Annotated in this window: 66 protein-coding genes, 4 tRNA genes and 1 pseudogene (1 of these 71 only partly in view); 29 read left to right on the top strand and 42 right to left on the bottom strand. The window is 58.5% G+C overall.

Features of this window, described 5'->3' with window-relative positions:
* From ACIK7D_RS09340 to ACIK7D_RS09320, 5 genes are all read left to right on the top strand, one after another.
* Window positions 1–191, top strand: the 3' portion of a protein-coding gene (locus tag ACIK7D_RS09340; RefSeq protein WP_080816583.1) for a PLP-dependent aminotransferase family protein. It extends 1,054 nt beyond the left edge of the window; 191 of the gene's 1,245 nt are visible here — the last part of the coding sequence; its start codon lies beyond the left edge, outside the window; it ends in the stop codon at window positions 189–191.
* A gap of 329 nt (window positions 192–520) precedes the next feature.
* Window positions 521–1,504 carry an ABC transporter substrate-binding protein gene (locus ACIK7D_RS09335; protein ID WP_400156151.1) on the top strand — a complete coding sequence of 328 codons (984 nt, stop codon included), beginning with the start codon at window positions 521–523 and terminating at the stop codon, window positions 1,502–1,504.
* A gap of 9 nt (window positions 1,505–1,513) precedes the next feature.
* Complete coding sequence (locus ACIK7D_RS09330) at window positions 1,514–3,208, top strand: ABC transporter permease (RefSeq protein WP_400156150.1); 1,695 nt, start codon at window positions 1,514–1,516, stop codon at window positions 3,206–3,208.
* Complete coding sequence (locus ACIK7D_RS09325; RefSeq protein ID WP_400156149.1) at window positions 3,196–4,224, top strand: ABC transporter ATP-binding protein; 1,029 nt, start codon at window positions 3,196–3,198, stop codon at window positions 4,222–4,224. The genes ACIK7D_RS09330 and ACIK7D_RS09325 overlap by 13 nt, the downstream gene beginning before the upstream one ends.
* A 298-nt stretch (window positions 4,225–4,522) precedes the next feature.
* A complete protein-coding gene (locus tag ACIK7D_RS09320) occupies window positions 4,523–5,632 on the top strand; it encodes an endonuclease/exonuclease/phosphatase family protein (RefSeq protein WP_400156148.1) in 1,110 nt (369 codons plus the stop codon).
* 30 nt (window positions 5,633–5,662) lie between these two features.
* On the opposite strand, the gene ACIK7D_RS09315 is transcribed toward ACIK7D_RS09320, so the two are convergent.
* Window positions 5,663–7,402 (bottom strand): diguanylate cyclase, encoded by a 1,740-nt coding sequence (locus ACIK7D_RS09315; RefSeq protein WP_400156147.1) that lies wholly within the window; start codon window positions 7,400–7,402, stop codon window positions 5,663–5,665.
* 213 nt (window positions 7,403–7,615) lie between these two features.
* Between ACIK7D_RS09315 and ACIK7D_RS09310 the strand changes: the two genes are divergently transcribed.
* The 3 genes from ACIK7D_RS09310 (at window position 7,616) to ACIK7D_RS09300 (ending at window position 8,308) form a co-directional block, all read left to right on the top strand.
* Window positions 7,616–7,691 (top strand) — tRNA-Thr (locus ACIK7D_RS09310).
* A gap of 171 nt (window positions 7,692–7,862) precedes the next feature.
* The gene (locus tag ACIK7D_RS09305; protein ID WP_400156146.1) at window positions 7,863–8,057 is read left to right on the top strand and encodes a hypothetical protein; all 195 of its coding nucleotides are present in this window, start codon (window positions 7,863–7,865) and stop codon (window positions 8,055–8,057) included.
* Complete coding sequence (locus tag ACIK7D_RS09300; RefSeq protein ID WP_400156145.1) at window positions 8,054–8,308, top strand: hypothetical protein; 255 nt, start codon at window positions 8,054–8,056, stop codon at window positions 8,306–8,308. Before ACIK7D_RS09305 ends, ACIK7D_RS09300 begins: the two co-directional genes overlap by 4 nt.
* Here ACIK7D_RS09300 and ACIK7D_RS09295 read toward each other — a convergent pair.
* From ACIK7D_RS09295 to ACIK7D_RS09160, 28 genes are all read right to left on the bottom strand, one after another.
* Window positions 8,305–9,204, bottom strand: coding sequence for a hypothetical protein (locus tag ACIK7D_RS09295; RefSeq protein ID WP_400156144.1), 900 nt, complete (start codon window positions 9,202–9,204; stop codon window positions 8,305–8,307). The two genes, ACIK7D_RS09300 and ACIK7D_RS09295, sit on opposite strands and share 4 nt — an antisense overlap.
* Window positions 9,204–9,575 (bottom strand): hypothetical protein, encoded by a 372-nt coding sequence (locus ACIK7D_RS09290; RefSeq protein WP_400156143.1) that lies wholly within the window; start codon window positions 9,573–9,575, stop codon window positions 9,204–9,206. The genes ACIK7D_RS09295 and ACIK7D_RS09290 overlap by 1 nt, the downstream gene beginning before the upstream one ends.
* Window positions 9,572–10,162, bottom strand: coding sequence for a DUF2163 domain-containing protein (locus tag ACIK7D_RS09285; RefSeq protein ID WP_400156142.1), 591 nt, complete (start codon window positions 10,160–10,162; stop codon window positions 9,572–9,574). Before ACIK7D_RS09285 ends, ACIK7D_RS09290 begins: the two co-directional genes overlap by 4 nt.
* On the bottom strand, window positions 10,159–10,812 hold the full coding sequence (locus ACIK7D_RS09280; protein WP_400156141.1) for a hypothetical protein: 654 nt from the start codon (window positions 10,810–10,812) through the stop codon (window positions 10,159–10,161). Before ACIK7D_RS09280 ends, ACIK7D_RS09285 begins: the two co-directional genes overlap by 4 nt.
* Complete coding sequence (locus ACIK7D_RS09275; RefSeq protein WP_400156140.1) at window positions 10,812–13,010, bottom strand: tail tape measure protein; 2,199 nt, start codon at window positions 13,008–13,010, stop codon at window positions 10,812–10,814. The genes ACIK7D_RS09280 and ACIK7D_RS09275 overlap by 1 nt, the downstream gene beginning before the upstream one ends.
* Window positions 13,007–14,665 carry a terminase large subunit gene (locus ACIK7D_RS09270; RefSeq protein ID WP_400156139.1) on the bottom strand — a complete coding sequence of 553 codons (1,659 nt, stop codon included), beginning with the start codon at window positions 14,663–14,665 and terminating at the stop codon, window positions 13,007–13,009. The genes ACIK7D_RS09275 and ACIK7D_RS09270 overlap by 4 nt, the downstream gene beginning before the upstream one ends.
* On the bottom strand, window positions 14,631–15,062 hold the full coding sequence (locus ACIK7D_RS09265; protein ID WP_400156138.1) for a phage terminase small subunit P27 family: 432 nt from the start codon (window positions 15,060–15,062) through the stop codon (window positions 14,631–14,633). Before ACIK7D_RS09265 ends, ACIK7D_RS09270 begins: the two co-directional genes overlap by 35 nt.
* Entirely contained in the window at window positions 15,059–15,376 is a 318-nt protein-coding gene (locus ACIK7D_RS09260) for a phage head closure protein (RefSeq protein ID WP_400156137.1), read from the bottom strand. Before ACIK7D_RS09260 ends, ACIK7D_RS09265 begins: the two co-directional genes overlap by 4 nt.
* Window positions 15,373–15,786 (bottom strand): DUF3168 domain-containing protein, encoded by a 414-nt coding sequence (locus tag ACIK7D_RS09255; protein ID WP_400156136.1) that lies wholly within the window; start codon window positions 15,784–15,786, stop codon window positions 15,373–15,375. The genes ACIK7D_RS09260 and ACIK7D_RS09255 overlap by 4 nt, the downstream gene beginning before the upstream one ends.
* Entirely contained in the window at window positions 15,783–16,202 is a 420-nt protein-coding gene (locus ACIK7D_RS09250; RefSeq protein ID WP_400156135.1) for an HK97-gp10 family putative phage morphogenesis protein, read from the bottom strand. The genes ACIK7D_RS09255 and ACIK7D_RS09250 overlap by 4 nt, the downstream gene beginning before the upstream one ends.
* A complete protein-coding gene (locus ACIK7D_RS09245; protein WP_400156134.1) occupies window positions 16,195–16,512 on the bottom strand; it encodes a head-tail connector protein in 318 nt (105 codons plus the stop codon). The genes ACIK7D_RS09250 and ACIK7D_RS09245 overlap by 8 nt, the downstream gene beginning before the upstream one ends.
* A 120-nt stretch (window positions 16,513–16,632) precedes the next feature.
* Entirely contained in the window at window positions 16,633–16,869 is a 237-nt protein-coding gene (locus tag ACIK7D_RS09240; protein WP_400156133.1) for a hypothetical protein, read from the bottom strand.
* 4 nt (window positions 16,870–16,873) lie between these two features.
* Window positions 16,874–17,362 (bottom strand): hypothetical protein, encoded by a 489-nt coding sequence (locus tag ACIK7D_RS09235; RefSeq protein WP_400156132.1) that lies wholly within the window; start codon window positions 17,360–17,362, stop codon window positions 16,874–16,876.
* Window positions 17,359–17,640 carry an endonuclease gene (locus ACIK7D_RS09230; protein ID WP_400156131.1) on the bottom strand — a complete coding sequence of 94 codons (282 nt, stop codon included), beginning with the start codon at window positions 17,638–17,640 and terminating at the stop codon, window positions 17,359–17,361. The genes ACIK7D_RS09235 and ACIK7D_RS09230 overlap by 4 nt, the downstream gene beginning before the upstream one ends.
* A gap of 83 nt (window positions 17,641–17,723) precedes the next feature.
* Window positions 17,724–17,945 (bottom strand): hypothetical protein, encoded by a 222-nt coding sequence (locus ACIK7D_RS09225; RefSeq protein ID WP_400156130.1) that lies wholly within the window; start codon window positions 17,943–17,945, stop codon window positions 17,724–17,726.
* Window positions 17,946–17,979: 34 nt separating this feature from the next.
* On the bottom strand, window positions 17,980–18,366 hold the full coding sequence (locus ACIK7D_RS09220) for a hypothetical protein (RefSeq protein ID WP_400156129.1): 387 nt from the start codon (window positions 18,364–18,366) through the stop codon (window positions 17,980–17,982).
* 11 nt (window positions 18,367–18,377) lie between these two features.
* Complete coding sequence (locus tag ACIK7D_RS09215; RefSeq protein ID WP_400156128.1) at window positions 18,378–19,628, bottom strand: phage major capsid protein; 1,251 nt, start codon at window positions 19,626–19,628, stop codon at window positions 18,378–18,380.
* 1 nt (window position 19,629) lies between these two features.
* Entirely contained in the window at window positions 19,630–20,133 is a 504-nt protein-coding gene (locus ACIK7D_RS09210; protein ID WP_400156127.1) for an HK97 family phage prohead protease, read from the bottom strand.
* On the bottom strand, window positions 20,133–20,525 hold the full coding sequence (locus ACIK7D_RS09205) for a hypothetical protein (RefSeq protein ID WP_400156126.1): 393 nt from the start codon (window positions 20,523–20,525) through the stop codon (window positions 20,133–20,135). The genes ACIK7D_RS09210 and ACIK7D_RS09205 overlap by 1 nt, the downstream gene beginning before the upstream one ends.
* Complete coding sequence (locus ACIK7D_RS09200; protein ID WP_400156125.1) at window positions 20,512–21,744, bottom strand: phage portal protein; 1,233 nt, start codon at window positions 21,742–21,744, stop codon at window positions 20,512–20,514. Before ACIK7D_RS09200 ends, ACIK7D_RS09205 begins: the two co-directional genes overlap by 14 nt.
* 70 nt (window positions 21,745–21,814) lie before the next feature.
* Window positions 21,815–22,051, bottom strand: coding sequence for a hypothetical protein (locus tag ACIK7D_RS09195; protein WP_400156124.1), 237 nt, complete (start codon window positions 22,049–22,051; stop codon window positions 21,815–21,817).
* Complete coding sequence (locus ACIK7D_RS09190; protein WP_400156123.1) at window positions 22,048–22,830, bottom strand: hypothetical protein; 783 nt, start codon at window positions 22,828–22,830, stop codon at window positions 22,048–22,050. The genes ACIK7D_RS09195 and ACIK7D_RS09190 overlap by 4 nt, the downstream gene beginning before the upstream one ends.
* Window positions 22,811–23,422 (bottom strand): hypothetical protein, encoded by a 612-nt coding sequence (locus ACIK7D_RS09185; RefSeq protein ID WP_400156122.1) that lies wholly within the window; start codon window positions 23,420–23,422, stop codon window positions 22,811–22,813. The genes ACIK7D_RS09190 and ACIK7D_RS09185 overlap by 20 nt, the downstream gene beginning before the upstream one ends.
* A gap of 2 nt (window positions 23,423–23,424) precedes the next feature.
* Window positions 23,425–23,640, bottom strand: coding sequence for a hypothetical protein (locus ACIK7D_RS09180; RefSeq protein ID WP_400156121.1), 216 nt, complete (start codon window positions 23,638–23,640; stop codon window positions 23,425–23,427).
* Window positions 23,637–23,915, bottom strand: coding sequence for a hypothetical protein (locus ACIK7D_RS09175; RefSeq protein WP_400156120.1), 279 nt, complete (start codon window positions 23,913–23,915; stop codon window positions 23,637–23,639). The genes ACIK7D_RS09180 and ACIK7D_RS09175 overlap by 4 nt, the downstream gene beginning before the upstream one ends.
* Window positions 23,912–24,361 (bottom strand): hypothetical protein, encoded by a 450-nt coding sequence (locus tag ACIK7D_RS09170; RefSeq protein ID WP_400156119.1) that lies wholly within the window; start codon window positions 24,359–24,361, stop codon window positions 23,912–23,914. Before ACIK7D_RS09170 ends, ACIK7D_RS09175 begins: the two co-directional genes overlap by 4 nt.
* Window positions 24,358–24,669, bottom strand: a complete 312-nt coding sequence (locus tag ACIK7D_RS09165; RefSeq protein WP_400156118.1) for a hypothetical protein — start codon at window positions 24,667–24,669, stop codon at window positions 24,358–24,360. The genes ACIK7D_RS09170 and ACIK7D_RS09165 overlap by 4 nt, the downstream gene beginning before the upstream one ends.
* Window positions 24,666–24,854, bottom strand: a complete 189-nt coding sequence (locus ACIK7D_RS09160; protein WP_400156117.1) for a hypothetical protein — start codon at window positions 24,852–24,854, stop codon at window positions 24,666–24,668. The genes ACIK7D_RS09165 and ACIK7D_RS09160 overlap by 4 nt, the downstream gene beginning before the upstream one ends.
* Before the next feature lie 116 nt (window positions 24,855–24,970).
* Here ACIK7D_RS09160 and ACIK7D_RS09155 point away from each other — a divergent pair, with 116 nt between their 5' ends.
* The 3 genes from ACIK7D_RS09155 (at window position 24,971) to ACIK7D_RS09145 (ending at window position 27,642) form a co-directional block, all read left to right on the top strand.
* Entirely contained in the window at window positions 24,971–25,477 is a 507-nt protein-coding gene (locus ACIK7D_RS09155) for an Arc family DNA-binding protein (RefSeq protein WP_400156116.1), read from the top strand.
* Window positions 25,464–26,699: a tyrosine-type recombinase/integrase gene (locus tag ACIK7D_RS09150; protein ID WP_400156115.1), complete on the top strand. Its 1,236-nt coding sequence runs from the start codon at window positions 25,464–25,466 to the stop codon at window positions 26,697–26,699. Before ACIK7D_RS09155 ends, ACIK7D_RS09150 begins: the two co-directional genes overlap by 14 nt.
* Window positions 26,700–27,072: 373 nt before the next feature.
* Window positions 27,073–27,642, top strand: a complete 570-nt coding sequence (locus ACIK7D_RS09145) for a hypothetical protein (protein WP_080816595.1) — start codon at window positions 27,073–27,075, stop codon at window positions 27,640–27,642.
* 55 nt (window positions 27,643–27,697) lie between these two features.
* Here the strand turns inward: ACIK7D_RS09145 and ACIK7D_RS09140 are convergent, their stop codons facing one another.
* Window positions 27,698–28,051 carry a nuclear transport factor 2 family protein gene (locus tag ACIK7D_RS09140; RefSeq protein ID WP_003522435.1) on the bottom strand — a complete coding sequence of 118 codons (354 nt, stop codon included), beginning with the start codon at window positions 28,049–28,051 and terminating at the stop codon, window positions 27,698–27,700.
* Between the two features lie 396 nt (window positions 28,052–28,447).
* Here ACIK7D_RS09140 and ACIK7D_RS09135 point away from each other — a divergent pair, with 396 nt between their 5' ends.
* Complete coding sequence (locus tag ACIK7D_RS09135) at window positions 28,448–29,050, top strand: J domain-containing protein (protein WP_003522436.1); 603 nt, start codon at window positions 28,448–28,450, stop codon at window positions 29,048–29,050.
* 10 nt (window positions 29,051–29,060) lie between these two features.
* On the opposite strand, the gene ACIK7D_RS09130 is transcribed toward ACIK7D_RS09135, so the two are convergent.
* Both ACIK7D_RS09130 and ACIK7D_RS09125 read right to left on the bottom strand, forming a co-directional pair.
* Entirely contained in the window at window positions 29,061–29,669 is a 609-nt protein-coding gene (locus tag ACIK7D_RS09130; RefSeq protein ID WP_400156385.1) for a DUF922 domain-containing Zn-dependent protease, read from the bottom strand.
* A gap of 159 nt (window positions 29,670–29,828) precedes the next feature.
* On the bottom strand, window positions 29,829–30,284 hold the full coding sequence (locus ACIK7D_RS09125) for a PRC-barrel domain-containing protein (RefSeq protein ID WP_003522438.1): 456 nt from the start codon (window positions 30,282–30,284) through the stop codon (window positions 29,829–29,831).
* A 141-nt stretch (window positions 30,285–30,425) separates the two neighbouring features.
* On the opposite strand from ACIK7D_RS09125, the gene ACIK7D_RS09120 reads away from it, so the two are divergent.
* Both ACIK7D_RS09120 and ACIK7D_RS09115 read left to right on the top strand, forming a co-directional pair.
* Window positions 30,426–30,827 (top strand): DUF1801 domain-containing protein, encoded by a 402-nt coding sequence (locus tag ACIK7D_RS09120; protein ID WP_400156384.1) that lies wholly within the window; start codon window positions 30,426–30,428, stop codon window positions 30,825–30,827.
* A 169-nt stretch (window positions 30,828–30,996) separates the two neighbouring features.
* Complete coding sequence (locus ACIK7D_RS09115; RefSeq protein WP_400156114.1) at window positions 30,997–32,904, top strand: NACHT domain-containing protein; 1,908 nt, start codon at window positions 30,997–30,999, stop codon at window positions 32,902–32,904.
* Between the two features lie 22 nt (window positions 32,905–32,926).
* On the opposite strand, the gene uvrB is transcribed toward ACIK7D_RS09115, so the two are convergent.
* Window positions 32,927–35,893 (bottom strand): excinuclease ABC subunit UvrB, encoded by a 2,967-nt coding sequence (uvrB, locus tag ACIK7D_RS09110; RefSeq protein ID WP_400156113.1) that lies wholly within the window; start codon window positions 35,891–35,893, stop codon window positions 32,927–32,929.
* 270 nt (window positions 35,894–36,163) lie between these two features.
* On the opposite strand from uvrB, the gene ACIK7D_RS09105 reads away from it, so the two are divergent.
* On the top strand, window positions 36,164–36,517 hold the full coding sequence (locus ACIK7D_RS09105; RefSeq protein ID WP_003507620.1) for a DMT family protein: 354 nt from the start codon (window positions 36,164–36,166) through the stop codon (window positions 36,515–36,517).
* Window positions 36,518–36,623: 106 nt separating this feature from the next.
* Window positions 36,624–37,046: a GNAT family N-acetyltransferase gene (locus tag ACIK7D_RS09100; protein WP_400156383.1), complete on the top strand. Its 423-nt coding sequence runs from the start codon at window positions 36,624–36,626 to the stop codon at window positions 37,044–37,046.
* 17 nt (window positions 37,047–37,063) lie between these two features.
* Here ACIK7D_RS09100 and ACIK7D_RS09095 read toward each other — a convergent pair whose 3' ends face one another.
* Entirely contained in the window at window positions 37,064–37,447 is a 384-nt protein-coding gene (locus ACIK7D_RS09095) for a helix-turn-helix domain-containing protein (protein ID WP_065655871.1), read from the bottom strand.
* Between the two features lie 154 nt (window positions 37,448–37,601).
* Here ACIK7D_RS09095 and ACIK7D_RS09090 point away from each other — a divergent pair, with 154 nt between their 5' ends.
* Entirely contained in the window at window positions 37,602–38,213 is a 612-nt protein-coding gene (locus tag ACIK7D_RS09090) for an NAD(P)-dependent oxidoreductase (RefSeq protein ID WP_400156112.1), read from the top strand.
* Between the two features lie 12 nt (window positions 38,214–38,225).
* Window positions 38,226–38,702: a nuclear transport factor 2 family protein gene (locus ACIK7D_RS09085; RefSeq protein WP_174023640.1), complete on the top strand. Its 477-nt coding sequence runs from the start codon at window positions 38,226–38,228 to the stop codon at window positions 38,700–38,702.
* 67 nt (window positions 38,703–38,769) lie between these two features.
* On the opposite strand, the pseudogene ACIK7D_RS09080 reads toward ACIK7D_RS09085, so the two are convergent.
* Both ACIK7D_RS09080 and ACIK7D_RS09075 read right to left on the bottom strand, forming a co-directional pair.
* Window positions 38,770–40,130 (bottom strand): annotated as a pseudogene (locus tag ACIK7D_RS09080) (PepSY-associated TM helix domain-containing protein).
* 47 nt (window positions 40,131–40,177) lie between these two features.
* Window positions 40,178–40,582, bottom strand: a complete 405-nt coding sequence (locus ACIK7D_RS09075) for a DUF2946 family protein (protein WP_127757213.1) — start codon at window positions 40,580–40,582, stop codon at window positions 40,178–40,180.
* A gap of 335 nt (window positions 40,583–40,917) precedes the next feature.
* Between ACIK7D_RS09075 and ACIK7D_RS09070 the strand changes: the two genes are divergently transcribed.
* Window positions 40,918–41,577: a hypothetical protein gene (locus ACIK7D_RS09070; RefSeq protein WP_400156111.1), complete on the top strand. Its 660-nt coding sequence runs from the start codon at window positions 40,918–40,920 to the stop codon at window positions 41,575–41,577.
* A 98-nt stretch (window positions 41,578–41,675) separates the two neighbouring features.
* Here the strand turns inward: ACIK7D_RS09070 and ACIK7D_RS09065 are convergent, their stop codons facing one another.
* Window positions 41,676–42,068, bottom strand: a complete 393-nt coding sequence (locus ACIK7D_RS09065; protein WP_035263398.1) for an acyl-CoA thioesterase — start codon at window positions 42,066–42,068, stop codon at window positions 41,676–41,678.
* A 76-nt stretch (window positions 42,069–42,144) separates the two neighbouring features.
* Window positions 42,145–43,032 (bottom strand): RNA methyltransferase, encoded by an 888-nt coding sequence (locus ACIK7D_RS09060; RefSeq protein ID WP_080816616.1) that lies wholly within the window; start codon window positions 43,030–43,032, stop codon window positions 42,145–42,147.
* A 209-nt stretch (window positions 43,033–43,241) separates the two neighbouring features.
* On the opposite strand from ACIK7D_RS09060, the gene ACIK7D_RS09055 reads away from it, so the two are divergent.
* Window positions 43,242–43,326, top strand: a tRNA-Tyr gene (locus tag ACIK7D_RS09055).
* Between the two features lie 25 nt (window positions 43,327–43,351).
* Window positions 43,352–43,425: transfer RNA gene (locus ACIK7D_RS09050), tRNA-Gly, on the top strand.
* A gap of 180 nt (window positions 43,426–43,605) precedes the next feature.
* Here the strand turns inward: ACIK7D_RS09050 and ACIK7D_RS09045 are convergent.
* Both ACIK7D_RS09045 and ACIK7D_RS09040 read right to left on the bottom strand, forming a co-directional pair.
* Complete coding sequence (locus ACIK7D_RS09045; protein WP_035263387.1) at window positions 43,606–43,800, bottom strand: hypothetical protein; 195 nt, start codon at window positions 43,798–43,800, stop codon at window positions 43,606–43,608.
* Window positions 43,801–43,929: 129 nt separating this feature from the next.
* Complete coding sequence (locus ACIK7D_RS09040) at window positions 43,930–44,256, bottom strand: BA14K family protein (protein WP_400156110.1); 327 nt, start codon at window positions 44,254–44,256, stop codon at window positions 43,930–43,932.
* 321 nt (window positions 44,257–44,577) lie between these two features.
* On the opposite strand from ACIK7D_RS09040, the gene ACIK7D_RS09035 reads away from it, so the two are divergent.
* Both ACIK7D_RS09035 and ACIK7D_RS09030 read left to right on the top strand, forming a co-directional pair.
* Window positions 44,578–45,027: a hypothetical protein gene (locus ACIK7D_RS09035; RefSeq protein ID WP_035263391.1), complete on the top strand. Its 450-nt coding sequence runs from the start codon at window positions 44,578–44,580 to the stop codon at window positions 45,025–45,027.
* Window positions 45,028–45,656: 629 nt separating this feature from the next.
* The gene (locus tag ACIK7D_RS09030; RefSeq protein ID WP_080816625.1) at window positions 45,657–46,025 is read left to right on the top strand and encodes an MliC family protein; all 369 of its coding nucleotides are present in this window, start codon (window positions 45,657–45,659) and stop codon (window positions 46,023–46,025) included.
* Between the two features lie 471 nt (window positions 46,026–46,496).
* Here the strand turns inward: ACIK7D_RS09030 and ACIK7D_RS09025 are convergent, their stop codons facing one another.
* The gene (locus tag ACIK7D_RS09025) at window positions 46,497–47,129 is read right to left on the bottom strand and encodes a TerC family protein (RefSeq protein ID WP_035263395.1); all 633 of its coding nucleotides are present in this window, start codon (window positions 47,127–47,129) and stop codon (window positions 46,497–46,499) included.
* A gap of 403 nt (window positions 47,130–47,532) precedes the next feature.
* On the opposite strand from ACIK7D_RS09025, the gene tuf reads away from it, so the two are divergent.
* The gene (gene tuf / locus ACIK7D_RS09020; RefSeq protein WP_003525183.1) at window positions 47,533–48,708 is read left to right on the top strand and encodes an elongation factor Tu; all 1,176 of its coding nucleotides are present in this window, start codon (window positions 47,533–47,535) and stop codon (window positions 48,706–48,708) included.
* A 69-nt stretch (window positions 48,709–48,777) separates the two neighbouring features.
* Here the strand turns inward: tuf and ACIK7D_RS09015 are convergent, their stop codons facing one another.
* Window positions 48,778–49,365 carry a histidine phosphatase family protein gene (locus ACIK7D_RS09015; protein ID WP_400156109.1) on the bottom strand — a complete coding sequence of 196 codons (588 nt, stop codon included), beginning with the start codon at window positions 49,363–49,365 and terminating at the stop codon, window positions 48,778–48,780.
* A gap of 184 nt (window positions 49,366–49,549) precedes the next feature.
* Here ACIK7D_RS09015 and ACIK7D_RS09010 point away from each other — a divergent pair.
* The 5 genes from ACIK7D_RS09010 (at window position 49,550) to rplA (ending at window position 51,862) form a co-directional block, all read left to right on the top strand.
* A tRNA-Trp gene (locus ACIK7D_RS09010) sits at window positions 49,550–49,625 on the top strand.
* A 186-nt stretch (window positions 49,626–49,811) separates the two neighbouring features.
* Window positions 49,812–50,012 carry a preprotein translocase subunit SecE gene (secE, locus tag ACIK7D_RS09005; protein WP_003523719.1) on the top strand — a complete coding sequence of 67 codons (201 nt, stop codon included), beginning with the start codon at window positions 49,812–49,814 and terminating at the stop codon, window positions 50,010–50,012.
* A 45-nt stretch (window positions 50,013–50,057) separates the two neighbouring features.
* Window positions 50,058–50,588, top strand: a complete 531-nt coding sequence (gene nusG / locus ACIK7D_RS09000; RefSeq protein ID WP_003523721.1) for a transcription termination/antitermination protein NusG — start codon at window positions 50,058–50,060, stop codon at window positions 50,586–50,588.
* A 144-nt stretch (window positions 50,589–50,732) separates the two neighbouring features.
* Window positions 50,733–51,164: a 50S ribosomal protein L11 gene (gene rplK, locus ACIK7D_RS08995; RefSeq protein WP_003523723.1), complete on the top strand. Its 432-nt coding sequence runs from the start codon at window positions 50,733–50,735 to the stop codon at window positions 51,162–51,164.
* Window positions 51,165–51,166: 2 nt separating this feature from the next.
* Window positions 51,167–51,862, top strand: a complete 696-nt coding sequence (rplA, locus tag ACIK7D_RS08990) for a 50S ribosomal protein L1 (protein ID WP_003523724.1) — start codon at window positions 51,167–51,169, stop codon at window positions 51,860–51,862.
* The last annotated feature ends 275 nt before the right edge of the window (window positions 51,863–52,137 follow it).

Below are 52,137 nucleotides of genomic sequence, written 5' to 3'. Positions count from 1 at the left end.
AATCCATCGCCACGGAAAAGGTCGCCTTCGTTCCCGGCCGGGCATTCTTCGCGGATGGCTCCGGCACGAATACGCTGCGCATCAGCTTCTCCTGCGCCAACGAGGCGATGATCGAGGAAGGCATGAAGCGGCTTGGCCGGTTGATCGCGACGGCGCAGGCGGAAACGGGCGAGGCGATCGCGGCGATTTGAGGGCGGCGGTTCTCGGCAGCGACGGAGTTTGTGGCTTCACCCCCTCTGTCCTGCCGGACATCTCCCCCTCAAGGGGGGAGATCGACCTGTGGAAAGGTCTCCCCCATCTCAACGTTTGCGAATGAAGTGGCGGTAGCGCCTCTTGCCAATCTCCCCCCTTGAGGGGGAGATGCCCGGCAGGGCAGAGGGGGGTGAGCCGCAAGCGCCAAGGGGTACTGTTCCCCTCAATCCCGCTTGCCCCAACAGATCCACCCCAAAAATCCTGCCTGTCACATACATGTTATGCAATCATGTTTTAGCGGTCCCACCAAACAACAGGGACTGGACCCATGAAAACGCTGCTCTCCGCTTTCACCGCCATCGTGTCGCTCGGCTTCATCGCCACCGCCGCCAATGCCGCCGATCTGGTGCTTTACACCAGCCAGCCCAACGAGGACGCACAGGCGACCGTTGACGGTTTCAAGGCCGCCAATCCCGGTCTCGAGGTTGAATGGGTACGTGACGGAACGCCGAAGATCATGGCCAAGCTGATGGCTGAGATCAATGCCGGCAATCCGGTTGCCGACGTGCTTTTGATCGCCGATACCGTGACGCTGGAACGCATGAAGCAGGCCGGTCAGCTCCTCGCCCACAAGTCTGCGGAAGCCAAGAATATCGACGCCTCGCTCTACGATGCGGACGGCTTCTATTATTCCACCAAGCTCATCACCACCGGCATCATGTACAACACCGCCGCCGCGATGAAGCCGACGAGCTGGAAGGATATCGCCAAGGCGGAAGCCAAGGGTCTCGTCACCATGCCAAGCCCCCTGACCTCGGGTGCGGCGCTGATCCATGCGCAGACGCTTGCCGCCGCAAACGGCCTCGGCTGGGACTATTACAAGCAGTTGAAGGCCAATGAAGCCATTGCCGGCGGCGGCAACGGCGCGGTCCTGAAGTCCGTCGCATCGGGCGAAAAGGCTTATGGCGTGGTCGTCGATTACATGCCGATCCGCGAAAAGGCGAAGGGCGCGCCGGTCGAGTTCGTCTTCCCGGAAGAGGGCGTTTCGGCCGTCACCGAGCCGGTCGCGATCATCAAGGGCACCAAGCATGAGGAAGCGGCGAAGAAGTTCGTCGATTACGTGCTGTCCGAAAAGGGCCAGCAGGGCTTCGTCAAGCTCGGCTACATCCCGGTTCGCGCCGATGCCGGCATGCCGGAAGGTTTCCCGGCCCGCGAAAAGATCAAGGTCCTGCCGCTCAACGCTGCCGATGCGCTGAAGAATTCCGAACAGGACCTGAAGACCTTCTCCGACATCTTCGGCTCCAAGGGCTGATATAGCGGAATGACCCGTTCCAATGCCTATGGAAGCAGCCAGCCGCGCTGGCTGTTTCCTTTTGTGGTCAGTGTTGTTTTTGCGCTCAGCGCCCTGCCGCTCGGCCGGCTCGCCTATACCGGCATCATTTCGTCACTTAACGGTGACATATGGCGGCTTCTCGCCGATGCGGCCCTGTGGGATGCGGCGCTGAACACGCTCTCCACATCGTTTTTCGGTATACTGATTTCGCTTTTGATCGGCGGCGCTTTCGCGCTTTCGCTGACGCTTTGCGACATACGCGGCAAGTCGATCCTGAGTTTCCTGTTCATGCTGCCGATGATGATCCCGCCGCAGGTGACGGCGCTGTCGTGGATCGGCATGACCGGTCCTTCGAGCACGCTGTTGAAGGCCTTCGGCCTTGCGCCGCCGATGGGGTCGCCGCAGCCGCTCTATTCCATTGCGGGCATCGCGCTTCTGCTCGGTGTGCAGCATGCGCCGCTCGTCTATCTGTCGCTGCGCGCCGGTCTGCTCGCCTTGCCGCAGGACGGCATCGAGGCTGCGAAGCTCTCCGGCGCGTCGCCGCGTCGCGTATTGTTCGATATCATCCTGCCGCTGTCGACGCCGGGATTGATCGCAGGCGCAGCGATCTCCTTCGTCTCCAGTGTCGGCAATTTCGGCATTCCGGCGATCCTCGGCATCCCCGCCTCGGTCTTTACCCTGCCGACGCTCATCTACAGCCGTTTTGCCAGTTTCGGCACCAGCACGTTCGGCGATATCGCCATTCTCTCCACCATGATCGCCATCATCTCCGTCGCCGGGCTTGCGCTGCAGGAACGGGCGATGAAGGGCAGGGACTATCGCATCATCGGCCTTTCCGGCAAGGCGGCGACCTTCCGGCTGGGGCTATGGCGGGTGGCGGCGGAGCTTGCCCTGTGGCTCGTGCTGTTCTTCATGCTGGTGGCGCCGCTGACGGCGCTGGTGGCAAGCTCGCTCGCGCCTGCCTATGGCGTGCCGCTGAGCCTCAAGACCGCGACGTTGCATGCCTATGAAGAGTTGCTCTATCGGCAGAGCGTAACCCGCACGGCGTTCCGCAATTCGCTGTTTCTGGCGACGGCGACATCCTTGTGTCTCCTGGCGGTGACGGTGCTGACGGCTTATTTCCTCGTGCGCGGCAAAAGCCGTTTCATGTTCCTGCTCTCGGCGCTGGTGGATATTCCCTATGCGCTGCCGGGGGTGGTGATTTCCGTCTCCTTCGTGCTGCTTTTCGCCGCTCCCATTCCACTGCTTGGCATCACGCTTTACGGCACGATCTGGATCATTCTGCTCGCCTATTTCTCCTCCTTCTTCGCCGTCAGCCTCAAGCCCATGGTCAGCGCTTTCCTGCAATTCGATCCGTCTCTGGAAGAGGCGGCAAGGCTCTCCGGCGCCGGTTTCTGGCGGCGGCTCAAGGATATCATCCTGCCGCTGGTCGGGCCCGCAGCGGGGGCTTCGGTCATTCTCGTTTTCCTGATCGCCTGCAACGAGCTGACGGTCTCGGCGCTGCTGTGGTCCGCGGGCACGCAGACGCTCGGCGTGCTCATCTACAATCTCGATGATAGCGGCAGCTTCGATCTCGCCTCGGCACTTTCGGTGCTTGTCGTCATCATGGTGATTTTCCTCATGGCTCTGCTGGAAATTCTGGGGCGCTATCTGCCGAAAGGAGTGGTCCCTTGGCGAAACTGATCCTCAACCGCCTGTCGAAAAGTTTCGGTGCCGGTTCGAAGCCAGCCGTGGACGATGTGTCGCTGACGGTGCGTGACGGCGGTTTTCTCGCTCTGCTCGGGCCTTCCGGCTGCGGCAAGACGACGGTGCTGCGCATGATCGCCGGTTTCGAACAGCCGACCGATGGTTCCATCCTGCTCGGCGAGCGGGTGCTGGCCGATGCCGGCAGCATGGTGCCGCCGGAACGGCGCAACATGGCGATGGTGTTCCAGTCCTATGCGCTGTGGCCGCATATGTCGGTTGCCGACAATGCCGGTTATCCCTTGAAGGTGCGCGGCATTTCGGGCGAGAAATATCGCGAGAAGGTGCGCCAGGCGCTGGCCGCCGTCCGCCTCGAGAGCTTCGCTGATCGCCGCCCCGCCGAATTGTCCGGTGGCCAGCGGCAGCGCGTGGCGCTTGCCCGCTGCCTCGTTACCGAGCCGGACGTGGTGCTGCTCGACGAGCCGCTCGCCAATCTCGACCGGCATCTCAGGCAGGAGATGGAGGAAACGTTCCGCGAGTTCCACATCCGCTCCGGCGCAACGATGATCTATGTCACCCACGATCAGGCCGAAGCCATGGCGCTGGCAACCGATGTCGCCGTCATGTCGCAGGGCAAGCTGCTGCAGGTCGCGCCACCGGCGGAGCTTTATGCGCGGCCCGAAGGCAGGCTGGTCGGCTCGCTGGTGGGGCAGGGGTCAATCCTCACCGTGCCGGTTCCGGAAGGCACCTCTCGGGATATCGACGGGACGGCGCTTCGGGCCGCGATGGAAAGCGGCCGGCAATTGCCGCAGGCGGATATTCTCGTGCGGCCGCAGGATGTGGTGCGGGATGCAGACGGCATCGCCTGCACCGTCACCTCGGTTCTCTACGAGGGCGAGCGTTATTCCCTGCGTCTCGACCTGCCGGACGGGCAGGCGCTCAGAGCCTATTCGCGCGAAGCGGTTGACGTCGGGGACCGTCTGCCGGTCGCCATTCGCGCGGCATGGCGGCTTTAGAGGTGGTGTCACGGGCGATCTGTCGATGCAATAATACGGCAGATCTCGCTTCTCCTATTTTATTGGGTTCCCCGTCGTTCCGGCCTTGAGCCGGAATCCAGCCGACGCGCGTCTGCGCGGCGAGAGAGTCCTTTCAGCCCAAGGACTTGGGCTGGTTGGATACCGGCTCAGGGCCGGTATGACGGAGAGAAATTCAGCAATGGGAAAGAGATAGGCAGCGCCGCACTCGTGCGAGAACACTCCACTGGCGAAACGGGTCTGGAATCGCTAATCTCGGTATTCAAAACAGGGATCATTCATGTCGCTTCGGCTTGCCACCTTCAATATCGAAAATCTCCTCACCCGTTTCGATTTCACCGGCTTTCGCAACCAGACGCGGCGCGACAGGGCGATCCAGCTTTTCGATATTCGCGACGAGGCGACCTATCAGGCGCTGGAAAGCGCGCGGATGGTGTCTTCCACAGACGATACGCGCCAGCTTTCGGCGCTCGCCATCGCCGATGCGGATGCCGATATTCTCTGCCTGCAGGAAGTGGACAACATGGCCGCGCTGCAGGCCTTCGAATATGGCTATCTCTACCGCATGGTCGGCAATGGCTACCTGCAGAAATATCTGGTCGAGGGCAATGACAGCCGCGGCATCGATGTCGCCGTCGTCATGCGCGAGGAGACGCGGGACGGCGACAGGATCGAGGTGGTCGATATCAAGAGCCATGCGGCGCTGACCTATCGCAATCTCGATCTCTTCAATTCCGCGCTTGCCGCCACAAACCAGATCGACGACAAGATTTTCAAGCGGGATTGCCTGGAAATCGATCTGAGGATCGGCGGCAAGCCGCTCACGCTTTACGTCACGCATTTCAAATCCATGACCAATGCCCGCGACGCGGTCGACGCCCGCATCGCCACCATGCCGATCCGCGAGGCGGAGGCCATGGCCGTGCGTCGTATCATTGAAAACCGCTGGGGCGTGGGCAATACCCGCAACAAGAATTTCGCGATCTGTGGCGATATGAACGATTATCAGGAGCGTGTCGCGATTTCCGGCGACAGGCGCAGCGGCTACAGCTTCGCGCCCGTCGAGGAGGAGCGCAGCGCGCTCGATATCCTTTCGGCCGATGGTTTCGTGGTCAATCCGATGATGCGCCGTGATGTCATGGACCGCTGGACGCTTTACCATTCACGCGGGCCGCAGGAGCAGCATCTGTGCCAGCTCGACTATATCTGGCTGTCCCCGCGTCTGGCGGAGACGAACGCCACGCATGTCCCCGAGATCATCCGCAATGGGCAACCTTTCCGGACGGTATTCCCGCCGGGGCAGGGGGTTGAACGTTATCCCCGCACCGGCTGGGATCGCCCGAAAGCTTCCGATCATTGCCCCGTGGTCATGACGCTGGATTTGATCTAGTCGAAGCAAAACCCGCCGCCGGCGATGTTCTTAGCCGTTCGCGACCTTTGGGAAATAGGTTGCCCAGACCCGGTTGCGGCCCGCGCGCTTGGCTTCGTAAAGCCGGTCGTCGGCGATGGCGATCAACTCGTCCCAGCTGTTGATCGCACGCGCTTCCTGCCAGACCACGCCGAAACTTGCCGTCAGTGACAGGCCGCTTTGCTCGTCGATGGTCTGGGCTTCGATCAGGCGGCGAAGGCGGTCGGCCGTGGCCGTCGCCGTGGCATGGCTGACATCCTGCAGCACGACGACGAATTCCTCACCGCCGTATCGGGCAAGAATGTCGTGCTTGCGCAATGCGCTGCGCAACAGGCTCGCGGTCTTCTGAAGCGCGATGTCACCCATGGCATGGCCGTAACGGTCGTTGATCGATTTGAAATGGTCGATATCGACAATCATCACGCCAAGCGACTGACATTGTTCGTCGCCCGTCAATATGGAGCGAACCGCCTTTTCGAGTGCGCGGCGGTTGAAGACGCCCGTCAGCGCATCGGTTTCGGAAAGGGTGCGCAGTTGTTCGGCCAGCGCACGCTGCTGGTTTTCCATTTCGCCCTTCTGGCGAAGCTGTTCGCGCAGGAAATCCAGTTCCTCGAACATCTTCTTCACTTCCGGAGCGACCCTGTCCTCATGATTGCTCTCGGAAAGATCACCGCCAGCGATGGCGGCGATCTGCGCCTGGACGGATTGCATGGGCCGGAACAGCGCGGTTTTATAAACGGATGTCAGCCTTAACAGGACCAGGACCGCGATGCCGGCGACAAAGAGCGACGTTCCGCCGTAGATCAGGGCCTCCTGCTTTTTCTTTTCGATCCGCGCGCGCGTTTCGGACAGGATAAGGTCGCGCAGCGTATCGGACGACCGCATGCCGGCGATATAGTTTCTGGAAAATTCAAGTGCGCTTGGTTGGGCGGATGGCACGGCCATCACGATCGTATTCTGCGCGTAACGCAAAGCCTGACCGAAATACTGGGTTTCAAGATCGCGCAATGCCCCGTCCAGTCGCGGCGTCGACAGATAGGCGGCGGTATAATTGGTCAGCGATGCTTTCAGCGACAGCAGGCTCTGCATCTCGGAGTCGAACTTGGTGCGATAACCGAGCTTTTCCTGCCTGTTCGCCTTGAGACTCATGATCACATAGGAACCGAGGCGGCCGATCCGGTCCCGCATCACGCCCGCCGTGCCAGTCAGTGCGATGTCAATCGCCACGTCGGGCGTCACCTTGATGATGGCGCGTGCGGCCCTGCCGCGCAGCAGATTGACGCTGTCCGCTGCCTTGAACATCGATGAAATCGCGTTGGACGTCGCGCCGTGGTTACGCGCGTCAGGGGGGAGTGCCGCAACCTGATCGACCAGCTCTCGCGATTGTTCGAGCTTCTGGCGGGTTTCAGCAAGCGAGTTCGCCAGTTCAGGCTGTGTCCTGATATCGTCGGCGAAGGATTTCTCCAGCTCCGATAGCTTGTCGTCCGTTGCCTTGCGCGCGGCGGCAAGCCCCTCGACCAGCCTTGCATCCGGCACGGATGCGCCCATCAGATTATTGGCGGGGCCTCGCTCGGCCGACACCAGCCATGCGGACTGGAGAGCGGTTTCAAAGCGGGTGAGCTGCGCGGCATTGGTGCGATAACGCAGATAATTGTAGACGCTGGGCAGCGCGGCAAGGGTTGCCAGCAGGATGGAGCTTACGGCGATGATGATCGTGCCCGTCAGCTGGATTTTCTGTATGCTCGCGCGCATATGATGCGTTGTTCTCACTGGAATGGTTATGTTTCATCGCCATTCTAGTGGTGCTGCGTAAATACTTCGCTTATTTTCCGGGCCTTTTGCTACAATTGCGATCACGCGAACAGCGCGTACGGCCACGGTGTGGAAAAGCAGTCTGTCGATGCCACAGCGTTAGTTTTTGCTTTACACCAAGTCAGAATCTGATAGTTGGCAAGGCACTGGCTTGCCCTTGTAGCTCAGTTGGTAGAGCACCTGATTTGTAATCAGGGGGTCGCGGGTTCGAACCCTGCCGGGGGCACCAGTAAAATCAATCGCTTAGCTATGATATGTTGAAATTCTCTGTTGCGCCATGTCGCGACTGATTATTATTGAATTTCAATGGTTTTGCCTCACCATCGGCAATTCGACGCGACACGGATTGCAACATGCAACACGCTCTGGCAGGGTGCGCCCACGTTTACGGGGGTAATCAATGTTCACGATACTGGTGTGGCTCGGCGTTTTGCAGATGATCGGCGGACTGATCGTCGCTTTCACGGCAAAGTCAGCAATGCATGAAATCATCGCGGTTATCGCTTTCGGCATGGGCACAATGGCGCTCGGGCTTTCCAAGGTTGTGGATTTGCTGGAGCGCTTGAGAGCCGAAGTTCGGAGGAACGAGCAGTGACAGAGTGGAAGCATGAACTGAACAGAGAGCAGTACGAGCTACTAATCGACAGCCTTCTGCGCGCATCGACAGTCGCGACCGTCATTGAGGAGATGGCAGACAGTCTCGATCCGGCCACCCTGAAGGAGATGGCCGTTGCGATGAGGGAACGTGTGACTGACTGCCTCCTGCTCGGCAATTTCGAAGAAGACGACATCAAAGCGATCCACAAAGATGTTATGGCTGCCATGTACACCAAGCCGGACGCCTAAGCTGCCCTCCTGAACCATCCATCAAAGACCTCGGCCGTGAGCATGTGCATGGGTACGAAGGGGATGACGTTGTGGCGCGGCACTGGCTTGCCCTTGCGCTTGCATGACGAACTGCAGAACATCGCCTTCTTGCTTTTCGCAGTGAACGCCTCACCACAACACGCGCATTCCTTGTCGAAGGCCTTCTTCGATGCAGCAGCGTTCTTGCACTCGACCGAACAGAACTTTGACGAGTCACGTGCGGGTTGGAATGGCTTCTCGCAGCACTCGCACTGGATCATGGCCCGCTTCAGGCGCCCGACGTTGTAACAGGCCTTCGAGCAATAGATCGCATCTGACAGCTCCCTGACGACAGAGAACATCTTGAGGCAGACAGGGCATTCTCTCGGCGCGGTCTTGGTCTTGAGAACCATACGATATGCCGACCATGCCAGATTGCTGTTGCGCCAACCGTTCTCATAGGTTCGGTAGACCAGCGCGGCCCGTGCGCATTCATTCGAGCAGAACCGATACCGGCGCAGGCCTTCGCGTGCATCCTCTGGCATCGGGCCGCCGCACTTCTTGCATTGCTCGTCGGGGATTGTGTGCTCTGGCTGGCCTTGGTCCCATGTCGGGTATTCAGCGCCGATCATGCGGAGCGATTCGCCCACGATGCTTGCGGCCTCGATTTCAGAAGCCAGCCAGGTGTTGCCGCTGATACAGAGGGCAGAGCGCAGACCGGCATGCAACGCGCCCTGATTTTCGAACGGTGACAGCCGCCAGTCTCCCAGCCTGTCCATGACCTCATGGATGACAGCCTGCCGACGCGGACCCTTGATGATCTGCGCCGGCTTCTTCGGTTTGCCCTTGAGCAACCGTTCCTTTCTCGCGGTGAGGTATCCGTCGAGATATGCCATCAGACACCCCCGAATTGCGCATCAAACAGACCGGCCGTCAGCGGAGCCTTTGAGACAGGCGGGAGAACCTTCACGCCTTCCGGTGTGTTCGGCTGCTTCTTGTAGACCGTTTCGAGATAGGCCTGATCCATGGCGATGAGGATTGCTACGTGGCGCGGTTCGATCGGCAGTGAGTAAATACGGCTGTAGGCCGCAATTTCCGCGTAGGTGATCGGCTGCGGGCCAGCCATGCCAGCCTGCCGGGTTTTGTGCAGGGCCATGAACCATTTCCACAGCAGTTCGCCGCCGGCAGGGATGTGCGGACCACGGTCCGCACCAGATGCCGTCAACTGGCGCTTCAGTTCGGCGCAGAGGAGCTTTTCGAGGTTCATCCGCTTCTCTGCCCCCACTCTTCAGGGATCGAGGCATTCGTCGCGACGTATTCCAGGCCCGTGTCGTTAGCGTCATTGTCAAATTTTTGCTCGGCCATGCTGCGCTTGACGCCGGTGGAACCGCGCGCCGATCGCCCGGGCGGCTGCAGATCAATCTCCATCGTCAGCGTCCGTTCTGAGCCGGATATGGCGCCCTTGTTGTATCGCACCTGGTCGATCTCATAGACGGACGATGCGAGGATGCCCAAGACCTCGTTCGTATTCGGAACGCCGCAGAGATGGGCGATGATGACCGGGCTGTTTTGATAATTGTACTGCTCTATGATCGCCATCGCGTCGTCTGGATCGTTCACCGGGATATTGGAGAACGTGATCGTGCGAGTGGTGACGGCGGTCCCTACAGCGGATGTCATCGACCCCATGCTGAGAAAGCGGTTCGGCTTGTAGACCAATCCGTTGAACGTGAAGTCGCGCCCGCCCATGTGGTAGCCCTTGGGTGGCAAGCCGGGGATGTCAAAGCGAACGAGATCAAGGCGGGCAATGCCTCCCTTGTCGATCTGGGTGGTTACTGCTGGGTCAAGGCTCATGAGAAGAATATCTCCGTTGCGGTAAAGCTGCCCTCGCGGCTGTTCCATGACTTCGGCGCCTGCACGCTGCCGGGATCGATCATCATCAGGCACGAGGGCTTTTCGAGATGGCCGGTGCATGTTGCGTTAAAGTTCTGCGTGTCCAGCGGGTACATAATCTGCACGGTCGCGAAGCCGCTTGCGTCAGATACGGCAGGCTCGGTGATCCGGTGAAGGGACCGCTTCAAAACGCTGGCCCTCACCTCGACATAATCGCCGGGGGTGAAGATGAAACCGGCCGGCAGACCACCGAGATACAGAGTGTTTGCGCTCACGGCTTGAAAGAAGACGTCGCCGTTGAACGCGCCGCCCGCTGCCTTTGTGCCAGACAACGGCGCGCCCGTGTCCATTGCGATTGGCCGCGGACGGAAGACATCGTAACCAAGGAAGGGCTTGCCCCTGACATCCGCCTTCATCGTGAAGGCATCGAATATCCCGAACAGATGCGTCTCAAGCCAGTGCGTGGCGAGCTTCAGCGTCCAGTACGGAGTGCCGAAGGACTGAGATTCCGTCCTGCGGCCTTCCATGCGCGACGAACTGGCCGGGCTGATCGGGTCGAAGCTGCACGATGCCCACGGCAGTACCTCGGGGATTATCTCGTAATCGGCCATCAGTTATCTCCACCATTCTGCTTGAGATTTCGCGTGTCTTTGTTGTTCTGGGTGATGAGCTTCACCGACTGGTTTCCTGCCTGCTTGAGGATTTCGCCCACCAGTTCCGGCGAAAGCTTCACCAGCACCTCAGAGGAGCCGCCAGACGCGTTTCCCGCACCGGAGGCGGTAGAACCATTCACTGCCACGCCAAGGCGCCCAGAGCCGTCCCTAGAGAGCGGCATGATTGCTTCCGGCCCAGCTTCACCCATGAGGCCAGCACCATCGGCAAAGGCGAACATGGTTGGCTTGCTGACGACCTGATTTGAAAAGCCGTTGATGCCATTGGGGAAAGTGCCGCCATCAGCAAAGAGGCTGGCACCGGGAGCCGATGGAAAGAAGTTCTTGCCGCCGCCACCGCCGCTAAATAAGCCGCTGAAGAGGCTGGAAAAGAAGCCACCGCCACCGCCGCCACCGGATGCTGCCTTGTTGACCTGAAAGATGCTGTCCAGCACATCGTCAAGCATGGTGTCGGCAATGCGCTTGAGGCTGTTCACGGCAACGTCGCCCATGGCCTCCCAGAAGTCCTTCCCTTGCTCGATCGCGCTGAACAGGTCATCAAGGCCGGCCCGTGTCAGGTCTCGCCAATACAGCCGCCGCCTTTCCGCCTCATCCTGCGCTTCCTGCTCCTGATAGATGGCCTCGTTGAGCGCGATAATCTTCCGGCGCTCGTCATCCGTGGCGGCCGCTCCTGCCTGTCTGGAGGCCGCAGAGGCGCGCTTGGCGGCGTCAGACTGGTTGACAAGGCGAAGCTCTTCCTCAAGCTCTTTGATGAGGTCTTCGACGGCCTTTCGCTCGCGGTCGGTTGTCTTCGCAGCGCGCTCCGATTCAGACGCGGATTTCTTTGCGGCTGCATCGCGCTCGCCTCGCGCCACGCTCTCTTGGGCCAATGCGGTAGCTTGCTCGCGGGTCAGGCTCGCACCCTTGCTGGCAGCATCGGCCAGTATCTTTTCTGTCTCGGTTGCGATTTGGCGCTCGCGGTTGGTCTTCGCCAGTTCCTCGCGATAGGTGCGCATGTAATCTGCGCTCGTATCTTTTGGCGTGAAGGTGGGTGCAGCAGGAGCCGTGGGAGCGTCGGGATTGTAACCTTGCCGACGATCCAGAATGTCACGGAATTTCATAGCCTCGGAGGTGAGGCGTTCAACTTCCTGTTGGGCTTGCTTGATGTTGATGGCGTCGGCGGGCGAACCGATGCTCACCTGCTCAAGATCCTTCAGGTTCTGCTTTGCAGCGTCGAGCTTCGAGTAAACGTCGCCCAACGCGCCACGCACCCGCTTGTCGGATTGCTGTTCAAACTCCTGCCAGGAATTGTAGAACAGCAGCCAGCCTTGCGCGGCCTCAAGGATTTCTTTCTTCAGGCGATTGCCGATGGTATTGGCAAGGATGTTGATTTTTTTATCAACTTCCTCGGCCTGCTTCACCATGCCCTCGTTCATCACAAGGCCCATCTCGCGGGCGAGCTTGATGTTTTCGTTCAGGCCTTCGGCGCCCTGGTCGACCAGTTCCACGAAGCGCTCACCAGCAGTGCCGCCGAATATCTCATCACCGAGACGTATCTGCGCAGCGCGTTCGAACTGCTTCATCCGGCCGATGATTTCGACAAAGAGGTCAGACGGTTTCTTGATCTTCTTTGCGAGCTCGTCGGAGCTGTAGCCGAGACGCTGGAATGCTTCGGCACCGCCGCCGGCTCCTGTCGCTATGAACTCATCGGCGCGCAGGTTCATTTCCTTCAGGCCGTCCGTCAGAGCGTCAACGCCAATCTTATTCTGCTCGGCCACGAACTTGAGTTCCTGAAAGGCCTCGATATCCACGCCTGCCATGCGAGCCTGACGGCTCAGTTCCGCGGTGCTCTGGATGGCGTTTTTCGTCGCGGCGACAAAGCCCGTGATGCCTAACGTCGCGGCACTGAGGCCCATGCCATCAGCAAAAGCCTTCCCGAATGAGCCAATCTTCGTGCTGACGGTCGCCATCGCCTGATTGATGCGCGTGGTCGATCGGATCGCATCCTTCTCCATCTGGTCGGTTGCTCGCTTGGAAGACTGCGACATCTTGCGGAACTCACGCTCCGTTGTGCCGCTGGCCTTCGCCATATTGCGCTCTAGGTCCTTGATCCGGGCCTCAAGCATAATCACGAGGCGTTCTTCGTCGGTCTGGCTCATGCGTAGCTCCAATCGTCCATGTCACCTTCGAAGGTGTCGTAAGAGGAAATGTTGGTTTCACCGGCAGCGCAGCGGGCAACGGCCATTGCGGTCGCTACGGCTCCATCGATGCGGTCTTTGCTCTTGCCCTTGTGGAAAGAGCGGTTGCCGGCCGTGTCGGTGCGGATGGCGATGTTATCGAAGTGCCAGCGAAGGATCGGATGGCCACCATGCTGGAACTGTCTGGCGAGGATGGCGCGCTCAAGCTCGGTGATCGCTGGTGACATCGTTACCCAGCCCTGCCGGAACTCGACCACGGGCAGACCCTTGCCCTGAAGATTGTTCAGAGAGTTGCGGGCAAGGTGCGGGTCAAAGGCGATTTCGCGGACGTTGAACCGGGCACAGATTTCCTCGATTTGAGCCTCGACAAAGTCATAGTCCACGACATTGCCCTCAGTCAGGGTAATGAGGCCTTGCTCCTCCCAGACAGCGTAATTCACGCCATCCTGTTCAGCCTTGCGGAGGATGTTGTCTTTCGGCAGGAAAAACCACGGGTGCACGGCATAACCGCTCTCACGGTCGCCCCATGCGGCAACAACGGCGGTTAAGTCGCTGGTGCTGGAAAGGTCCACGCCGAGATAGCAAGGCGTCTGGTTCGCTTCCAATTCGTCCAAATCTGGACGAAAGTTCCCCTCGTCATAGATCGGCATGGAGACGAACGGAGACGCGCTGTAATCCAGCCAGGTGTTGAGATGGTACTGCCGGAACGCATCGCGCTCTGCTGGCCGCTCTCGGCCTTCTCTGGCGTAATCGCGCAGGCCGTCGATATCGGGATAACCCAACTCAAGGCCGGGGTTCATGAAGTGCCAAAGGCGTTCATCTTCCCAATCTTCGAACTCCTCGACGTCGTCACCTTCCCACTTCGACTTTTCAGCCGGATCGGTTTCAAACAGGATCGGCAGGAAGCTCGGATCCTCGACTTCACCGGATTGGACCTTGCGCGCATATCCCAGCAGATCGAACGCGAGGTTCTCCTGTCCACGGCCTGCCTGGGTGATGATGACAAGCAGTGCGCCCTTGGCCTTGTTCATGCCGGTGCGGAGGGCCTGCCATGTCTTGCGCGATCGGTCGCCCTCCCATGCGATCAATTCGTCAGCGAGAACGAACTGCGGCGTCTTGCCCAACTTGCCTTTTCCGCCTGAAGCCAAGGCGCGGAACTTCGCCCCGGAAAGCTTGTGCTCCAGAATGAACGTGCTCTCGTTCAGCTTGAACCGGTTCTCGCCAAGCCAGTCGGTTTCCTTGATGATGCCGACAGCCTCCTCGTAGCTGATCGCTGCGTCTTCTTCGGCAGAGGCCGCGACCATCGCTTGACCGCTGGGCTTTCGTTCCCAACCGGCCGTGTGAAGCAGAGCGAGGCCAGCGCCGAGCGTCGTCTTGCGAGCACCACGCGGCAGCAGCGCGAAGACGGTTCGAACCTGTCGGCGTCCGTCTGGGAATGACGGGCCATAGATGCGACGCACGATCCTTTCCCAATGTCGCGGCAAGTCGAAGCTGCCCGACGCGCTCTTCGGATGCTTCAGGCGGCGAAGGAAGTCTACGGCGCGCTCGCCGTAGCCGAATGGGTCTTCGATCTCGCTGTCATCAAACAGCCAGGCCGGCCGGCGCGCCTTGATCATCGGCTTCCCCTTTCTTTCCTTGGAATCCCTGCTTCGCTCTCGCGGCAGGCGTCAGGCCAAGCTCTGCCGACATGCGGGCCACCGTCTCCTGCGCCTTGGACATGAGGCCGGATGCTGGGTTCGGCTTGAGATTGCCGTGGGCGGTCTTGGTCAGGATGCCATGCTCCTCGATGGCCTTCTGGCACTCGCGCACCGTCCAGAGGGCAATGAGGTATGCTTCGAGCAGTCCGGTCATGGAGGCGGTGAGGATTTGACGCTGCACCATTTCGGCAGCGATGGTGTTCCATTCTTCCTCCATTTGGGTCGGCAAATTTGCAGAGGCTTTGGGAACGCCCTTCAAACCGCCGTCGATGGCCTTCAGCGTGGCCTTTGCGCCGCGTGTCCCTTTGCTGCTCATGCGGACACCTTGCGTTCACAGCGCAGGTCCAAGCCCTTGCGGCGGCCGATCTCTTTCACCTCGCGGACGTTGTATTCTTCGCCCTCGAATAGTATGCGAGACTTCGGGCCAATCGTCCCGAAGTAGCGGGTACGGAAGATGATAGACGTCGTGTCGCTGGCACCGTTTGTCAGGAATTCCTCGGTGCTGCTCTGGATGATCTGGGCGCGCACGGTGGCAACATCGGTCCACGTCTCGATAGGCGTGCCGTAGCCGTTCACGGTGCTGGTGAAGCTCTGGACGGTGATAGAGCGATCAAGCTTTCCGGCTCTCATGCGACCTCCTGAACAAGCGCGTCGATGGTGACAATGGCGTGGCTCGTCTTGCCGTCAGGATCACGGAGGAAGCGGGAGCCGCGGACACGGCAGTCAGCGAAATGGAAGCCGTCAACGGGCTGAAATCTCGGCCCGTTAACTGCCTTGCGGATTGCCCCGGCGATGCGCTTGCTGGTCTCTGTCGATGGCTCCTCGACCCAGACATGAAGGTCCATGTAAACCCGTGTCAGCGTGCGGGCGATGCTCTCGCCTTCGTCCACGCTCTGGCCTTCACCAATGACGATGGAGGGGCGCGGGTTTGGTCGCTCGTTGCGATCCAGAATATGCCCCACGGGCACATTATCGGTAACAACGGGCTGAGAAATCAGCCGGTCGCGAATGGCTTTCTGCAGGGCGAGTTCAGCGCTCATAGGCCACCCCAATTCTTCTTTACGGCGGTGGCAGCGGCGCGCTTGATGCGGCCTGTAATCTTCTTGCGGAGGAGCCGGAAGGCGGGCCAGAAATACGGCTGCGCTGCGGCCTCCTGTGTGCCGTACTCGACAAGGTGCGCGTACCGAACATCCTTGTTTCCAGCGGTCACAGCGACGGCCAGTTCCGGCACCGTGACGCGGCCACCGGGCGTGGAGTAGGGCGGAGTGTTCGAACCACCCGGCGTTACCGTGATGCTCTCCTGTAGGGCGCCTGTGTCCCGCGGTGCGAGGATGCGGGCTGTCACGGCCAGATCGTTGCCCGACTTCACCAGCTCCGGCACCATCGCGGCGCGGACGTTCTTCGGGATCATCGCCAGCCGCTGCTTGATGCGACCGATTCCACCATCGTCAGCCAAAGCTATACTCCCTGTATTCGTTGACGATCTGCCAGACGCCGAAGGGCAGTTCCTGGCCGTTCACACCGATAAGGGTTGCTTCCCGGTTTTCGTACCAATGCGCCGCCAGTTGACAGACAGCCTCAACCAGCGCCGGCGGAATTTCGTCTTGATCCGTGCCGCCATAGGTCTCCTCAATCTTGAAGCCAAGAAGGCGTTCGATATGGTTCTGGGCAGCGTCGATCTTGCGCTCGATCAGCGCGTCATCGTCCGTTCCGGGGATGCCGGTGGCGTTCAATTGCTGCTTCAAAATCGCAACGTCTACAATCATTGAACAACCTCCTTTCTGTCGTTCACAAAATCAGGGCCAATTGAGAAATTTTTCGCACGATGGACCCGCCGCCGGTCCCCTTGAGGGGTGGAAAGTTGAAGACCACCCCCCGGTGCTGGGTCAGGTTCGCTCAAGCACGATGTCCTCGCCTTTGAGGTAGACGTTGAAGCCCGGACCACTGAAGTCACCACCCTTGAACAGGCGCATGGCCTGATAGAGCGTATCCTTCTGTTCCTTCGTCAGCGCCCGCTCAACGATCATGAGGAGGTTGCCGTCCTCGTCCTTGCTGACTTCGACCTTGATCCTTGTATCCGGCCAGGTTGGTGGAAAGTCGCTGATGGATGTAGCTATCAGCATGGGGTCAAGCCTCCTCTGCATCGACACGCACCACGTTGCTGTTGACGCCAAGGGAGGCGTTCAGCTTCATGACGGAGTTGGCTGCATCGTACTGTTCGGACTGGCCCATGACCTTGGCAATGAACAGGCGTTCGGAAGGGGTGCCGCCTGCGGGTGCATCGTTGAGAACGACCCTGAATTCGTAATCGTGTATGGTCTTCTCTGCGGCGATGAGAGCCTGCTGACCGGGATCGGAATAGTCGATGCCCATGACCAGCTCCATCGTGCCGGCAGAGCGTGGGCCCTTCAGGGTGCGGGTACGGCTGTCACCGATCGAGGTGAAGTTGATGGCCTCGCTGGTATCGCCCACGGAACCGAGACCTTCGACTTCACCGATCTCCTTCCATGTGACTGCATTGGCAGCGGAGAAGTCAGCCAGCACATAGTCTGTCTTCTTCTGTTCCTTCGTGGTGCCGATGTAGATTTTCGCACCGGCCGTCGCGTTGATAGTCATTGCTCATTCCTTTCAAGAGCGCGCCGTTCATTCGCGGCGTCGATGGCGTTGCACCTCTGGCAACCCGGCTTCCAGTTGGATCGGACCATGCGCAGGTCTGGGCGCTGACGGATGCTCTTGACGTGCATCACGACCGTGGCCTTTGCCCCACACTGGCAGAACTCGTTTTGAGGGAGGGAGAGGAAAGCCTTTGCCTCCCTTTCCCATGTGCTGTCATAGCCACGCTGGCGGGCGCTGGGGCGCTTCTGGTCGTGGCGGGCTTTGCTCTCCTGCTTCATGCGTGTAACTGCCTTGCAGGTCTCACCACGAGGATGAGCCTTGTTGCAGTGTCCGCAGACTGAGGGAGCGCGTGTAGGCATGGTCAGGCCCACCCGTAGAAGGTGCCGGTCGTGCCTGTTGCCAGAACACGAACCGGACGAATGGGGAGGATCTGGCCGGCCGTCATGGCATAGGGCAGATCGACACCTAGCTCGTCACGGCAAACGATTGTGCCGTCAGCCTGGCAGTAGACTGCCTTCGGGCGTGTCGGCAGATCAGCCGAGTTGCTGGGCACGATCTGGAAATGACGCCTTGCGGACGTCATCACCGAATCTACGTTGGGATAGTTATCGGCCATGTTATGCCACCGGAGCGATGTGCGGGTGGCCAAGGATGGCAACGGCGCCCATCTGGATCGACGTGCCGCCGGCCTTCGTGACAGAGAGGCGGATATACCGCTTCTTGCCACGATAGCCGAGCTTGTAGGCCGTGGTTGCTGCCATGGTAGCGGGAGCGGTGCCGATGACATCAGCGGCAGCTACATCCGTAAAGCCGGAGCCCGACTGGTCGCTCTCCTGAAGCTTGAACGAGAAGTCACCCGCACCGGTAATAGCACCAGCGTTCACGAGGAAGAGCGCCGACTGGAAGCCCTTCATGTCGATGGTTGCACCGTCGCCGGCCGCACTGGTCGATGCAGAGGCCAGAGCCTGCACCGCTGCGAAGTTGGAATAAAGATCCTTGCGCATTGGAAGCCTCCTTAAGCCTTGATCTTGAGGAACTTGATGGCATTGAAATCGCCGGCGCCGCCGCCCACGCGCTTGTAGACGTCGAAGACCACGCGGCCCTTCTGGGTCAGCTCGTCGCGGTTCACGCGAACGCCCTGACGATCGACAATCACATAGCCCTGGCGGAAGTCACCGAAGGCGATGGGAAGAGCGCCGGCAGCGATGTCGGGCATGCCTTCGTCTATCTCGACCGGATAGCCGAGCAGCGGGTGCTCGATGCCCTCGATGAGGTTGCCGGTCGGAGCCCACAGCGCGCGGCCATTGGCATCAACGAGCGCCCGGAGAATGGTGGCGGTGTTGGTGTTCATCAGGAAGCGAGCATTGGACTTGTAGGGACGACGCAGCGCACCGATCAGGCCGATCAGAACCTTCGTCCACTGGGCAGTCGTCAATTGCCCACCGCTGAGAGCATCCGATTCCACATGCTGGTGCTTGCCCCAGGCGCGTGTGAAATCCTTCTCGACGGTCGTGCCATAGTCCAGCAGGCCGCGGGGCTTGCCTTCGACACCATCACCGCGCATGAAAGCTTCGCCTTCGGTTTCAGCGAAGTCGTGGGTGGCGTTGTTGATCAGCCAGGAAGCGATATCCGTGGCCGCATCATCGAGCAGGTGGCGGGTTGCAACGGGGGCAGCATACAGTTCCGAAACCGGATAGCTTTGCTTGATCAGCTCGGGGCGGGCAGTATCCTGCGGGCGAGCATCACGCTCGGCCACCCACTGCGCACCGCGGCGTCCCATGGAATAGAACCGCTCGTATTTGTCACCACTGCCGATGCTGACAACCTCGGCCAGGCTGCGCAGGGGCGACAGGTCGGTGAGCAGTGTGCGGATCGAAAGATCGATGGTCGGCAGGACGAAATAGCCACCGGCGGGGTCGCTGTCGGACGATGCTGCTGCCTTGGCTTCGAATACGCCGCCTGCGTCCTCGATAGCAGCGGCGAGGCCAGAGCGCAGCATGGAGGCAAGAGCCTTGCGCTCCAGCTCGATCTGTTCGTTCGCGTCCTTCTTGCCGCCGGGGCGGTTCGCCTTGGTTTCGAGTTCGGCAATACGGTCCATGAGCGCTTTCAGCTCGGTGCCGCCTTCGACCTTCTTGAGGCGTTCGTCTACGGCCTTCTGCAGTTCCGCAAGCGACTTGGTGACCATGGACAACGGATCGTCATCGTCGCCCTTTCGTTCCATGATTGCCACGCTGCCGAGCAGCGCCTGTTTCGTGACATGCTGCATGTCAGTTCCTTCCGATATGCGCGGCTGCGCGGTTGATGGCAGCGGCGATCGAAATCGCCTCTACTGCCGACTTGGCCGAAGTCACCTTCGCGCCGGGGTGCATCGGGATCGTCACGAGAGACGCTTCCAGAAGCTCAAGAGATTTGATGAGACGGCCGCCGCCGGTGCGAGGGCTTGAGGTCTTGGTGATAAAGCCGATGGACAGGCCACGGACGGCGCCGGATTTGACCAAGGCCCGAACTTCTCGAGCGCGGGCAACATCGTCCACCAGCAGCTTGCCGGTGATGTGCAGGCCGTCCGACTTCTCGGTGGCGATATCCCATGTGCCAATCGGGTCGTTCATGTCGTGACCGAACAGCATCGGGATAGGCAGCTTCACGCCCTTGAAGGCACCGGGGTCAATCCAGTCGCCCACGCGGTCAGGCGCGCCGAACTTCCACGCGAGGCCGGACACGGTGCCAGCGTCGTCGGCAATCATCTTTGTTTCGATGAAGAGCCTGTCCATCACGCCACCTCACTGCGGAAGTTGGCACGGTCGGCGGCAAAAGCGTCTGTCTGCTGCTGGATCCATGCGACCTGTAGAACCTTGGCGACGGCGGCGTGGCCGAATTTGGCGTTTAGGCCGAAGTCGGCGGCGATGTCCCAATTGATGACGCAACGGGCCAAGCAGTTGATGCGCGCCTTCTCGCGGGCTTCAAACGATGCCTTGCCGTCCACATCAGCGGCGGCGGCCAGCTCGTCCATCATAGCGATACGGGCCTTGTGCTGGGTCTGGCTGTCAGGGCCGGCGATGAGAAGGCGAAGGCCGGTCGGCTTGCCATCCCACGGGTCCACGACTTCCAGCCAGCGGCCTTTGTCCTGATCGGCAAGGTTGCCGTGGATTTCATCGAGCGTCATCGTTCGGCTCCTTGTCGGGATCGTCTTGCTTGTCGTCTTCGAGCTTCTGGCCGCCGTTGTGGCCTAAGCCTGGCTGGCTGGCTCCGGTGTTCGGGTTCGCGTATTCGTCGCCGCCGTCGTAGGGCGGCAGATCAAGCCATTCGCGGGCGGTGTTTGGATTGATGACGCGGGAGGAAACAAGGCTGCTGATCGCGGTGGCGCGGGCAGTCAGGTCCACGTTCGTGAAATCGTCGCGGTCGAACCGGATGGCATATTTCTTCCGGTCTTCCTTGGAGAACAGCGCACGGCGCAGGGCGCTTTCGAGGGCGCGCAGCCATGGCTCAAGGCAAAGCTGGAGAAATTGGCGCTGCATCTCGGCCGCGTTGCTCCATGTGGCACGTGTCATGTCCCCGAGAAGGGAGGCCGGGATATTGAAGGCGCGGGCAATTTCCTGAAGCTGGAAGAGGCGGAGCTGCTGGAACTGCGCATCGACGCTGGAGAGCGTCATCTGGGACCATGTGGCGCCATCGTAGAGGAATGCGGTTTTACCGCCGTTGTCGGAGCCGTCCATTGCGGCTTTCCAGCCGGCGATCATCTTCTTCATACCTTCGTCGCCAAGCGGCTTGGGAGAAGTCACCACTCCACCGGGGCGCGCTCCCTTGCCGAACAGGCGGGCCGCGTGCTTCTCCATGACGATGGCAACGCCGATAGCTTCGCGGCAGAGGGTAAGGGGTGATTTGTCGAACGGGCCGCGAAGGTGGATCACATCGCTTGCGTTGCGAAGAATGCCGTTTGTCCGATAACGGGGCTGGAGCGTGTCGTCAGGATAATCGACGTTGATGAAGCCCGGACGATAGCGGATGATTTCTCGCACCTCGTCGCCCACACGGTTGACGTAGGCGAGGCCGCCCTGATCCCGGCAGAGAGCATCGACCATGATGGAGCGGATGAACTCGAAGCCGGATGTCCACTCGTTCGCGTCGTCGCGAAGCAGCGCCAGGACGGGGTGATTGGGAACTTCGGTTTCCGTGCGGTCGGCGGCAATCTCGACCACCTTGACCGAGAGAGAAGCGGCGGCTTCGGAAATGGTGCGGACAGCAGCAGCAACGGCCGGCACCCGCAAGGCGCTCTCTGCCGATACGGCAATCCCGGTTGCGGTCGGGATGCCCCCGCCGAGCATCTCAAGGATTTGCTCGTCCGTCAGGGCTTTCTTTGTGCGTTTGAAAGGGTTCCAGCTCATGGGCTGGAATTTCCGCCATCACAGCGGAAATGTGTATCGGAGAGAATGGGTTAGACTGGGTTTGTTTATGTTATGCTCGAAAGAAGGCCAGCAAGTCGCCTTCGTGCGCGCAGTATCGCCCTCCGATCTGCTTCACTGGGCTACCTTCGACCTTGGCCAGAGTATCGCGGACGAAATCGGCTGATACCCCGATCCGGGCGGCTATCGCTTCGGCCGTCCATATGATCCGAAACGGGTTGCCGGTATCATTCGGCTTGCCAGCGAGGATGGCATCGAGGCGCGAGGCCGTGAGCTTCGGTTGGTTCATGCCACGTTCCTCCGATAGACCAGTTGCCCGACCCGCTGATAAAACCACTGCTCGGTTTCCTTCGACCTCAACATGCAGACATCAGCCCAGTGGAACGGCATGAACATGTCGCTGCTGTCCGTGGTCCGGTTAAATGCCGTCTCGCAAATCTTGCTCATCTCGCCCGCGCCGATCTCCTTGCCTTCGGTCATCTCAATGACGATCCTGTCAAACGTGTCCAAGAACTCATTGTCGTTGGCATAAGCCGAAGGGACATTCTCTCTCGCGTATAGAGATACGGTAACCGTCTTTATTCCAGAGCCGGAAATTTTATCAGGGGTAATGCTGTCAGGTATATTGGTGCATACGGGTGAACCTTCACCTACCCGTTTCTGCACCTTCACCTCGTCCTGCACCTTCACTTTCTGCACCTTCACCTCGGGGTGATTTTGCACCTTCACCTCGGGCAGCTTGAAGTGGATGCGGCGCAGCCTTCCTATGGCTTCTCCCTTCTCGTCTCGCTTCACCATGGTCTGGCGTTCTATCAGGTCAGCGCCTTCAAGAGATATCAGCCCGCGCTTCGCGGTAGAGGTGTTTGTCGTTCCGATCGCGCTGGCGAGGTCTTCGTCAGTCGGGAAAGCATATCCATATTCACGGCTGATGAACGTGGGAAGTACAGTGGCCACGCGAAGGCCAGCCTTGGAAAGAGCGCAGCTTGACGCCACGCTCCTCCATTTATCGCGGAGGTCGTTGAACCGGGCTGCATCGCCAGACAGGAAATCAATGCGGGTCGCGCTCAAGAACGTCCCCCATATCCTCGGAGACAAGCTCCGCTATTCCGTAGTAGCCGGCCTGCGGCACCGTTGTGAAATTGAGTTCCTTGAGTTTACCATCGACCATGTAGTCGAGGGCGGCCCATACAGCATCGGCCCGGATCGGTTTTGAGAACCATCGGGAATTCCATTCCTCTGTGTGGGGGAACTGGTAGAAAAAGAAAAACCCAGGCCGCACGTCGGATTGCCAGATGAGCGTCAAAGGGACCGGCCAACTGCTGCCTTCGAACCACGCGACAAGATAGTCGGACGGCTTCGGCAGATCATTGTCGGCAATGAACTCCAGTGCCGCTTTGATGCCGCCCAAATCGGACACGGTGTCCGGTTTCAGGCCAGACCGCGCCAACTGCATCAGGCGTCTGGCTTTGCGCTCATGAACCCCGGTGCGGACAAGGAACGGTGCCCAGTCCCCGTGCGGGCATTCCTCTTTCGCTTGTAGCAAGAGCGTGCCTGCATCGATCGACTTTTCGATGAACGTCTTTTCAGCAGAAATGGAGGCCTCGTCGGCCTCCTTCACTCGCTCCGCCAGATCGGCAAGATTGTTTGACAAACTCGTCAAGTTTACTTCCTCCCCAGCACATGAAGGCGTTGAAGCTCTCTCGCCACGTCTTGCAGCGAGAGTTCGTAACGAGCGCCGGCAACAACGGTGTTCGGGGAAATCTCGGTCAGCATGTAGCCTCCGAAATTATCCATGCCTTCGGCCTTGCGGGATTTGTGGAAGTCGTAGCCGCTTTCGCGGGCGAGCTTCTTCAAGCGGGCTTCGGGATTGACACTCATTGCTCCCAGTCCCCCATGCTCCATCCAGCGGGCAGCGGGCTTTCACCAAAGCGGGGATTAGCCCAGCCCATGCTTAGCTCGCTGTCGGACGTGTCGTCTTCCAGATCGTCCTCAATGCCATCGCGGCCAAGTCTGCCGCCAGTGCCGAGTGAAGGTTCCGTATCGCCGTTATCTTCCAGGTCGCAGTCGCCATCGACCAGATCGAGGAGAGCAACCAACTCCTCGATCTTCGCTTCGAGACGGGCGCGGGTGATTTCGATGGGGGCGTGTTTCATCGCAGCTTCTCCCCGATGAAGCTCTCAAAGCGAGGCTGTGAAAGCGTCATCCATTTCGAGCGATCCCTTTCACCAACCGGAATTACTGAGAAGGTTGGCTGGCCGCCGATCTGGCGATCCAGTTTCTTGACCCGGTATCGCGAGTAAGTATCGTACCTGTTGCCGCCGCGATAAGTGCCATCACCCTCGTACCGGCCCTTAGCCCACTGAGCTACGATCATAAGCGGCAAAGGGAGGCTTTCATCCAGTTCAACTCGGATACTATCCTCAGCGAAACGGACGTTGGGGTTTATCTCCATTACCGTTGCTTTGAATTCGTCCATCAGCCGGTGTAGGCGCTCGTGGACTGTCTCTTCTGGTGTTGCAATGGCGGCATTGGCAACGGCAGCGATTGGCAGAGAGGCGACGGCAGCGCCGCCTAGGAACGTGCGACGTGTCGTTCTCATTGATGCACTCCCAGGTTCTTCTCGGCCTGCATGAGCTTCATGTACGCCTCGTAAAGCGTATCAGCCAACGCGCTCAGATCGCCTTCACAACCACCGCTCAAGTCTGGCGATTGCAACGCCATCCAGACCACCAGCACGATGGCCTTGGCTCTGTTCACTTCGTCGGCGGCATGCGTGTCTTTTATTTCACGCGCAGCCGTGGTATTCGTTGCCTCGTTCATTTCTTCTTTCCTCATGCAGGGGTGAGTGATTGAGCCACGGTCCGGGAGCGCGCCAACGCTTGCCGGGCCTTTTGCTTTCTTGGTCATGCTGCCTCCATGAAGAAGTCGATGAGCTTCTGACGACTGGCGACGTAGCGCTCGCCCACTTGCTTCACCATCGGAAGATGACCGGATTTCACCATGTGGTAGGTCTGCTGATAGTTGCGGCCGATCAGCTTGCCGATTTCATCGAGGCCCCAGATGAGGTCCATCGCCTCTGTTTTTTCGTTCATTCCTTATCACTCCATTAGGGTTAACGACACCACATTAGTGTCACACCACTTTGGTGTCAAGACATGGTGTCATTTTGGTGTTATGGAGTGAGTGTAATTTATTTCAGGGGTCCGAAATGCCGTCCGAAGACGAAGAAATCCGAATTACGCTGCGAATGTCATCAGGGCTAAGAGATCGGTTGTCGAGCGCCGCATCTGAAAGTTCGAGATCAATGAACGGCGAGATTGTAGAGAGACTGGAAAAGTCCTTTGATGCGTTGCCAGCGATGCCCGATGAGCTAATTGAGCGGATCGAAAGAAAGTCAGAAGAATTAAAGATTCCGGTCAGGTCGCTGGTCTTGAACGCATTGGAAGAAGCTTTTCCGTTTGGCTATTCCATAGGCGAGTTCATTGACGTGTGGGTGTTGCCCATAAGTAAGATCGGCACCCATGCTACGAGAGAAGCTGCGATTGCTGATGCGAACTATGACCCTGAGAGCAAAGCAGCAGGCCTTTACATAAAGCAGTACGCCATAGACGATCTACATATTCTGGAGGTGTATCAGCGCTATGTGGCGGGCTCAAGCGAACCCGTTGCGAGTGTTCTGGTGCAAAGCTTCGGAGAGCCCGATGTCAGTCCGTAAGCGCGAATGGACAACGCCAAAAGGCGAAGCGAAATCCGCCTGGGTGGTTGACTATGTCGATGGCAACGGCACACGCCGGCTGAAGACTTTCAAGCTCAAGAAACAGGCCGACCAGTTCGCAGCCACGGCCACGGTTGAGGTCAGGGAAGGCACGCACGTTGCCGACAGTGCGACTGTTACGGTTGAGGAAGCAGGCAAGCTGTGGATAGCCTCCACGCGAGCGGCAGGTCTTGAGCGGTCGTCTATCGAGGATTACGAGCGCACCCTGCGCCTCCATATCGTGCCGTTTATCGGATCATTGCGATTGAATGCCCTCAACACGGCGCGGCTGCGATCCTATGAAGATCAACTGCGTGACGAGGCTCGCTCCCCATCGATGATCAAGCGGGTAATGACGACGCTCGGCACACTGCTTGCTGATGCTCAAGAGCGTGGCCTTGTAGTGCGCAATGCTGCACGCGAGATGCAGGCGAGAAGGGGAAAGAGCGCAAATCGTCAGGAGAGGCGCCAGAAGGGGCGCTTGAAGGTCGGGGTAGACATTCCCGCCCGTGACGAGGTGAAGGCGCTCCTTGGTGTGTCTGAGGGCCGCTGGCGAGCTTTCGTGCTGGTGGCTGCCTTCTGTGGGCTGAGAGCGTCAGAACTCCGCGGACTGCGATGGCAGGATATCGACTTCAAGAAGAACGAAATCAGGGTGCATCAGCGGGCGGATCGCTTCAATGACATCGGCCGGCCAAAGTCTATCTCGGGCGAGCGCGTTATTCCGGCGCCACCGATCGTCACCAATGCGTTGAAGGAATGGAAGCTGGCTTGTCCCCGAAGAGACACCGGCAAGCGCGACGATGACGATAACCCGGTGCTCGTGCTTGATCTGGTTTTCCCGAACGGGCTGGGCAAGGTTGAAAGCCTGAAGAACATCCTCCGCAGACACATCCATCCTGCGTGGGTAAAGGCCGGCGTCGTCTCGGACGTGGAAGAACTCGATGAGGATGGCAAGCCAGTGCTGGCACCGAAGTATTCCGGCCTGCATTGCCTTCGTCACTGGTTCGCGTCGTGGTGCATCAATCGACGGGAAGATGGAGGCCTCGGGCTACCCCCGAAGGTGGTGCAGGAGCGCATGGGGCACTCGACAATCGCAATGACGATGGACACCTATGGCCATCTGTTCCCGCGTGATGATGACGGCTCGGAACTGGCTGCTGCCGCTGACTACTTCACATCTTGACGCGACATGGACGCAACAGGTAAGGCGACAACCCATGTATTACGGGCTTTAGATTATGATTTGTAATCAGGGGGTCGCGGGTTCGAACCCTGCCGGGGGCACCAGTAAAATCAATCGCTTAATCCTGAAATCTATTTGGTTGAATGCACCGGGTGACGGGCGACATTGCGTCTGCCGCTGCCGGTGGTTGAGCCCCGATGAAACTGGAATGCCCGGCTTCGGCCTGCCGGCCCGGGGAACTTTCGCATCGGGAAGCTGGTCCTGCCCACTGGAAGGTGAGATCGGGAAGGGCGGGGCATCCGCCAGAGTTGTAAAGCCCGAAGGTTTAAGCATATTGTTCGGCGGATAAGTTGAGCAACAGCGGGCGCTTTCAATGGATGCATATGGTCATTTGCGGATATTGGTAAGCCTCATCCTCGGCCTGGCCATCACCAGGGTGTTGTCCGGTCTTTCCAGAAGGCTGCAGGAGCCGCAGAAAACCGACCGCATGCACGCGCAGATCGTCTGGTCGATTGTCCTGCTTCTTGGAGCGGTCCATTTCTGGTGGTGGGAGTTTGCCCTGCGGCTGATCCACAACTGGAATTTCTGGATTTACATTTTCGTTCTGGTCTACACGTCGCTGTTCTTTTTGATGTCGACGCTGCTTTATCCCGATCACATTCAGGAATTGTCCGAACGGGAAAGTTTTTTCGTGCGCAGGCGACATGCGTTCTTTGCCCTGTTTGCCGCCTCCTTCGTCTTCGATCTGCTGGACACCTACATCAAGGGCAGGGAACACTTCGAACAGCTCGGGCCATGGTATCTGGCAAGGATAGTCGGCGGTCTGCTTATCGCGATTGTGGCGATGAGAACCGATAGCAGCCGCAAAATCATGTGGCTCGGTGTTATCTGGCTCTTCTTTAACGCGCTCTGGATAACGGCGATCTACAGCGACCTGTTCTAACTCCTTCATCGGAAAAGTAACCGGATCGCGAGCGGGGTGGCGGTTTCGGTGATGCCTACGGCTTTATGTGATAGAGCTTGTGCACGATCGACCAGTTGCCGTCGCGTTCCAGCAGGGAGAGATATTCGTAAAAATCCATGCCGTCGAAACGGGTCGTCAGCTTCACCGAGGCGCTGTCGCCTTCCTTGTCGATGCCCATGATTTCAAAGGCGGGATCGTGATCGGGGAGGCCGCGTTCGCTTTTGCGCATCTGGTCGACAAAGTCCTCCAGGGACAGCCATTCGATTTCGCCCTCGAAGGTTCCGACGATGCTGGCGCGCGGGTCGAAAACGTCGCGCATCAGGCTTTCATCCGCATAGGCCATGGCATGGACATAGTCCGTGACGGTCTGGGTAATCGTTTGCGGCATCGGATCGTCCTCCCTTTCAATCCAAAAGCCGAGCTTACACCCGTTGACGTCTTTCCACCATAACCCCCTGAAAACGCGCCGGTTACGCTTCTCCCCATGGTGTTTTCCGGCCGGTTGCGGCAGCCGCGGTGCGGAACCGTGCGGCATGTTTTGCCGCCGCTTTCCACAATTTTGTCCTGCCTGTCATTATAGTCGCCTTGGGTCCGACAAATTTCGGCATCAAGGGCTTTTCCGCCCGTTACGATGCGGCGCGCCATGAGGCTTTGTGTGGGCTTTGCCGGTTTAACCGCCCGGGCGGGGTGCCGCGCCGGGCGGAATTGGCCTATGATCCGCCCGCGTGCCAGACGGGAGCGGTGTTGGGCATGCGGGTAACAGTTTGCGTTTGAAGGTGTTTTTGTGATTGATCCCTATGTTTTGCTTGGCGTGGAGCGCGATGCCGACGAGGCGGCGATCAAGTCGGCCTACCGCAAGGTGGCCAAGGCCGCGCATCCCGATAGCGGCGGCGACGCCGAGCAATTCGCGCGCCTGCAGACGGCCTATGAGCTGCTGAAGGATCCGGTGCGCCGCAAGGTATTCGACGATACCGGCTACGATCCGCAGCTTGCCGACGCCAAGGACCTCAAGGGCTTGCTGATGCTGGAAACGCTGGTGAATGAATTCATTCTGGACGAACGCGAACCCGGCAGTTTCGACCCCGTGGCCGCCATGCGCCGCAAGCTGACCGACGATATTCTGAAAAGCCGTTTCCATATTCTCGAGCTTGAACGGCACCGCACGCGGGTTCGCAAACATATGGACCGTCTCGGCCGCAAGCCGGAAACCGATGTGCTGAGTTCCATGCTGCGCGCCCGCAGCCAGTCCATAGCCGAAGCCATCCGTAATGCCGAAGCGCAGATCGAGGCAATCGAACAGGCCTATACGATGCTCGAAGGTTATTCCTACGAGCTGGAAAGCGTGACGCTGGCCGAGCCCCTGCTGAAAGGCGAGGCGGCGGAATAGCCGCGGCCGTTCAGGGGCCGTTGACGAGGGCCAGGATGAGCTGATGCACCCGCCCGCCCGGGGAAAGCTCGTCGCGGTCGAAATCGCGGCCGCGCTGGCGCTGCTCGTTGGAAAGCTCACCCAGACGCTGTTGCAGAACGGCGCGCACCTTCTGGCATTTTGGATCGTTCTCCGCCCTCAGCCCGATGCTGAAGGCCTCGATCTTTTTCACCATGTCGAGAATATGGTCACCATGGACGCGCTCGTGGGTTTCCACGCCGGAGATGAAGGTTCTCCAGCTGGCGGCGACGCCGGGCGGCAGATTGGCCGGCGCTTTCGGCCAGGTGTAGATGATGGTGAGATTGGGCCTCGCGGTGGCCAGCACGCAGGCGCCATCCGGCTGCGGACGGTAATCCCGCCGCCATGTCAGCTTGAAGGTGGTGTGGGCAATGGCCTGCACGCCGGCGGTCGGACCACGCTCGCCAATCGATTGATAAAGCGCACCGCCCGAATTGCCGCTGATGGCGTAGGTTTTTATCTGCTCGGCCGGTTTCCAGTCGGCCGCCTGCGCTGACAGCGGCAGGGCGCCGAGCGCGATGGCGGTGCTGATGGCAAAGGAAAAGAGGCTATTGGCGGGCACGCAGCGATCCTTGGTGATTTGCGCGCCGAAGATAGGCGAGGCGCGCGCCGTCAGGCAAGTGCCCTCCGGCAGAGCGTGCCGGGTTTTTCCATAGGGTGCCACATATGAAAACCCCCGCGACAGGGCGCGGGGGGACAAGCTTGCGGACTGCAGGGGTAATCAGTCGTCCAGCTTGTCGTAATCGAGCTTCGGGGCGTTCTGAAGCGCTTCCTTGGTGGTGTCGACATAGGCCTTCCAGGTGCCGTTGTCGTTGTGGACAGCAACGGAAGCCGGGTCGAGCACCACATAGCTCTTGTCGATGCCGAGGAAACCGCCGACGCTGGCCACAAGGCCGATCACCGACTTGCCGTCGCCGATGACGACATCTTCGATTTCGCCGATGTTTTCGTTCTGGGCGTTATAGATGTCCATGCCATCGAGCTGGGACGCGGTGAGGTCGGTCTTCTGGACATTGACGAACTTCAGCGGGCCGCTGGCCTTGGTGCCCATGGTAATGCCTGGGCCGGACAAAGTGGCGTCCGCGCCGGCAGCAGGAGCAGTAGTGGCCGTCTGGGCGAAAGCCACGGAAGAGGAGAGCGCTGCTGCCGCAGCGAGCGCGATGACCTTGATTTTCATGATGTTTCTTCCCTTTGTATGCTGAACGTTGCGTTCGGGGAGGAAACGATGGGAGGCGGATTTGGTTCCTCATGGGAGGACAGGAAAATTTCGTCTATGCTAAAAAAAGGAACAGGCGTGCGTCGAAATCGGGAGGATGCCATGGCGAAAAACACGATGACGAAAGATGCGGAGGAGACCGCACCATCGGACTTCATCGACCGCAAGATCGCGGAGCTCGGCGACTGGCGCGGCGAGACGCTCGCGCATATTCGCGCGGTGATCAGCAAGGCCGATCCGGAGGTGGTGGAAGAGGTGAAATGGCGCGGCGTGCCGGTCTGGTCGCATGCGGGCATTCTCTGCACCGGCGAAACCTACAAAAGCGCGGTGAAGATGACATTTGCGAAGGGAGCCTCGCTGGAGGACCCGGCGGGGCTGTTCAATTCGAGCCTTGAGGGTAATACGCGGCGGGCGATTGATTTTCACGAGGGGGATATCGTGAATGAGGAGGCGCTGGCGGCGCTGATCCGGGCGGCGGTGGCGTTGAATAACCTAAAAATCTAGTTTCTTGAAAACTGTAGTAAATATCGAAGAATTCTGCGTTCGTGGTAGTTATTATAAATAACATTTGTATTTCATAAATGAAATTATAGCCTATCGCGCGATTTGTGAATTTACATTCATCTACAATATAATAGGTGTATTTACATCTAATTGATTCTGGGTGTTTTAAATGGAAATGGACATAAATAAAATCGCCGTAGGGGTTGTCACGGATTTAACTAAAACAACTGTTAAAAGTATTTTTTCCTATTTGCCGGGAAAAATTATTTCAAAATACGAGGTATATTTCCGAAACTTTGAGGATTACCTTGAGAAGACGCATAAGGTTTGCAGTATAGTTAGGACTATTATTAGCAAAGATAGGCCTACAAGTATTGAAGATATTTATGTAAAAGGAAGATACAAGTGCGGCAAAGAGATCATTGGAGACGATGAGCTCGCGCAAAAAATCCGAGACGGGCAGAGGGTAATTGTTTCTGGTTTTGGGGGAATCGGTAAAACGATATTCTGCAAATATTTATGGAAATCATTGTATGATAATCCAATAGGAAAAGTTCCTATATATTTCGAGCTACGTAATATAAATGATATAACTACACAAAATCTTTCCACTTATATTAGGCTTTCCTTGACGGTGGCTGATCGCCCCGTCCCCGAGGCAATATTCAGTGAAATGATGGCCAACGGACGATTTGTATTTATTTTTGATGGATTTGACGAGGTGCCTGAAAGATTTCGTCTTGATATCCAAGCGCAAATACTGGAGTTAGCTGCGCGATATGAAGGATGTGGCTTCGTTGTTTCAAGTCGTGCGGACGACAGATTTAGTTCGTGGTTAGAGTTCCACACTTATCACGCCAACGAATTCGACAAAGAGCAGTCGCGACTGGTTATTCAAAAAATTGAATTTGATCGCGAAATTAAGAAGGAGTTTATGTCGGAGATACTGGAAAAGCGATATGAAGACTATAGAACGTTCTTTTCAACGCCGCTATTAACTTTGATGATGTTGATGACGTATTTGCAAATAAGATATGTACCAGACAGCCGTCATGTTTTTTATAGGTATGCCTTCCAGACACTCTACACTTTACATGATGCTTCAAAACAGGGCTTTCAAAGAAAGCGTTTCATTGAAATGGGAGAGAGTGATTTTATAAATGTTTTTTCTTTGTTTTGCCTTGTTTCTTACGCTGACATGGAGCACTCTTTTACAAGATCTGAGATAATAAATTATATTAATAAAGTAAAATCTAGATCTAGGGTGGATTATGATCCGGAATTATTTTTGAAGGAATGCGTAGAATCTGTGAATCTTATATACAAGGATGGCGATAATTACTCATTTATACATAGGTCTTTTCAGGAATATTTTTGTGCGTACGCGGTGACACATTATTTCCCGGACAAAATATCGGAAGTTATTGAAAGAATACCCGTTCAAAGGGCCGATTCTGTTTTTCCGATGATGTATTCTATTAATCCGGAGATTATGGCCAAAATGTACGTTATACCCGTATATAAAGGGTTGCAGAAAGATATAATTGCAGCAACAAAAAAGACGGATCCTATGGATATAATTTCATTATTTGCTAACAAAATAGACATTTTTTTTAATTCTGACAGTCGGCAAATATCATATGGTTATAGAATAGATTACAAGGAAAGACTGCATCATTTTGTTGAGTCGATAGTGTGTACTTTTAAGAATGACGTTCCAAGTGAAATGAATAGGCAGTTTGTTGGCCACTCAGAACTGAGAGCTCTGGTGACTGCGCTACGGAGTTTGATACCAAAAAGTCGCGGCAAAAAATCAATTGTATTCTATCATGCGACGTTTGATTTTGCGAAAAAGCGTCTATCGCTCTCGGCTGGCTCAAATAGGTTCTCGGAAGATGGGGACGAATTACTAAAGGACATGAACGCCCAGGAAACGAGTTTAGTAAATATGCGCTATTTCTCTGTTCTATCTCAGAACTATAAATCTCACGTGGTTTTTGTAAAAAAGAAATGCGACGAAATGGTTAGAATAAATAATGAGGTGAATAAGAGCGGGGATGATATATTATCCTTGTGATTAGTTTTAATTAACCGTCCTTTCACCGCCCCGGCCGGCCCGTCTTGCCCTTGGTCCGGCTCTTGCGCTTCTGCTCGCCGGCATCCTCATAGGAACCCGCGCCGATCTTGCCACGCACCAGCGGCCGCGGGTCATCCGTGGCTCGTTCGGGCTGACCTTCGAGAAGCGGTGAGAACCGTTTGCCGGGCTCGGTCTCGGGCTTGTCGGGCACCGCGCCGCGCACGGGTTTTTCGGTTCTGCCCACCGTCATCTCGTCCAGCGTGTTCCTGCGGAAAAGCGGTTTTCCCGCATCCGAGCCGGGGCCCATTTCATCCAGCGAGGGTTTGGCGAAGAGGGATTTGCCGCTTTCGTTCGCTGCGGCGCCCGCCTCCGTCCTGCCGGATGTCTCAGCCTCCGGCGGGGAGATCGACAAGTGGCTGCGTCTGTTGTTTTTTCCGCCGCCTTCGATGGCGCGGGCCTCCTCCTTGGCCATCGGGTCGTCCATGGTCGCCAGTTCGGCGGCCTTGAGGCGTTTGATTTCGTCGCGCAGGCGGGCGGCTTTTTCGAAGTCGAGATCGGCTGCGGCGTCGCGCATGGATTTTTCCAGCGCGTTGAGATGGGCCTGCAGATTATTGCCGACGAGGTGGCCGCCATCGGCGAAGCCCTTGCCGGAAACGCCAGAAATATCGGCCCTTACGTGATCGCGCTCATAAACAGAATCAAGAATGTCGGAGATCTTCGCCTTGACCGATTCCGGCGTGATGCCGTGTTCGGCGTTATAGGCCATCTGCTTTTCGCGGCGGCGGGAGGTTTCCTCCATCGCCCGCTTCATCGAGCCGGTGATGTTGTCTGCGTAGAGGATGACCTTGCCGTCGACGTTGCGGGCGGCGCGGCCGATGGTCTGGATCAGCGAGGTTTCCGAGCGCAGGAAGCCTTCCTTGTCGGCATCGAGGATGGCGACGAAACCGCATTCGGGAATATCGAGACCCTCGCGCAAGAGGTTGATACCGACAAGCACGTCGAAAGCGCCAAGGCGCAGGTCGCGGATGATCTCGATGCGCTCCAGCGTGTCGATATCCGAGTGCATGTAACGGACGCGGACGCCCTGTTCATGCAGATATTCGGTCAAGTCCTCGGCCATGCGTTTGGTCAGCACGGTGCAGAGCGTGCGATAACCCTTGGCGGCGGTTTCGCGGATTTCGCCGAGAACGTCGTCCACCTGGCTGCGGGCGGAGCGCACTTCCACCGGTGGATCGATGAGGCCGGTCGGGCGGATGACCTGTTCGGCGAAGACGCCGCCGGACTGTTCCATTTCCCACGAGCCGGGGGTTGCCGAAACCGCCACGGTGAGCGGGCGCATCGCGTCCCATTCCTCGAAGCGCAGCGGCCGGTTGTCCATGCAGGAGGGCAGGCGGAAGCCGTATTCGGCCAGCGTCGCCTTGCGCCTGAAGTCGCCGCGATACATGCCGCCGATCTGGCTGACGGAGACGTGGCTTTCATCGATGAACAGCAGCGCGTTATCAGGGATATATTCGAACAGGGTCGGCGGCGGTTCGCCGGGATTGCGGCCGGTGAGATAACGCGAATAGTTCTCGATACCGGCGCAGGAGCCGGTCGCCTCCAGCATTTCCACATCGTAGCGGGTGCGCTGTTCCAGCCGCTGGGCCTCCAGCAGGCGTCCGGCCTTTTCCAGTTCGGCGAGGCGGCCCTTCAATTCTTCCTTGATCGACTTGATCGCGCCGTTGAGCGTCGGGCGTGGGGTGACATAGTGAGAATTGGCGTAAATCTTGACGGATTGCAGATCGCCGGTCTTCTGGCCGCTCAGCGGGTCGAATTCGGTGATGGAATCGATCTCGTCGCCGAACATCGAGATGCGCCAGGCGGCGTCCTCAAGGTGGGCCGGGAAGATTTCGATGGTATCGCCGCGCACGCGGAACGAGCCGCGCTGGAAATCCATGTCGCGGCGCTTGTATTGCTGGGCCACGAGGTCGGCCAGAAGCTGGCGCTGGTCCAGCCGGTCGCCCACCTGCATCTGGAAGGTCATGGCCGTATAGGTCTCGACCGAACCGATACCGTAGATGCAGGAAACCGAGGCGACGATGATGCAGTCGTCGCGTTCCAGCAACGAACGGGTGGCGGAGTGGCGCATCCGGTCGATCTGTTCGTTGATCGAGGATTCCTTCTCGATGAAGGTGTCGGAGCGCGGCACATAGGCTTCCGGCTGGTAATAATCGTAGTAGGAGACGAAATATTCCACCGCATTGTCGGGGAAGAAGTTCTTGAACTCCGAATAGAGCTGCGCGGCCAGCGTCTTGTTGGGCGCAAGGATGACAGCCGGGCGCTGCGTCGCCTCGATCACCTTGGCCATGGTAAAGGTCTTGCCCGAGCCGGTGACGCCGAGCAGCACCTGACTGCGCTCGCCGGAATTGATGCCTTCGACGAGATCGGCAATGGCGGTCGGCTGGTCGCCGGCGGGCTGGTAATCCGAGGCCATGCGGATGGCGACGCCGCCTTCCGATTTCGGCGGGCGGGCCGGGCGGTGCGGCGTCCACAGCTTGCCGTCCTTGAACAGCGGATTGCCGCTCTCGATCAGCTTCGACAGCGCGTCCACCGTTGCGGTGACTGCGCCCGGCGCGAGGTTGGCGGCATCCTCCAGCGACACGTCCATGCCGGCGACCGGATTGAGGCCGGCGGCGGCGCGGGTTTTCGGATCGCTCGATGCGCCGATGGAAACGCCGCGTGCGGTCTTGGAGGCCGTGGTGTTCTTGGCCGTCTTCGGGGGGGCTTTCTGGGCCTCCTTGCGTGCCTCGATCTCGATCTTCTTGCGGTGCTTGCCCGCCTTCGAGGCGATTTCGCGCTGGGTTTCCACGGAGGACGCCTCCGCTTCCGCCTCGAGCTGCTTCACCCAGTCAGCGACGCTGCCGCTGAGCGGCGCGCCTTCGAAGGACGATTGCGGAGCTTCCTCGAAGCCCGAGGGCGAGGAGGGGGACTTTTTCGGTGATCTGGCCATGGGCGAAATATGGAGGGAGTCACGCATAAAGGGAAGGGGATGCGGTGAAAAAATGAGTACAAAAAGGAAACGAAGCGCGGGGAACAAATTTTGGCCGAATGCGTTGCGTAGCGGCTGACGATAGCTCTGATAAAATTCGTAGAAAATCGATTCCGGTTTTCGGGCGGATGCGCTAGAGCAAATCCATACGGGCGGAATGAGGGTTCCCTTCTAACTGCCTTCTCCTGCCGCATTTCATGACATCCCTCCCTTTTTTTTCCAGGACCCATCATGCCGTTCTCAATCAGCCCTGCCCATATCTGGCCTGTCCTGATGCTTATCGCCTCCAATGTTTTCATGACCTTCGCCTGGTACGGCCACCTCAAGCACAAGGGCAGCGCGCTCTTTCTGGCGATTGTCGCCAGCTGGGGTATCGCCTTCTTCGAATATGTGCTTGCCGTTCCCGCGAACCGCATCGGTTCGGAGGTCTATTCCACCGCGCAGCTCAAGACCATTCAGGAAGTCATCACGCTCGCGGTCTTCGCGCTGTTTTCGATCTTCTGGCTGAAGGAAAGCATCACCATCAATCACGTGATCGGTTTCGCGCTGATCGCCTTCGGTGCGTCCTTCATTTTCCGCTCCTGAAAACCAACGACTAGACCGGCGCCTTGCCGGCCCGGAACAGTCGCAACGGATATGAGGTGATGTATCGATGAAAATACGGCCTGCGAAAGTTGACGATGCAACGGGAATGGCGGCGGTTCAGAACGAGATATTCTCGTCCGGCCTTCGAAAAGCGCCGACGGATATCACGGCGGTGCTGGAGAATTACATCCAGCACGCCGACCGTATCGAATGCTCGGTCGCCGAGGACGACGACGGGCGTATCCTGGGCTTCCAGTCGCTGCGTTATGCGCGCACGGGCAATCCCTATGGCGTGGCGGAAGGCTGGGGCATCATCGGCACCCATGTCAGCCCGCAGGCGGCGCGAAGAGGTGTGGGATCCGCCCTCTTCGCGGCAACGCGCAGGGCGGCGGAGGCGCGGGGCATTCAGAATATCGATGCCAGCATCGGCGCGGACAACATGCTCGGGCAGAGTTATTACGACGCCATGGGATTTACGACCTATCGCCAGCCGGAAGGGCTGGTCTGCAAGGTTTACCGCCTGGGCTAGACGCGGCCTGCTTCCGGTCAGCCGCGATTGTCGTTTTCGGAATATTGCAGGCGCGCCTTGCAGATGCGAACGTGGTTCTCGTCAGCCCATTGCACCAGCAATTGCATCGGCACCAGAAACGAGCGGCCGAGATTGGTCAGCTCATATTCAACGCGCGGCGGCACCTCGGCATAGAGCGTGCGGCGGATGAAGCCATCCTCTTCCAGCCGTTTCAGGGTGCGGGACAACATCTGCTTGGAAATATCGTCGATCCTGCGGTTCAGTTCGTTGAAGCGCAGCACGCCGCCCTGCAGGGCTTCCAGAACCAAAAGGCTCCATTGATCGCCGATACGGTCGAGCACGTCGCGGATGGGGCAGGGCTGGTCGAAGGCAAAAACTTCTTTCGTCTGCGTATCCGCCATGTCCTTATCCCTTGCCCTTTTTACCCTTGCAGGTCATCGCCATGTGACCAGATCAGCCGCCGCTGACTTCTTGCGACTATGGCTGCGATACCATAGCTCTTCTTCGCGGTCTATAATCTAGACCGGCAACGATAGTGACAAGAGGAAAGAAGCCATGGCTAAAATCGCGCTCATCGGCGCTTCCGGCAATGCCGGGTCCCGTATTCTGAAGGAACTTTCCGACCGGGGACATCAGGTGACGGCAATCGCCCGCAATCCTGAAAAGATCGCCAGCCTGCCGAATGTGGAGGCAAAGAAGGGCGATGTTTTCGATCAGGCAGGGCTTTCGGAACTGCTGAAGGGTCACGATGCCGTGATCAGTTCGGTGCATTTCACCGCCAGCGATCCGGCAACGCTGATCGAGGCCGTGCGCGCCTCCGGCGTTCAGCGCTATCTGGTCGTCGGCGGCGCCGGCAGCCTTGAAATCGCGCCGGGCCAGCGTGTGGTCGACCTGCCGGATTTCCCGGCCGCCTACAAGGCCGAAGCGACCAAGGGTGCGGAGTTTCTGGATATTCTGAAACAGGAAAAACAGCTCGACTGGACCTTCCTGTCGCCGTCCGCCGAGTTCGTGCCGGGCGAAAGAACGGGCAAATTCCGCATCGGCAAGGATAATCTCCTCAGCAACGATAAGGGCAGCCGCATTTCCTTCGAAGATTATGCCATCGCGCTTGTCGATGAAATCGAGAAGCCGCAGCATTCCCGCCAGCGTTTCACCGTCGGTTATTGAGAGGTATCACCCATGAATTTCGTAACACGCCGTCTTGCCATCGCCGCTTTCGCCCTCGTGCCGGCCTTGATGGCGGCACCGGTTCTGGCGCAAACCGCAACGCGGGATTTCGCGCAGGAAGAAGCCAACCGCAAACTGGTGATCGAGTTCTACGATACGGTCTTCAACAAGCATGATGTGGCGAAGGGCGCCGCCGTCGTCGTCGACAGCTACAAGCAGCACAATCCGATGGTGCCGGACGGCAAGGCGCCGTTCGTCAATTATTTTACCGGCTTCTTCAAGGAGAATCCGCAGTCGAAAGCGCGGATCGTGCGCAGCGCCACGGATGGCGATCTGGTCTATCTGCACATCCATTCGACGGAAAATGAAGGCGATCGCGGCAGGGCCATCGTCGATATCTTCCGCGTTACCGATGGCAAGATCACCGAGCACTGGGACGTGATCCAGGAGGTGCCTGAAAAGGCGGCGAACAACAATACGATGTTCTGAGGGCCGTTGCCGTCGCATTGCCGATAACAGGGAAACAGCCGGGATTTTCGCCCGGCTGTTTTCATTTTCAGATTGTGCGTCGTTTCTGGCGCGACTGTACGATCATATCCAGCGCCAGCATGGCCAGCAGGCTCGCGCCCACCAGCGGGAAAATGATGCCGCCGATGGCGAGCATGACGAGCAGACCGCGCAGGACGCGTTTTTCCTGCGGCAAAGGCGGCACGCCGAGTGACCCTTTCGGACGGCGTTTCCACCACATGATGCCGGCGGATACGGCAAGCAGCACAATGCCGATACAGGCTGCCAGAAGCACGATCTGGTTGGCGAGGCCATATTGCTGGCCCAGATGCACGTTGATGCCCCATTCCAGCGCTTTACCGAGCGGGCCGTAATCGGCGTAGCTCATATCGATCAGCGGGTCGCCGCTATATTGGTCGAGATGGACGACCCGTTGCTGCGCCAGATCGTCGGGATAGACGGAGCCGCTATAGACGCCCGTTGGTTTTCCCGGCAGGGCGACAGCGTAACCGGCGGCAAGACCGAGCGCGTCGAAACGTGCTATCGCCTCGTCGATCCCGATTGGCTGGCCTTCCGCGGAATGGGTGGATTTCGGGATTTTCGCCTGCTCCAGCGACCAGCTTGTTTTCGCGACGTGATCGAGATGCTCGCCCGACATCGGTACATCGGTGCGAATGCCCGCCGGATATCCGAAGTTGCTGCCATTCGCCCATTCATTGACCTTGGCGCCCCAGACGCCCGACCAGGGCATGCCGGTGACGGCAAGGAAAACGATGAAAAAACCGACGAAAATGCCGGTAACGGCATGGGTATCGCGCCAGAACACCCGCTTTTTCGGCGTGCCGCGCACGGTCACGACACCGCCGGTCTGCTTTCGCGGCCACCAGAGATAGATGCCGGTGGCGACGAGAAGGATGGACCAGCCGGCGGCGATCTCGATCAGATAGCGGGCATAGGTGCCGAAATATTTCAGGCTGTGGAGATAGCGGATCGTCCACATGACGGTACCGCGATCCGGCAGCCCGCAACCTCGGCAGTATAGGGATTGACGTAGACGGCGCGTTTCCCATCCGCCGTATTGACGGTGATTTCCGCCGACGCGCCCGGATCGACGGGGGTGGTATATTTGACGGCGGTGCCGGGAACGGCCGCAAGCGCTGCGGTCACGATCTCGGAAGGCAGCGCTTTCGGCGCATTTTGCACCAACTCGATCCGCTTCAGATCCGAATGGATGAGATTATCGAACTCGTCCCGGAAGAGATAAAGCGCGCCGGTGACGGCGAGCGATATCATGAAGGGCAGGACGAGCAGACCGGCGTAGAAATGCCAGCGCCATACGGCGCGGTAAAGATTTGCGGACGAGGAATGCGCAGGCGCACGCTCGCCCCCGAAAGAGGTCGTAACGGACATGGATGTCTCCGCAAGAGAATTGATTTTCCGGCAGGCCGGAGAGTGTTCTAGCGCTGCGGAGCGGAGGGAGGTGCGCGCGGGCGCGATTCCAGATTGGGCGGCGATGGCGGCAACGCCGCGTCGATAGTCCGGAAGGCGACTTCGATCGCAGGGAGAATATTGTCCGTGCGCTCGATGGGAATAGCTGGAAGAGCGGCGACCGTGGCCGAGGCCAGACGGCAGAGCGTGCCGCAGCAGTCGTCGGCGATCTTGCCGGCGGGGTTCTGTTTGCCGGAGCCGCCTTCCGGCATATGGCTGGAACAGATGATCTCATCCGCCGCCAGCGCGGCCATCGCCATGTTGCCGCTGGTCAGGCCGTTGGCGAGCCCCTGCAAAAGGAAAAGCAGAACCGCCAGCATGGCGATGGCGCCAGCCGAACTTCTGTCCTGCATGATCCTGCGAATGAATCCCATGCAATCGGAATGTCATATTTGCGGCGAGATGTCACCGCGACACAATGACGGCAACACAGGTCAGCGACCCTCAGCATCCTGACCCGGCCATGTAATTATACTGATAATTACTTTCGATTTTAATTGGATTTATAAATTAAATCCGTTTATGTCTCTGCATGGTACGGTTTTTATTTAAGAATACGAATATAATCATGTTATTTTGTTTGCATCGTGGAAATAAAATAACTGAATTATCTCACGTCATTTCGCTCATGCGCGATCATGATCCGGAGTTTCTGTAATTTGGTGCACTTGGCGAGACAAAAAAACGGCGGCCGCAGGGTATCCCTTTCATGAAAATAGCCATCGTGCAGTTCGATAGCCGTCCGCTCGATGCGCTGGGAATTCTCGCGCCGTTAATCGTCCGCAATTCGCATTATGCAGAACAGCAGGGGTACGAGCATTTTTTTGTCAATCGGCTCGGGATAGATATTCCGCCCTTCTGGGCAAAGCCTCTTGTCGTGACGTCCTATCTGCGGTCGGGCTATGACATCGTGTTATGGCTGGATACTGATGCGGTCGTTCACGATCTTTCGGTACCCGTCACCCGGTTTTTCGTGGGAGAAGAGGTTTTCATATATGCCTCGGATAACCCTTACTGGCGCAGTCCCTTCAATGCGGGCGTGTTCATTTGCAAGGGTATCCTCGCATCGGAGCTTATGCTGGAGTGGGCGGCGCTGTATCGGCCGGACCAATGGGAAAAGCACGGCGAGCAGTGGCGATGCCGGGATGCGCGATGGGCGGGACCAGCCTATGAGCAGGGCAGTTTCGTCATCAACATCCTGCCAAAATACGGCCAGTCGGTTCTCTTCAAGCAACTGCCGTGGCAGGTGCTGCAAAGCCCGTTCCCGCTCGACAATTCATTCACCCTGCATTTTGCGGAGCGGTTCAAAGCCAATATCGGCGTCTGTTGCGCCGCGTTCCCGCAAACCCGGCTTGCCCGCGAAGAATGATCGACGCAATGCGGGTGGGCCGACGTGGCTTGCCGGATATATATATATATATATATCTTAAATCGAGGGCGGCGCTGGAGCCCAGCGCCGCAGCGCGCTTATTCCGCTGCCGGAATGGGCGTGGGTTGTCCGGTTTCGTCCATCGCCACCATGATGAAGGTTCCCGCGGTGACTTTTTCCAGCTTGTCATAACGCGACCGTTGCGCCCAGGCTTCCACCGTCAGCGTGATGGAGGTGCGGCCAACGCGGGCGATGTCGGTATAGATGGACAGCGTGTCGCCGATCTTCACCGGCAACTCGAAGGCCATTTCCTTGACCGCCGCCGTGACGACGCGACAGCGGGAACGCTCCGCTGCGCGGATGCCGCTCGCCAAGTCCATCTGCGACATGACCCAGCCGCCGAAAATATCGCCGGCCGGATTGGCGTCGGCCGGCATGGCGAGCGTTCTGAGCGTCAGCTCGCCGGTCGGTTTGATGGTCTGGTCGGTCATGTTGAGATTTGCTCCGTGCGAATGACAAAGGCGCAGCATGCGTTGCGCTTTGCGATTTCGCAAGGAAGGCGAAGCGTCAGGACGACGCTTTGCCCAGAAATTGCTGCGTTGCATAAAGGGCGATGGCTGCCGCATTCGAAACGTTGAGCGATTTGATCTCGCCGGGCATATCGAGACGGGCGAGCGCCGAGACGGTTTCGCGCGTTTTCTGGCGCAGGCCCTTGCCTTCGGCGCCCAGCACCAGCGCGATTTTTTCGCCGCTGAACGTCTGTTCGATGGGGGCGGGGCCTTCCGAATCCAGACCGACGGAGAAGAAGCCGAGCTTGTGCAGCTCGCCCAGCGCATCGGCCAGATTGGTGATCTGGATATAGGGAATGAGTTCCAGCGCACCGGAAGCCGATTTCGCCAGTACGCCTGACTCGGTCGGGCTGTGGCGCATGGTGGTGATGACGGCGCCGGCGTTGAAGGCGACCGCCGAGCGCATGATGGCGCCGACATTGTGCGGATCGGTGACCTGATCGAGCACGAGGATGAGCGGGCTGTCCTTCAGCGCGCCGAGACGCTTGACCGGCAGCGGCCGGGTTTCCAGCATCACGCCCTGATGGATGGCCTCGGGGCCGAGGACCCTGTCGATATCCTGCGGCGAAACCATCTCGACGGGGAAGGGCTGGGCATCCGCCTCACCGATATCCAGCCGCGCAAAGGCGTTCTGGGTGACGGAGAGCCTGACGATCTGCCGTTCGGGATTGGCGAGCGCCGCACGCACGGTATGCAGGCCGTAAAGATGCACCTGATCGGGCGCAAGCTGCGGCGGCTTCCAGTCGTCTGCGCCACGGTTCTTGCGCTTCGGCTGCTGCGGGGTCGGAATTTCGCCGCGCTCGCGCTTGGCGTCGCGCACGGCGCGGCGCAGGTTGGCATAGTGCGTGTCGCGGGTGGATTTGTTCTTGGGATCGTCTTTGCTCATGGCGCCTTATATCTCTGCCGTGAGGCGCGCACCAGCCCCCGCGATAATCCACAGGGCCGTAAAGAGGTTTGAATTTTTTCCCGAAAATTCGTGAAAGGGCGTGTTGACAGAAACGAACGAGGCCGTCATATACGCGCCACAGACGACGCAACGGCGCTTCGCCGCAGCGAAATCTGAAGAGCTTGGTCGCTCGATCCTAGCAGAAAGCTGGAGGGATGCCCGAGTGGTTAAAGGGGACGGACTGTAAATCCGTTGGCTACGCCTACGTTGGTTCAAATCCAACTCCCTCCACCATTCTGCACGGATCGAAATCACCACCGCGGGTATAGCTCAATGGTAGAGCAGCAGCCTTCCAAGCTGAATACGCGGGTTCGATTCCCGCTACCCGCTCCAGCTTCTCCCCAATATCATCGATAAAGTTTCTTTAGCGCCGTTTTTCCGCCTTTGCCTCGATGGAAACATGCGGCCGTCTTCTGGCATTTTTCCACTTCTAGGAAGGGCGTTCTTCCTGAGCGCTTTGTTCTGAGGTCTAAGGATTGCGTCTGTGGGCTCCTGCCATGCAGACCTCGTCTTTCAGGATGGCTCCAGCGCCGACTGGATCCGCAGTTTCTCCGCATCCAGTTCGCTCAGCCTTCCCATATGCGCCGTGATTTCCTCAAAGATCGAGGTGCGATCCGTTTTCGACAGGCGCTCCACGCGACGCAGGGCGGTGATGACTTCGATCAGATCAAGTCGTTCCTGCTCAAGCTTTTCCAGATTCCAGAACATCGCGTTTTCACCGTTGGCACGCGTCGAAACGGCTCGCAGGGCAAAAGGTTCAGATCAGTAGAATTTAAGGTAAATTTTATCTTGTCGGCAACGGCCCGGGCTGGGGATGCAACCCGGGCCTCAGTCGACTCAATAGGGTGAACGGCACTGCGTCCGCGTCCCGGCAGGGGCCATAAAGCTGTTGTCGGTGGGCTGGTAGGATGCGTAACGCGCCGCACACCATTTTATATGGTCGATTTCGGCTTGAGACAGGGCATAGCCGTTGGGCGTGGCCTCTTCGCCTTTCCCCGCCGCAAAGGCAGACGCGGGGTAGCCTCGCTGATCTGAATTCTGTGCCTGCGCCTGTGTTTCATAGGCCGGCTGGATGAGGCTCAACGCATGGGCGGGCACGACAGTAGCGGCAGATATCGCGACGCCAAGAGCGAGCGCGGAGATGGTCTTCGGCATCCTCAACATCGATAAATCCTCGTTATTCGTTCGGTATGCTAACGAAAACTTAGGAAATTCGTTCCGGTGAAGGGTTGACGCCACACGAACACGTGATTCTCCGGGCTGGGCGCGGGAGGCGGTTGAAGCAGCGATATCGGGATGCCGCGCGTCCTGCGGTGCGGCGTTCATCACGACAGCGCTATGCCGCCTTCACCGGGGAAGACGGTGTGTCCGGTGAGCAAGTTCCATTCCCGCCTGCTTCGCTTCTCCGTCCTTTCGCACTGCTCGTTGACAAGCGGAAAATCCGGTCAGATAGTCGGCCGGCAATCATGCAAACGGGAGTCTTCAATGTTTAACAGGGTTGTCATTCTCTCATCCTTTGCGCTGCTGGCATCGGCGGCGTTTGTCTCCCCCGCAGCCGCACTCACCATGAAGGAGTGCAGCGTGAAATATCAGGCGGCGAAAGCCGACGGGTCGGCCAAGGACGTCAAGTGGAACGACTATCGCGCCAAGTTCTGCGGCAGCGAGGCGGCAGCCGAGGATGCGGCCGACGACAAGCAGGTCGCGGCCACCACCGAAAAAGAACCCGCAAAAGCGACGACAAAGGCCCCGAAGGGCGTCGCTTTCCCGAGTGCTGTCGATAAGAAATATTCAAGCGAGACGCCTGCAAAGGCCCGCCTGAAAACCTGTGTCGACTCCTATCACAAGAACAAGAATGACGGCACGCTCGGCGATCTGAAATGGATCCAGAAGGGCGGCGGCTACTGGAGCCTGTGCAACACGGCCCTGAAGAGCTGAGACAGGCAGGGGCGGATTACCTCCGGCACTGGCGCGTTATCCGACATGGTTTCGGATGACGCGTGAGCCGATTCGGTCGCGATCGTTTGCCCCTGGCCCCTTTTCCCCTTAGCCGCCATTCGCCGGCAGATGCGGATATCGCTTCCTGTCCGCGATCAGGACCTGATCGCGGATGAGGCCGTTCCTTGATGGGTGGAAACGCGCGGCATGGGGCAACCCCGTTTTCGGGCGGGTAAAATCTGCGAATGGCTTGCGATTCAGTCTCTTGATAGAAAGACTTGACCCTGCGGCTCGATCCGCATCCAGCAATTCAACGGCTGCGGCTGTCCGATGACGGCTCGCCGGCAATGTGGGCGGATGACCAGACGATTTCGAAACTATCTCACCGTGCTGGCCATATCGCTGCTGATGTGGACGGTGATCCTTGGCGTCGTTTATTGGCTTTTTCGATAGGTTTTGCCACAGCTTGCCGGCCTGAACGATAGTGCCGCAAGGCCTGTGCGGCGATAAAGCCGCCTTATGCCTGGGAGGCCGATATTCCCGAAAATTTGCTATGGTGAGAGGCGGCCGCCCCATTTCGGCTTTGCTGGCGTGACCTTATGGTTCGGTGAAATCAGGAAAGGGTCATCATGAAAAAATCCGTTGCCGCGACATGCCTTGCAGCTTTCTCCATGTCGGTCGCTACTGGCGCCATGGCTGAAGAGCTGGTGATTCCGCTTCCGAAAGACACGACGGTCGAAAAGGTGGAGACCGTCTATCAATGCGCCACTGATAAGGTGGAGGCCGTCTATTTCAATGCCGGTGAGATCAGCCTCGTACGGCTGGGGCTGAAGGATGGCGTCACCGTTGCCGCAAATGTCATTTCCGGGTCGGGCGCCAAATATCAGGGCGGCATCTATGTCTGGTGGTCGAAGGGCGAGGAGGCGGATCTTTACGATCTGATGGCGGATCCGGAGATGAAAAAGCCGGTTCATTGCGTGGAGGCGAAGAAATCCTGATCGTTGGGAGCGTTGCCTCAAAGGAGCGGCGGCAGGGCGGTTTTTGAAAACCTTGCCATGCCGCCGGTCAGCGTGGGAGTGCGCGCGCGGCGCGTTCAGCCAAGAACGAGCGACGCAAGAAGCGCCAGCAGGATAAGAGAGCTGGCGACAACACCGAGCCTCACCCTGCGAAGGCGGCGGGTGCGACCGCCGCTCCAGTCATAAGCCATTGGCAGCTTTACCTTTCTTTTTATTATTATGACTTATTGACTAGCTCCCTAGGCTTGCCCGTGGCTGACCTCAATTGTCAGAATCCATCGGCAAAAATTCACGATTTCCCTGTCTTCTCCCGATGTTGCAGCAAGCGCGCCGGTTGATTCTTCCTGTCCTGCGACGGCAAAGAGGATGAGGGGACCTGACGGGCGCAGGCCATGAAAAAGGCCCGGAAACTGGCGTTCCGGGCCTTCTGGAGAAGCGTATCTGCTGGTCGTTTCAGCTCAGATAGGGCTGGAGATAGGGCAGAACCTCGAGGGTGCCGTGATACAGCATGTTGAGGGCGACATAGATGATGACCATCAGGCCGAGATAGGAAATCCAGCGATAGCGGTGCAGCAGCTTGGCGACGAAGTTGGCGGCAAGGCCCATGAGCGCAATCGAAACGACGAGGCCGATGATGAGCACCGTCACATGTTCCTGTGCGGCGCCGGCGACGGCAAGGACGTTGTCCAGCGACATGGAAACATCGGCGATGACGATTTGGGTCGCGGCCTGGAAGAAGGTCTTGTGACCCTTGGTCAGGTCGGCCTCTTCGTCCGTCACCTCGTCTTCGATGGAGCCTGCGGCCTCACGCAGTTCGACCCACATCTTCCAGCACACCCAGGCGAGCAGCAGGCCGCCGAACAATTGCAGGCCGACAATGGCGAGAAGCTGCACGGTGACGGCGGCAAAGCCGATGCGCAGAACCGTGGCGGCGATGATGCCGACCAGGATCGCCTTGCGGCGAAGGTGAGCGGGCAGACCGGCGGCGGCAAGGCCGATGACGATGGCGTTGTCGCCCGCCAGCACGAGGTCGATTGCGATGACCTGTAAGAATGCCGTGAAACCGGCGGCTGTGAAGATTTCCATGGGATGGTCCTGAAACGGATAGAGAGGTCGCGAGGGAGGCGACGGATCGAGATATGGCTTGGGATGGCGCGCCCGCACCGGATTCCAGTCGCCCGTCTCCCCCCCGGCGATGAAATGTCCTTAAGCCATCATGCCGGTGCAGGTAAAGAAGTTGTGATAGAAATATCTTATTTAGTGATCGGCCATTCCGGAGGAGGGGGTCGTCGGGCGGATGCCGGCTTCGCCCTCGCGAGGGTTTGAATGTCGCAAATCAGATACCATATACGGGCCTCAAGGCACGCTTAGGGCGCGCGCGAAGACGCTTTCACACTTAAGTCTTGCGCATTCGCTTACAAAGCCTTAAACGGCGACACCAAACCGGTACGCCGGGGAAACTACTTCACGTTCACAGGAAGCAATTCACATGGCAAAGAGCAAGTTTGAGCGCAATAAGCCGCACGTCAACATTGGCACGATCGGTCACGTTGACCATGGCAAGACGTCGCTGACGGCAGCGATCACGAAGTTCTTCGGCGAATTCAAGGCGTATGACCAGATCGACGCCGCGCCTGAAGAAAAGGCCCGTGGTATCACGATTTCGACGGCACACGTTGAATACGAAACGCCTGCCCGTCACTACGCGCACGTCGACTGCCCCGGCCACGCCGACTACGTGAAGAACATGATCACCGGTGCTGCCCAGATGGACGGCGCGATCCTGGTTTGCTCGGCTGCCGACGGCCCGATGCCGCAGACCCGCGAGCACATCCTGCTTGCCCGTCAGGTTGGCGTTCCGGCAATCGTCGTGTTCCTCAACAAGGTCGACCAGGTTGACGACGCCGAGCTTCTCGAGCTCGTCGAACTTGAAGTTCGCGAACTTCTGTCGTCCTACGACTTCCCGGGCGACGATATCCCGATCATCAAGGGTTCGGCTCTCGCTGCCCTTGAAGATTCCGACAAGAAGATCGGTGAAGACGCGATCCGCGAGCTGATGGCTGCGGTTGACGCCTACATCCCGACGCCTGAGCGTCCGATCGACCAGCCGTTCCTGATGCCGATCGAAGACGTGTTCTCGATCTCGGGCCGTGGTACGGTTGTGACGGGTCGCGTTGAGCGCGGTATCGTCAAGGTTGGTGAAGAAGTCGAAATCGTCGGCATTCGTCCGACCTCGAAGACGACGGTTACCGGCGTTGAAATGTTCCGCAAGCTGCTCGACCAGGGCCAGGCCGGCGACAACATCGGTGCTCTCGTTCGCGGTGTTAACCGTGACGGCGTCGAGCGTGGTCAGATCCTGTGCAAGCCGGGTTCTGTGAAGCCGCACAAGAAGTTCAAGGCTGAAGCCTACATCCTGACGAAGGAAGAAGGCGGCCGTCATACGCCGTTCTTCACGAACTACCGTCCGCAGTTCTACTTCCGCACGACGGACGTAACGGGCATCGTTACGCTTCCGGAAGGCACGGAAATGGTTATGCCTGGCGACAACGTCACCGTTGACGTCGAGCTGATCGTTCCGATCGCGATGGAAGAAAAGCTGCGCTTCGCTATCCGCGAAGGCGGCCGTACCGTCGGCGCCGGCATCGTTGCCTCGATCGTCGAGTAATTTCAAACCCGCAAGGGATTGAAGAAAACCCCGCTGGAAACGGCGGGGTTTTTTATTGCCTGAAAGGGCTCAGCAGTCGATGCGGACGATATCGCCATCCTTGAGATGGAAGAATGCGTCCTGCGGCACATCAAGGCGCAATGCCTCCTCCTTTGGAAGGTTCGCATAGACGCCGCGCAACAGGCGGCTGGTGATGCCGTGGCAGATGACGATCGCATCGCGAGCCTGTCTCTGCTGAATGGTCTCCAAGCTGCGGGCCACCCGGCTTGTCATTTTTTCGAACGTCTCACCGCCCGGCGCGTGGAAGAACCATTCGTATCGATCCAACCCGTCGCGCATGCCGGGATATTCATAGTCGATCTCGTAATCCGTCATGCCATCCCATACGCCCATGCCGATCTCCATCAGGCCGGGATCGAGGGTGATGCCGTCGATCATGCCGATTTCACCCGCGACGATCTCGCAGGTCTGCCTCGCCCTGCCGAGCGGGCTGGAGAAAATATGGACTTCATCGGTTTCGATCAGCGCGGCGAGCCTGCGGCCCATGCGCATCGCCTGTTGTCGCCCCAGTTCCGTCAGCGGCGAATCGACCTGACCCTGCCAGCGGCGAACGGCGTTGAATTCGGTCTGGCCGTGACGGACGAGATATATGCTCATGGGCGTTCCTGTGAAATGGGGGAAGATCAGCGAATTGAACGATGTACCCCGTGGGCGGGTGTGCCGGGGTATTTTGCCAGACAATGTGAAAAAACAAAAAACACACTTGCCATTCTTTTCCCTGCACCTTAAAGGAGCGCATACCGAATTGGCCAAGCGATTTCGCGGCCGGTTCAGGTGATCAAGGGGTATAGCTCAGTTGGTAGAGCGGCGGTCTCCAAAACCGCAGGTCGGGGGTTCGAGCCCCTCTGCCCCTGCCACTTTCCATTCGCAAGCGCGGGTCCTCGCTGCATGGCAGATGGGTGCCGGATTTCCGGCGAATTTCGCGGAATGTCGATTTCCTCTTGTTAAAAAGGGAATCGGTGTTTATGTAGGGTCAAAACAGACACGCGGTGCGTGGGGCTGATCAGTATCGGCTTTACGCGCCGTAATTGCGTGGGCAGTCAATGGCATCCAAAACCAATCCGTTTACGTTTCTGCAGCAGGTTCGCGCCGAAGCGTCAAAAATCACTTGGCCGTCGCGCCGCGAGACCATGATTTCGACGGCTATGGTGCTGGTGATGGTCATTTTTGCGGCTCTGTTCTTCTTTGCTGCGGATCAGCTCATCGGCTGGCTGCTCAGCCTGGTGCTGAACGTAGGCCGGTAACGGCGCGGTCAAAGGCCCGGTGGAAGGATCGAACGGAGAATAAAAATGGCAGCGCGCTGGTATATCGTTCACGCATATTCGAATTTCGAAAAGAAGGTCGCCGAGTCGATCGAGGAAAAGGCCCGTCAGAAGGGCCTGGATCATCTTTTCGAGAAAATCCTCGTGCCGACCGAAAAGGTGGTCGAGGTGCGTCGCGGCCGCAAGGTCGACAGCGAGCGCAAGTTTTTTCCAGGTTACGTGCTGGTGCGCGCCAACCTGACGGATGAGGCCTATCACCTCATCAAGAACACGCCGAAGGTTACCGGTTTCCTCGGTTCGGACAGCAAGCCTGTTCCGATTCCCGATTATGAAGCCGAGCGTATCCTCGGTCAGGTTCAGGAAGGTGTCGAGCGTCCGAAGTCTTCGGTTTCGTTCGAGATCGGCGAGCAGGTTCGCGTTTCCGACGGTCCGTTCGCGTCGTTCAACGGCGTGGTTCAGGATGTCGACGAAGAGCGTTCGCGCCTGAAGGTGGAAGTGTCGATTTTCGGCCGCGCTACGCCGGTCGAGCTGGAATACAATCAGGTCGAAAAGGTCTGATTGGCGGGGCGAAGCCCCAAGCGCGTGGAAGGCTAACTGGCTCTTTAAGCCGGGGCAGGGCGCCGCACCACGCAACCGCAGCCGCCGGAGCAATCCGGCTTAAGAGAAGCCGGGTAACCGGTTTGAATTGAAAGGCAGAGAGATATGGCTAAGAAAGTTGCAGGCCAGCTCAAGTTGCAGGTAAAGGCCGGGGCGGCCAATCCGTCCCCGCCGATCGGTCCGGCACTTGGTCAGCGTGGCATTAACATCATGGAATTCTGCAAGGCGTTCAATGCCGCCACGCAGGAAATGGAAAAGGGTATGCCGATCCCGGTCGTCATCACCTATTACCAGGACAAGTCCTTCACCTTCGTCATGAAGCAGCCGCCGATGACCTACTGGCTGAAGAAGGAAGCAAAGATCACCTCCGGTTCCAAGACGCCTGGCAAGGGCGCCAAGGTCGGCTCCATCACCAAGGCTCAGGTCAAGACGATCGCTGAAGCCAAGATGAAGGATCTGAACGCAGCCGACATCGAAGGCGCAATGGCAATGGTTGAGGGCTCCGCCCGCGCCATGGGCCTGGAAGTGGTAGGTTGATCATGGCCAAGGTAGCAAAGCGCATTCAGAAGATCCGCGAAGGCGTGGATCCGAACAAGCTCTACGTTCTCACCGACGCCATTTCGATGGTCAAGGAACGTGCTGTCGCCAAGTTCGACGAAACCGTTGAAGTTTCGATGAACCTCGGCGTTGACCCGCGCCACGCGGACCAGATGGTTCGTGGCGTCGTCAACCTGCCGAACGGCACAGGCCGTGACGTTCGCGTCGCCGTCTTCGCCCGTGGCGCCAAGGCTGATGAAGCCACGGCTGCCGGCGCTGACGTTGTTGGTGCGGAAGAACTGGTTGAAATCGTTCAGGGCGGCAAGATCGACTTCGATCGTTGCATCGCGACCCCGGACATGATGCCTCTCGTCGGCCGTCTCGGCAAGGTACTCGGCCCGCGTGGCATGATGCCGAACCCGAAGGTCGGAACCGTGACCATGGACGTTGCCGGTGCTGTCAAGGCATCCAAGGGCGGCGCTGTCGAATTCCGCGTCGAAAAGGCCGGTATCGTACACGCTGGCGTTGGCAAGGCTTCGTTCGACGCCAAGGCTCTTGAAGAAAACATCAAGGCTTTCGCCGATGCCGTCATCAAGGCAAAGCCAACCGGTGCCAAGGGCAACTACGTCAAGCGCGTCGCGATTTCCTCGACCATGGGTCCGGGCGTCAAGATCGACCCTTCGTCGGTCACGGCTTAATCAATTCTCGCGCTTCCCAAGGGAAGTGTGAATAAAAGAATTTCCGGCTCCCAGGAGCCGGAGATTTCCGGGGAAACCCGGAACTCCTGTCCGAGATTGCGGGTGGCCTTGTCTTTCGGGACCTGGCCTTAATCATTCAACCTGCATGAGACGGGTGAGGCTGGATTTGAGGCATCCTGGATGCCTGACTGTCCGGTTCGAACCTGGTGTGCCTGTGCCTGAAGCCGTTTGCGGCGACAGAGCGGGGGACAGGATCCTCGAGCGTCGCTCGGGAT

Source organism: Agrobacterium sp. P15N1-A (assembly GCF_044626815.1).
Classification (GTDB): domain Bacteria; phylum Pseudomonadota; class Alphaproteobacteria; order Rhizobiales; family Rhizobiaceae; genus Agrobacterium; species Agrobacterium leguminum.
The sequence above is the reverse complement of the archived record's forward strand: the minus strand, read 5'-3'. Positions and strand labels throughout refer to the sequence as shown.

Excerpts from the sequence above, each read along its gene's own strand:
- tuf (WP_003525183.1), top strand. The coding sequence starts at position 47,533 with ATGGCAAAGAGCAAGTTTGAGCGCAATAAGCCGCACGTCAACATTGGC.
- ACIK7D_RS09270 (WP_400156139.1), bottom strand. The coding sequence starts at position 14,665 with ATGATCAAGGCGCGCCGGCCGGCCTGGCTGTTTGATGACAGCGAGATC.
- ACIK7D_RS09170 (WP_400156119.1), bottom strand. The coding sequence starts at position 24,361 with ATGAGAACGACACGTCGCACGTTCCTAGGCGGCGCTGCCGTCGCCTCT.
- ACIK7D_RS09105 (WP_003507620.1), top strand. The coding sequence starts at position 36,164 with ATGCCGTTCTCAATCAGCCCTGCCCATATCTGGCCTGTCCTGATGCTT.
- ACIK7D_RS09040 (WP_400156110.1), bottom strand. The coding sequence starts at position 44,256 with ATGTTGAGGATGCCGAAGACCATCTCCGCGCTCGCTCTTGGCGTCGCG.
- rplA (WP_003523724.1), top strand. The coding sequence starts at position 51,167 with ATGGCCAAGGTAGCAAAGCGCATTCAGAAGATCCGCGAAGGCGTGGAT.
- ACIK7D_RS09195 (WP_400156124.1), bottom strand. The coding sequence starts at position 22,051 with ATGAACCAACCGAAGCTCACGGCCTCGCGCCTCGATGCCATCCTCGCT.
- uvrB (WP_400156113.1), bottom strand. The coding sequence starts at position 35,893 with ATGGCCAGATCACCGAAAAAGTCCCCCTCCTCGCCCTCGGGCTTCGAG.
- ACIK7D_RS09290 (WP_400156143.1), bottom strand. The coding sequence starts at position 9,575 with ATGAACCTCGAAAAGCTCCTCTGCGCCGAACTGAAGCGCCAGTTGACG.
- ACIK7D_RS09145 (WP_080816595.1), top strand. The coding sequence starts at position 27,073 with ATGGATGCATATGGTCATTTGCGGATATTGGTAAGCCTCATCCTCGGC.
- ACIK7D_RS09280 (WP_400156141.1), bottom strand. The coding sequence starts at position 10,812 with ATGGCCGATTACGAGATAATCCCCGAGGTACTGCCGTGGGCATCGTGC.
- ACIK7D_RS09120 (WP_400156384.1), top strand. The coding sequence starts at position 30,426 with ATGGCGAAAAACACGATGACGAAAGATGCGGAGGAGACCGCACCATCG.
- ACIK7D_RS09075 (WP_127757213.1), bottom strand. The coding sequence starts at position 40,582 with ATGGGATTCATTCGCAGGATCATGCAGGACAGAAGTTCGGCTGGCGCC.
- ACIK7D_RS09330 (WP_400156150.1), top strand. The coding sequence starts at position 1,514 with ATGACCCGTTCCAATGCCTATGGAAGCAGCCAGCCGCGCTGGCTGTTT.
- ACIK7D_RS09060 (WP_080816616.1), bottom strand. The coding sequence starts at position 43,032 with ATGAGCAAAGACGATCCCAAGAACAAATCCACCCGCGACACGCACTAT.
- ACIK7D_RS09025 (WP_035263395.1), bottom strand. The coding sequence starts at position 47,129 with ATGGAAATCTTCACAGCCGCCGGTTTCACGGCATTCTTACAGGTCATC.
- secE (WP_003523719.1), top strand. The coding sequence starts at position 49,812 with ATGGCATCCAAAACCAATCCGTTTACGTTTCTGCAGCAGGTTCGCGCC.
- ACIK7D_RS09070 (WP_400156111.1), top strand. The coding sequence starts at position 40,918 with ATGAAAATAGCCATCGTGCAGTTCGATAGCCGTCCGCTCGATGCGCTG.
- ACIK7D_RS09225 (WP_400156130.1), bottom strand. The coding sequence starts at position 17,945 with ATGACGTCCGCAAGGCGTCATTTCCAGATCGTGCCCAGCAACTCGGCT.
- ACIK7D_RS09210 (WP_400156127.1), bottom strand. The coding sequence starts at position 20,133 with ATGGACAGGCTCTTCATCGAAACAAAGATGATTGCCGACGACGCTGGC.
- ACIK7D_RS09030 (WP_080816625.1), top strand. The coding sequence starts at position 45,657 with ATGAAAAAATCCGTTGCCGCGACATGCCTTGCAGCTTTCTCCATGTCG.
- ACIK7D_RS09155 (WP_400156116.1), top strand. The coding sequence starts at position 24,971 with ATGCCGTCCGAAGACGAAGAAATCCGAATTACGCTGCGAATGTCATCA.
- ACIK7D_RS09265 (WP_400156138.1), bottom strand. The coding sequence starts at position 15,062 with ATGAGCAGCAAAGGGACACGCGGCGCAAAGGCCACGCTGAAGGCCATC.
- ACIK7D_RS09230 (WP_400156131.1), bottom strand. The coding sequence starts at position 17,640 with ATGAAGCAGGAGAGCAAAGCCCGCCACGACCAGAAGCGCCCCAGCGCC.
- ACIK7D_RS09180 (WP_400156121.1), bottom strand. The coding sequence starts at position 23,640 with ATGAGTGTCAATCCCGAAGCCCGCTTGAAGAAGCTCGCCCGCGAAAGC.
- ACIK7D_RS09295 (WP_400156144.1), bottom strand. The coding sequence starts at position 9,204 with ATGGCATATCTCGACGGATACCTCACCGCGAGAAAGGAACGGTTGCTC.
- ACIK7D_RS09125 (WP_003522438.1), bottom strand. The coding sequence starts at position 30,284 with ATGAAAATCAAGGTCATCGCGCTCGCTGCGGCAGCAGCGCTCTCCTCT.
- ACIK7D_RS09275 (WP_400156140.1), bottom strand. The coding sequence starts at position 13,010 with ATGAGCCAGACCGACGAAGAACGCCTCGTGATTATGCTTGAGGCCCGG.
- ACIK7D_RS09305 (WP_400156146.1), top strand. The coding sequence starts at position 7,863 with ATGTTCACGATACTGGTGTGGCTCGGCGTTTTGCAGATGATCGGCGGA.
- ACIK7D_RS09100 (WP_400156383.1), top strand. The coding sequence starts at position 36,624 with ATGGCGGCGGTTCAGAACGAGATATTCTCGTCCGGCCTTCGAAAAGCG.
- ACIK7D_RS09140 (WP_003522435.1), bottom strand. The coding sequence starts at position 28,051 with ATGCCGCAAACGATTACCCAGACCGTCACGGACTATGTCCATGCCATG.
- ACIK7D_RS09220 (WP_400156129.1), bottom strand. The coding sequence starts at position 18,366 with ATGCGCAAGGATCTTTATTCCAACTTCGCAGCGGTGCAGGCTCTGGCC.
- ACIK7D_RS09035 (WP_035263391.1), top strand. The coding sequence starts at position 44,578 with ATGTTTAACAGGGTTGTCATTCTCTCATCCTTTGCGCTGCTGGCATCG.
- ACIK7D_RS09065 (WP_035263398.1), bottom strand. The coding sequence starts at position 42,068 with ATGACCGACCAGACCATCAAACCGACCGGCGAGCTGACGCTCAGAACG.
- ACIK7D_RS09315 (WP_400156147.1), bottom strand. The coding sequence starts at position 7,402 with ATGCGCGCGAGCATACAGAAAATCCAGCTGACGGGCACGATCATCATC.
- ACIK7D_RS09235 (WP_400156132.1), bottom strand. The coding sequence starts at position 17,362 with ATGACTATCAACGCGACGGCCGGTGCGAAAATCTACATCGGCACCACG.
- nusG (WP_003523721.1), top strand. The coding sequence starts at position 50,058 with ATGGCAGCGCGCTGGTATATCGTTCACGCATATTCGAATTTCGAAAAG.
- ACIK7D_RS09240 (WP_400156133.1), bottom strand. The coding sequence starts at position 16,869 with ATGCTGATAGCTACATCCATCAGCGACTTTCCACCAACCTGGCCGGAT.
- ACIK7D_RS09160 (WP_400156117.1), bottom strand. The coding sequence starts at position 24,854 with ATGAACGAAAAAACAGAGGCGATGGACCTCATCTGGGGCCTCGATGAA.
- ACIK7D_RS09165 (WP_400156118.1), bottom strand. The coding sequence starts at position 24,669 with ATGACCAAGAAAGCAAAAGGCCCGGCAAGCGTTGGCGCGCTCCCGGAC.
- ACIK7D_RS09045 (WP_035263387.1), bottom strand. The coding sequence starts at position 43,800 with ATGTTCTGGAATCTGGAAAAGCTTGAGCAGGAACGACTTGATCTGATC.
- ACIK7D_RS09015 (WP_400156109.1), bottom strand. The coding sequence starts at position 49,365 with ATGAGCATATATCTCGTCCGTCACGGCCAGACCGAATTCAACGCCGTT.
- ACIK7D_RS09150 (WP_400156115.1), top strand. The coding sequence starts at position 25,464 with ATGTCAGTCCGTAAGCGCGAATGGACAACGCCAAAAGGCGAAGCGAAA.
- ACIK7D_RS09320 (WP_400156148.1), top strand. The coding sequence starts at position 4,523 with ATGTCGCTTCGGCTTGCCACCTTCAATATCGAAAATCTCCTCACCCGT.
- ACIK7D_RS09255 (WP_400156136.1), bottom strand. The coding sequence starts at position 15,786 with ATGAGCGCTGAACTCGCCCTGCAGAAAGCCATTCGCGACCGGCTGATT.
- ACIK7D_RS09260 (WP_400156137.1), bottom strand. The coding sequence starts at position 15,376 with ATGAGAGCCGGAAAGCTTGATCGCTCTATCACCGTCCAGAGCTTCACC.
- ACIK7D_RS09205 (WP_400156126.1), bottom strand. The coding sequence starts at position 20,525 with ATGACGCTCGATGAAATCCACGGCAACCTTGCCGATCAGGACAAAGGC.
- ACIK7D_RS09200 (WP_400156125.1), bottom strand. The coding sequence starts at position 21,744 with ATGAGCTGGAACCCTTTCAAACGCACAAAGAAAGCCCTGACGGACGAG.
- ACIK7D_RS09095 (WP_065655871.1), bottom strand. The coding sequence starts at position 37,447 with ATGGCGGATACGCAGACGAAAGAAGTTTTTGCCTTCGACCAGCCCTGC.
- ACIK7D_RS09335 (WP_400156151.1), top strand. The coding sequence starts at position 521 with ATGAAAACGCTGCTCTCCGCTTTCACCGCCATCGTGTCGCTCGGCTTC.
- ACIK7D_RS09285 (WP_400156142.1), bottom strand. The coding sequence starts at position 10,162 with ATGAGCCTTGACCCAGCAGTAACCACCCAGATCGACAAGGGAGGCATT.
- ACIK7D_RS09245 (WP_400156134.1), bottom strand. The coding sequence starts at position 16,512 with ATGATTGTAGACGTTGCGATTTTGAAGCAGCAATTGAACGCCACCGGC.
- rplK (WP_003523723.1), top strand. The coding sequence starts at position 50,733 with ATGGCTAAGAAAGTTGCAGGCCAGCTCAAGTTGCAGGTAAAGGCCGGG.
- ACIK7D_RS09090 (WP_400156112.1), top strand. The coding sequence starts at position 37,602 with ATGGCTAAAATCGCGCTCATCGGCGCTTCCGGCAATGCCGGGTCCCGT.
- ACIK7D_RS09215 (WP_400156128.1), bottom strand. The coding sequence starts at position 19,628 with ATGCAGCATGTCACGAAACAGGCGCTGCTCGGCAGCGTGGCAATCATG.
- ACIK7D_RS09115 (WP_400156114.1), top strand. The coding sequence starts at position 30,997 with ATGGAAATGGACATAAATAAAATCGCCGTAGGGGTTGTCACGGATTTA.
- ACIK7D_RS09085 (WP_174023640.1), top strand. The coding sequence starts at position 38,226 with ATGAATTTCGTAACACGCCGTCTTGCCATCGCCGCTTTCGCCCTCGTG.
- ACIK7D_RS09175 (WP_400156120.1), bottom strand. The coding sequence starts at position 23,915 with ATGAAACACGCCCCCATCGAAATCACCCGCGCCCGTCTCGAAGCGAAG.